The following is a 56,506-nucleotide window of genomic DNA, read 5'->3' as shown; positions in this document are numbered from 1 at the left end:
AGTGTTTCTTCTGGATGGTGGCGTAGGTGCCATCATCGTGTAACGCTTTGATACCTTTATCCAAAAGCGCCTTCAGTTCAGTGTTACCTTTTTTGATACCGACAGCGGTTTTCGACGGCAGCAACGGGTCGTCGATGGCGGCGCTGACTTCATAACCGGCGCCAGCCGGCGACTTGAGAAAGCCCAGTTCGGCTTGCAGCATGTCCTGCACCGACGCGTCGAGGCGGCCGGAGGTCAGGTCGGCATACACCTGATCCTGGTTGGCGTAGGCCTTGGTGGTTACCCCGGCTTTGTCCAGCACGGCCTTGGCGTAGGCTTCCTGGATGGTGCCTTGCTCGTAGCCCACGGACTTGCCCTTGAGGGACTCAGGTGTCGAGTAGCCAGCCCCTTTCTTGAACACCAGCGACGTGGGGCCGGAGAACAGCTCGGTGGAGAAGTCGATTGCCTTTTCGCGCACCGGCGTTACGGTCATGGACGAAATCACGCCATCGAACTTGTTGGCCTTAAGGCCTGGGATCATGCCGTCGAAGTCACTTTCAACCCACTTGCACTTGACCTTCAGCTCCGCGCAGATCGCATTGCCCAGGTCGATATCGAAGCCCACCAGGCTGCCGTCGGCGGCTTTGGATTCGAACGGTGCGTAGGACGGGTCGACACCAAAACGCAATTCCTTGTATTCCTTGGCGGTAGCGACACCAGCGGCCATGCACAGAGCCAGTGCAGAAAGGGTCAGCAATGCTTTTTTCATTATGTATTCCCTGGAAACCAAGATAAGCGCTTGTGGCGCGTTTAGGACTGTTACTGAACGGTGTCAGACGCAGCACAAGTAGCAATTTCTGCACCATAGTTCCGGACGGGCTTTTTAAAAGGTGGGATAAGGCAAGGCTGAGTGTAGGAGATGCCCGAAAATGGGCATCTGAAAGTGAGTGCACCATTGCAGGTCTGTGGGGATCCCAATGTGGGAGGGAGCAAGCCCCTCCCACAGGGATTTATGTCAAGTCAGTAGGTCTTGCAGTGTGGCGAGGTTGTCAGCCTCTTCCACCGTCTTGTCCTGACGCCAGCGCAACATGCGCGGAAACCGCACCGCAATCCCGCTCTTATGCCGCTTGGACAGGGCGATACCCTCAAACCCCAATTCAAACACCATGCTTGGCGTCACGCTGCTGACCGGGCCGAACTTCTCCACGGTGGTTTTGCGCACAATCGCATCGACCTTGCGCATTTCCTCGTCGGTCAGCCCGGAATAGGCCTTGGCGAACGGCACCAACGTGCGCTCGCTGCCCGGCGGGCCGTCCCATACCGCGAAGGTGTAGTCGCTGTACAGGCTGGCGCGCCGGCCATGGCCGCGCTGGGCGTAGATCAACACGGCGTCGACGCTGAAGGGGTCGACCTTCCATTTGAACCACAGGCCCATGTCCTTGGTGCGGCCCACACCGTACAGGCCCTTGCGATCCTTGAGCATCATGCCTTCAACACCAAGGCTGCGAGAGGCTTCGCGTTGGGTCGCCAGCGCTGCCCAGGTTGGCCCCTCGATCAGCGGCGAAGGCAACAGCACCGGTTGGTTGCACACAGCGATCACCTGTTCCAATTGCGTGCGGCGCTCGGCCTGGATGTGGTTGCGCCAGTCGTCGCCCTGATACTCCAGCAGGTCGTAAGCGAGCACGGCGACGGGCGCATCCTCAAGCACCTTTTTACTCAGGGTTTTGCGACCGATCCGCTGTTGCAGCAGCGCAAAGGGTTGCACCGCGTCTTTCCACACCACGATTTCGCCATCGATCACCGTGCCGTCGGGCAGGCCACTGACCAGGCTGTGAAGCTCGGGGAAACGCTCGGTCACCAACTCTTCGCCTCGTGACCAGATCCACAGGCGCCCCTCGCGCTTGACCAACTGCGCACGGATGCCATCGAACTTCCATTCCACCTGCCAGTCGGCGGGGGGGCCGAGCAGGCTGTCGAATTGCTCGACGGGTTGCGCCAGCCCGTGGGCGAGAAAAAACGGATACGGCTGCCCGCCACGTTGTGCATGTTCGTCGGATGATTCGGCAGCGATCAGCTTGAGATAACCCTCGGCTGTAGGACGGTTGGACAGGTCGGTATAGCCCACCAACCGCTGCGCCACGCGCTTGCTATCCAGATTGGCCATGGCGGCAAGGGCGCGGGTAACCAGCAGCTTGGAGACGCCGACGCGAAAGCTGCCGGTGATCAACTTGATGCATACCATCAGGCTCGGTTGATCCAGTTGCGCCCATAGCGCCGGCAGGCGCGCGGCAAGGTCCATGGGCGATAGACCGCGCAGCGGCAGCAGTTTTTCTTCCAGCCACACGGCAAGCCCGTCTTCAGAGCTGTAGGTCGATTCGGGGAGCAGCAGGGAGATGGTTTCGGCCAGGTCGCCTACGGACTGGTAGCTCTCTTCGAACAACCACGGCTCGATGCTCGCCGCGTCAGTCGCCATATCCCTGAGCAAGCGTGTGGGCACCAGTTGCCGTGGTCGCCCTCCGGAGAGGAAGTACACCGCCCATGCCGCATCTTCCGGCGGCGCTTGCAGAAAGTAGGCTTGCAGGGCTGCGAGCTTGGCATTGCTGGAGGTGGTGGCGTCAAGGTTGGCGTACAGCTCGGCGAAGGCTTTCATGCCGTGGCCTCTTCTTCGTCATCACCGTATTCGGTGCTGAAGCCCTGGGCGTCCAGGCCCTTTTCTCGCAGGTGGCGTACCAGCACGCCGACCGAACCGTGGGTAACCATCACCCGTTCGGCGCCGGTTTGTTCGATGGCCCACAACAGCCCGGGCCAATCGGCGTGGTCCGACAGTACAAAGCCGCGATCCACCCCACGCCGGCGCCGTGTACCGCGCAGGCGCATCCAGCCGCTGGCGAAGGCGTCGCTGTAGTCGCCAAAACGGCGCATCCAGGTGCTGCCGCCGGCGGAGGGCGGGGCGATGATCAAGGCTTGGCGCAGCAACGGGTCGGTCTTCTTGAAATCCCCGGCATACAGGGTTTCGGGAATGTAGATGCCGGCCTCGCGGTAGACCCGGTTCAACGGCTCGACGGCGCCATGGCTGAGGATCGGACCGATGCTGGCGTCGAGGCCATGCAGAATGCGCTGGGCCTTGCCGAAGGAATAGCAGAACAGCACGCTGGCCTTGCCCGTGGCGAGATTGGCCTGCCACCAGTCATTGATCCCGGCAAAGATCTGCGCTTGGGGCTGCCATCGGTAGATCGGCAGGCCAAAAGTGGATTCGGTGATAAAGGTGTGGCAACGCACCGGCTCGAAAGGCGCGCAGGTGCCATCGGGTTCGACCTTATAGTCGCCGGACGCGACCCAGACTTCACCCTGATATTCCAGGCGCACCTGAGCCGAACCGAGCACGTGACCGGCTGGATGGAAACTCAAGGTAACACCGTGATGCAGCAACTGCTCGCCATAGGCCAGGGTTTGCAAGTTGATGTCCTGGCCCAGGCGCCAGCGCAGGATACCTTCGCCGGGGGCGGCGGCCAGATAGTGTTGGTTGCCGGTGCGGGCGTGGTCGCCGTGGGCGTGGGTGATGACCGCACGTTCCACTGGGCGCCAGGGGTCGATATAAAAATCACCCGCAGGGCAATAGAGGCCTTCGGGGCGGGCAATGACGAGGTCCATGGGGTGACCGGGGAGATGGGCTTGTTAGTTATGAGGCGGGGCTGGGTGTAGAAGTTCTATCTGAATGCATGGGATCCAAATGTGGGAGGGGGCTTGCTCCCGATAGCAGTAGTTCAGTCAATGAATGTGTTGACTGTCACGCCGCTATCGGGAGCAAGCCCCCCTCCCACATTCTGGATTCGGTTTCTTCTGGGAAACCGGATTACTTGCCGGGCGTCAGGGTCAACCTGGCCTTGCCGTACACCTTTTCAAAGTTCTGCGGCTGCATCGGGAAGCTCAGGTATTGCGCCTTGAGCGCCGGGTCGATGCCGTTGGCATAGTTCGGACTGGCCGGGTTGCCGGACTGGCCGATACCGCCCTGGCCCAGCATGGGTTCGGCCAGGCCGAAGTCGATGATCATGCGCAGCGCCGATACCTGGGTGGTGTTGAAATCCTCACCCCAGTTATACGGCGCCGGGTTCAAGGTGTTGTGGTCGCCACCACTGGCGAAGGGACCGCGAATCACCTGGCCACTGGTGTTTTTCCAGGTGGTGCTGTGCAGCTTGCCCCACTGCCAGGCTTTGTGATCGGCACCCAGTTGGCTGTCACCGGCAGTGATAGCGGCGGCAAGCGTGCGGGCCAGGATCGCCGGTTTGTCTTCTTTTTGCGCGGTCCGCGTGTCATCCCAGAACGGGCTGTCTTCGCGGCCCAGCAGGTGGTCGGCGATGGCTGAGTAGGACAGGCTGGCGTTGCTGACAAAGGCTTTCCAGCTGGCGCTGTCTTGCGGGCCGAGTTTGTCGAGGAAAATCTGCCTGGCGCTTTCCTGCAGGAACAGCTCGTAGATCGCCGCGTCAGCTGAGGTTGGCGCAAGGCGACCATCGAAGGCCATCAGGCGCTCCAGTGCTTCGTGGGCCTGGGCACGCTCCGCTGCCGGTAGGGCGTCGATTGCCTGTTTGAGCGGCTGGGCCATGCCCGGGGCCTGGAACATGCTCTTGAGCTTGGCGGCGAAGGTCGTGGTCTGGTCGTATTGCATGGCGATCAGGCTGCGGCTGTCATGCTTGCCGGCACCGGCCAATTGCGCCAGACGTTCGCTGCGCTCCGGTGCGTCCCAGGAGTTGGACAGTTGCATCCCGTAGCCACGCGGTGCGGTGCGCTGGTTGGCCGTGCCGATCCAGCCCTGGGCCGGGTCCTGGTCGTAGGGGTGCAGCATCGCATCGGCATAACCGTCCCAGTCAAAGCGCGTGTCCCAACCCGGCGATGGCAACAGGCCCTCGCCCTCGCGGCGGTTGGGGAAGCGGCCGGTGACTTGCCAGCCGATATTGCTGGCGTCGGCAAAGATCATGTTCAACGCGATGGCGCGAATCTCGCGAGTGGCGTCCGAGGCCTTGCCGGCGTTTTGCGCACGGGACAGGTCGAAGAACGCGTCCAGGCTCTTGTCTTCCTTGAAGTCGGCAGTCTGCAGGGCCAGGCCAAGACCGCTGGTGAGGGCCTGGCTGCTATTGAGCAGCGCGCCGTGACGGGTTTCGTACACCGTTTCGCGAATCGAGCGCTGGCCCTTGATAAAGAAGGTTTCGTTGCGCACGCCAGCCGGCAGCCATTTGCCGTTGTTCTCGTAGTACAACGCGTTGCCCTGGCGCTTGACCTTCTCCAGGAACAGGTCCTGGGTGTCGCCCTTGACCGCGCTCATGCTCCACGCCACCTTGCCGTTGAAACCGGATAGCAGGGTCGGCAGGCCAGCGATCGAAGCACCCACGGCCTGATATTTAGGCGCGCGAATCTGCACGTAGCTCCATGGCGACGGGGCTTGTGGCGTGGCGGCGATATCGTTGGCCAGCAGGCTTTTGCCGCTGCGGCTGCGTTGCGGGGCGATGGCCCAGTTGCTTGAGGTGGTGACCCCGAGCGTGTTGAGGCCGCTCAACTGCTGGCTTACCGTGTCCAGGGCGGCGAGGCCGCTGATCTGCCCCAGGTTCACGCCCTTGAGCTTGTCGGCCTCGGCCAGCGGCACGGCTTCGTCCGGCGCGCTTGGGATGAGCCAGGCGAGTTTGTCGACGCCGACCTTTTGCGCCAGCACCAAGGACGAAATCTCTTCCTGCAGGTTGCTCGACTCGCTGAAATTGAGCAGGCAGAACAGCAGCGCCGAGTCTTCCGGCTTCCAGTATTCGGGTGTGTAACCGCTTTGGGCCAGGTCCGCCGGCAGCTTGTCGCGATAGCGGAACAGGTAGGCATTGACGCCCCGGGCATACACTTCAAAGAAGCGCTTGAGGCGCGGCGACGAGGCGTTGTACAGCTCGCCCGCGCTTTTCTTGAGGTTGACCGCACGCATGAAACGGTCGACATCCAGCACTTGCGGCCCGGACATTTCCGCCAGGCGGCCCTGTGCCAGCAGGCGCAAGGTGACCATCTGGGTAATGCGGTCGCTGGCGTGCACATAACCAAGGCTGAACAGCGCGTCGTGGAAGGTGTTGCTTTCGATCAGCGGCATGCCTTGGGCATTGCGGCGTATCGAGACATTCTGTGCCAGGCCCTTGATTGGCTGTACGCCAGCCACGGGTGGCAGGGTGTCCTGGGTGTTCTGGAGCTGGCAACCCGCCAGGCCCAAGGCACTGGCCACTGCCGCGGCAACGCCGAACCGGGGAAGAAAGTGTAAGAGGGCTGGCGAGGCCATGGCAAAGCTCCTGCGGGGGGTAGCGTCAGTAAAGGCGCTACGTTAGTGAGCGCGGCGAAACGACGCAAGCGGGAGTTGTGTAATTGCGTGAGTGCTCAAGCTATGTGCAAATCAATGTAGGAGGGAGAAAGCCCCCTCCCACATTTTGATCATCAGTGCGGCTTATGCGCCATGGCACTTCTTGAATTTCTTCTCGCTGCCGCACGGGCAAGGATCGTTGCGGCCAACATCCTTCAAGGCGTTGCGCACCGGTTCCTGGTGAGCGTGGCCGCAGTTCGGCCCGTGGACATGGCCGTGGTCGTGATCATGGTGATCGTGGTTGCAGTCAGGACCATGGACATGGGGTTGCTGAGTCATCGATGTTGCTCCGGAATAAAATCGCCGGGGATTATCTCGCCATTGTGAGCCACCTGCACGTCATTACCGATGAATAATCCGGTTTTCAGCTCGCCCTCCAGACGATAGGGCACGGGGCGCTCGGGATTTTTCAGCATCTGCACCACATCGCGTACGCGTGGCCAGAGGTTGGTGCGTACCGAGACCCGGAAGACTTTATGACCTCGCGGCGGCACGGTCAGCCATTCATTGGATTCGCCTTCGGTCAACACCAGGTCGCCAAGGGTGACCTTGTAGATCAGGCCGCGCACGGTCAGGTCGGCATCGTCGCGGTTGTCCACGCGAAAGTAGAGTTTGAATTTCTGCTCCAGCAGCTTGGCGCGCACGACTTCGACCTTCACCAGCGATACGTGAGGCGGCGGCGAGTCATCTTCGAACCACGAGGCGCAGCCGGTCAGGCCTAGGGTTAACGCCAGCATCAAGCTATAAATCCGAAGCATGGCGTTATCCCTGTGAGTGAATTAAAGGTAGCTGGAACAGCACTTCTTGAACTTCTGCCCACTGCCGCACAGGCACGGGTCATTACGCCCGGCCTTCAGTTCCACCGTCGGGTCTATGAAGTACCAGCGCCCCTCATTCTGTACGAAAGAAGACTGCTCGCGGTGGCTATGTTCGCCGGTGCTGTCATGCCAGCGCGCAGTAAAGGTGACGAATGCGTGTTCCGGCTGGCCGCCGAAGACCTCGGAGCTTTCCACCTCAAGGCCCAGCCAGGTGCTCTGCGCACTCCAGGCGGCGATGGCGTCGCGGTCCAGACCGGCCTGTTGCGCGGGCAGGGTGGTGGCCACCAGGTAATCGACCAGGCCCAGCACATAGGCGCTGTAGCGCGAGCGCATCAACGCACTGGCACAGGGCGCCGGGTGGCCGGCGTGATAATGGCCGCAGCAGGCATCCAGCAGATTGCCGCTGCCGCACGGGCAAATGGATGTACTCATCGGGTTACCACCAATACTTTCCAAAATTCTCCGGGTTGGCCCAGAAGCGTGCGTTGAGCCAGTCGGGCACTTGTTTATAGTCAAGCAGATCATAGGTAAACAGCGTCAGAACTTGCTCATCGCGCTGGAATCGCTCGCCGGCTTGCAGGGCCAGGGAAAAGAAGTCGGTGTCCTTCCAGTCGCAGGCGCGCAGGTCGACCAGCACCGCGATCCGGCTGGCATTGAGGTTTCGAATGCCGCCCAGAAGCGTCAGACCTTGAGGCTTGGGCAAGTGTTCAAGGCAATCGACTACCAGCGCCAAATCAAAACGCTGCGCTGCCAGTTCGGCAGGCAGTGCCCCAGGTGCGGCGACACAGACGTTCACATCCGGGTGCGCGGTTTTAAACGCCTCCAGCGCCGGAAACTGGCTGGCGCCCAATAACAGCAGGCGTTTGGGCTGGTGCAACTCAAGCAGGGCAGCCAGGGCTTGCTGGGGTGTACGGGAAGAAATTCCAGCGGTCATTGCAGATCCTCACATCAGGACGGTAGAGACTAGCGCGGCTGGGCGTGCGAGCCTAGGACATTGCGGTCAGGGCCACGGCGGCTTGTACCGTACCTGCGGAAGTTTTTTGATCCTTCACTGGCAAATCGCCGGTAGAAGTCGTTACTGTGCGCTCAAAGAAAAATTTGAAAACACTCAGGAGCCCCATGATGCGTAAGGTTTTTCTGTTGGCCCTGCTGGTCAGCCCCATTGCCCTGGCCCAGAGCGTCAGTGTCGAAACCAACTCGTTGATGCGCCTGCCCAGCAGTACCAGCGTGTTGCAGCTTGAGCGCCTGGACGTGGCGGACTATGGCACTTTGCTGATTCCGGCCACTATCAGTCAGGTCACTGTGGATGAGTTGCACCTGGGGCGTGACGCACGCATCACCATTGTTCCCGGCGCTAGCGCGCTGCAAATGCAAGTGCGCCAGGCGCAACTGGAGCAGGGTAGCCAGATCACGTCCCGTGGCGCCCCCGGCACCCATGAAAAACCTGCCAAGGCTGGGCGTGACCTGACCTTGCGGATCAATTCCCTCACTGCTGAAGCGTTGTCGGTAGACGCCCGCGGCGGTGCCGGTGCCCAAGGGTACGCGGGCCTGGATGGCGCCAACGGCGTGGACCCAGGCTGCACCTGGGGTTCGGCCGGGCGCGGGTTTAACGGTGACAACGGCGGTGACGGCCTGCCGGGCGCCGCCGGCGCACAGGTACGCCTGGAATTGCCGCAGGACTTCCCGATTGAGCAAATCAAGGTCTGGGTGGACGGCGGTGCCGGTGGGTTGCCTGGCGTGGCGGGTAAACCTGGTAAGGGTGGGCAGTCCAAGGGCTGCCTGGTGTACCGCGCCGATGGTGGCGACAAGGGCCGGCCTGGGCTTGAAGGGCAGCCGGGGCCGGCTGGGCCTGCGGGGGCGGTGACTATTCAGCGGCTCTGAGTCGACTGTTCCGACTTGCCCCCGATGGCGGCCTTAGGGCCGACCAGGATGCTGGATCAGACCGAGTACATATCCGTTGTTTGGGTAACGGCTGCTATTGGTTCCGCCCTTACGGCGGGTCACTTTCGAAAAGCCGGAATGCCGGCCCAGGCGAAAGTAACCAAAGCGCTCTTGCCCCACCACTCGGCACCTCGCTCAGGCTCGGTGTGCCCGTAATCCGCCATGGATTTGGGGGGCCGCCGCCACGCGCCATCCATGGCGCGGGGCGGCTAAACCGGCATCCCTGCCGGTTTACCCCCCAAATCCCTGTCGAATTCCGGCCAGCGTGGTTTGACGGGGCGCTTAAGATCAAAAGCAGATCAAGATCAAGATCAAGAGCGGCTCGCTTCGCATCGTGGTTACCGTTGGGTGCTGCGAACTGCGGTTGTGTAGATATCCACACCCCGATGGCAGTGCAAGCCTCGCCTTCAAAACATCGGCCGGGCCGAAGCAATCGCCACCACCACCAACCCCACAATCAAATTAACCCCCACCAACTTGCGAATCTGCCCCAACGCAGCCGCGCCCGCCGGCCAATCCTCAGCCGCCACCGCGGCCTTCAGTTCAGGAAACTTCAACGCCTGGATGCGGATAAACAGCGCGGTCATCACCAGATACAACCCCATCATCACCTGCACATAGCGCGGCGCGGTTTCAAAACCGTTGAAGCGCAGTTGCAGCAAACCAACGCCGCTGATCGGCAAAATCACGACCGCGACCCACACCCACACAAAAAAACGTTGAAACACATTTGCCCACAACTTGAGCCGGGCAGGGCCCTCAAGGGCCGCCATGGCGGCGGGTCGCAGGATCATCCAGGCGAAAAACATACCGCCGACCCAAATCAGGGCGGCCAGTACATGCAGGGTGTAAGCGAGGCTAAACGCGGTCATTGTGGTACTCCGTTCTGCGCGGGATTAATTAGCGGGGTATGATAGCGGCCGATCCGAACCACTGAAAATTTATCCAGCGTTTTTTGCGCCCGACTATCCATGATCAGCACTGAACTCAAAACCACGATCCAGGGCGCCTATTCGCGTTTTCTCGAAGCCAAGAGCTTGAAACCGCGCTACGGCCAACGCCTGATGATCGCCGAAGTGGCGAAAGTCCTCGGGGATATCGACACCGATGACGAAGGTCGCCGCGAGGGCGAACCTGCGGTTGTGGCCGTCGAGGCCGGCACCGGTACTGGCAAGACTGTGGCCTACAGCCTGGCCGCGATCCCCACCGCCAAGGCCGCCGGCAAGCGCCTGGTAATCGCCACCGCCACCGTCGCCCTGCAAGAGCAGATTGTCTACAAAGACTTGCCCGACCTGATGCGCAACAGCGGCTTGAGCTTTACCTTCGCCCTGGCCAAGGGCCGTGGCCGCTACATGTGCCTGTCCAAGCTCGACGTGTTGCTGCAGGAAGGCCATGCGCAAACCGCCACCGCGTCGCTGTTCGAAGAAGAAGGCTTCAAGATCGAGGTCGACGAGGCCAGCCAGAAGCTGTTTACCAGCATGATCGAGAAACTGGCCGGCAACAAATGGGACGGCGACCGCGACAGCTGGCCCACCGCCCTGGAGGATTCCGACTGGGCGCGCCTGACCACCGACCACAGCCAGTGCACCAATCGCCATTGCCCCAATTTCGGCCAGTGCGCCTTCTACAAGGCCCGCGAAGGCATGGGCAAGGTGGATGTCATCGTCACCAACCACGACATGGTGCTGGCCGACCTGGCACTGGGCGGCGGCGCGGTGCTGCCCGATCCACGCGACACGCTTTATGTGTTCGACGAAGGTCACCACCTGCCGGACAAAGCCATCGGCCACTTCGCCCATTACACGCGCCTGCGTTCCACTGCCGACTGGCTGGAAACCACTGCCAAGAACCTCACCAAGTTGCTGGCCCAGCATCCGCTGCCCGGCGACCTGGGCAAGCTGATCGAACAGGTGCCGGAACTGGCGCGGGAGATCAAGACCCAACAGCAATTCATGTTCAGCGCCTGCGAACAGGTGGCCGACTTCAAACCCGGCGAAGATGTCGAGGGCCGTGAGCGCCCGCGCCACCGTTTTGTCGGCGGCATGATCCCCGAGCACATGCGCGAAATGGGCATCGAGCTGAAGAAAGGCTTTTCACGCCTGACCGACTTGTTCACCCGCCTTACGGATTTGCTCAAGGAAGGCATGGATGGCGAGGTTAATATCGGTATCGCCAGCAACCAGGCCGAGGAGTGGTACCCGCTGTTCGGCAGCCTGTTGTCCCGCTCCCAGGGCAACTGGGAGCTGTGGACCGCGTTCACCGTGGAAGATCCGGAAGACAACCCGCCCATGGCCCGTTGGCTTACCCTGTCGGAAAGCGGTGCGCTGTTTGATATCGAGGTCAACGCCAGCCCGATCCTCGCCGCTGAAATGCTGCGTCGCAACCTGTGGAACGTGGCCTACGGCTGCCTGGTGACGTCGGCCACGCTGACCGCCCTGGGCACCTTTGATCGCTTCCGTATGCGCGCCGGTTTGCCGAAAAAGGCCGTTACCGCTGTGGTACCGAGCCCGTTTCATCATGCCGATGCCGGTGTGCTGCGCGTACCGGACCTCAAGGCTGACCCTCGGGATGCGGCGGCCCACACGGCGGCGATCATTCGCGATCTGCCGTCACTGGTGCAAGGTTCGCGCGGCACCCTGGTGCTGTTCTCGTCGCGCAAACAGATGCAGGACGTGTTCGATGGCCTCGATCGCGACTGGCGCAAACAGGTGTTTATCCAGGGCAACCTGTCCAAGCAGGAAACCCTGAACAAGCACAAGGCGCGGGTCGACGGCGGTGATTCCAGCGTATTGTTCGGCCTGGCAAGTTTTGCCGAGGGCGTGGACTTGCCTGGCGCTTATTGCGAACACGTGGTGATCGCCAAGATCCCGTTCTCGGTGCCCGATGATCCGGTCGAGGCCGCACTGGCCGAATGGATCGAAGCCCGTGGCGGCAACCCGTTCATGGAAATCTCGGTGCCGGATGCCTCATTGAAGCTGGTGCAGGCCTGCGGGCGCTTGCTGCGCACCGAGCAAGACCGCGGCACCATCACCTTGCTTGACCGCCGCCTGGTCACCCAACGCTATGGCAAAGCTATCCTCAATGCGTTGCCGCCGTTCAGGCGCGAAATTTCTTAAACCCCCGTGGGCGAATTCGCCCACTTTGTGGTCTATCTCATCACTATCACCAGGCCATTCACCGGCCGTTTGGGAGAACCTTGTTCGTATGATTCGCACGCTGCCCGCTCTTTTTGCCTTGCTGTTCGCTGCGCCGTTGATGGCCGCGCCTGCCGGGCAACAAACGCTGTTCAACTTCGTCCGGCCTGCCGATGTGGTCAAGGTGGCGACTCAGGACGCCAGCCTGCCCCAATACAACGCCGAACAAACTCCCGAAGGCGAGGTGCTGCGCCGTATCACCTTCAACCCGGCGGCCGAGCCAAGCCTGGTGCTCAGCCCGCAATCCGGTGTGTGGGACTGGTCGCAATCGAGCGCCATGAGCCTGCGTATCCAGAGCGCGATGAACTGGGCACTGACCCTCTACGTCAAGGTGCAGAGCGCCGACGGCAAGACCCTGGTCAGCCGCATCGACTTGCCGGCCGGGCCTGCGCAGACCCTGCTGGTACCATTGCAAGCCAACTCGCCACTGAGCCAGGGCATGAAGGCTGGCCCGCCGATGCCGATGACCGTGGATGGCCAGCGCGTATTGCTGGCCGGCAGTGCCGGCGAAATCGACCGCAGCCAGGTGGTGTCGGTGACCCTGTCGATGATCAAGCCCAATGCCGCCCAAAGCATCCTGCTGGAGCGCTTTGGCGTGCAGGACAGCGAGCCGGTAACGAAGGCCGCCTACAGCGAATTGGTCGATGCTTTTGGCCAGTCCACCCGGGCGCGCTGGCCGGAAAAGGTCAGCAGCGACGAGCAGCTCAAGGCGTCGGCCGCCAAAGAGCAGCAGCAGCTCAAAACCTGGTTGGCTGAGCGAGACAAATCCTCCCTGGACCAATACGGCGGCTGGAACAAAGGCCCGGCGTTCGATTCCAGCGGCTTTTTCCGCACAGAGAAGCGCGACGGCCGCTGGTATCTGGTGACGCCTGAAGGTCATCCGTTCTATTCACTGGGGGTCAACACCGTGGCTGCGGACAACAGCCAGACCTACGTGGCAGGGCGTGAGTGGATGTTCGCGGCGTTGCCCAAGGCCGGCGAACCCTTCGACAAGTACTACGGCAGCAGCGATAACCGCACCGGCAACGGTGCCGGCGAAGGTCGCGGCTTTGGTTCGGGGCGTTGGTATGACTTTTATGGCGCCAACCTGCAGCGCACTTACGGCGGCGAGGGTTTGGACCAGAAGCGCTGGGTGACGCACACCCTGGACCGTCTGCAAGCCTGGGGTTTCAATACCGTGGGCAACTGGAGCGACGAGGACCTGGCCACTGCCGACCGCGTGCCTTATACCCTGCCGCTGTCGATTGTGGGTGACTACGCGAGCATCAGCACCGGCACCGACTGGTGGGGCGGTATGCCCGATCCGTTCGATCCACATTTCGCGATGGCCACCGAACGCGCCGTGGCCATCGCCGCTCGTGATCACCGCGACGATCCGTGGTTGATCGGCTTTTTTGCCGACAACGAACTGGCCTGGGCCGGTCCTGGCGACGATGCAAAATCCCGCTACGCCTTGGCTTACGGCACCCTGCGCATGACCACCGATGTTCCGGCCAAGCGCGCTTTCCTCAAGCAGCTGCGTGACAAATATCGCAACGAAGAAGGTCTGTCCAAAGCCTGGGGCATTCAACTGGCGGGTTGGGAACTGATGGAAGACCCAGGCTTCGAACCACCGATGCCCAGCCCTGAACACCCGGAAATCGAAGCTGACTTCAAGTACTTCCAGAAGACCTTCGCCGACGCTTACTTCAAGACCATTTCCGACTCGCTGAAGTGGCACGCGCCGAATCAACTGTTGCTGGGCGGCCGTTTTGCCGTGAGCACCCCGGAAGCAGTGGCGTCGTGCGCGCAGTATTGCGATGTGTTGAGCTTCAACATGTACACCCTAAAACCCCAGGACGGTTATGACTTCGCCGCCCTGCGTGCGCTGGACAAACCGGTGTTGATCACCGAATTCAACTTCGGCTCGGCCGACCGTGGCCCGTTCTGGGGCGGCGTGACGCAATTGGCCCGCGAAGAAGATCGCGGTACGGCGTACGCCACGTTCCTCAAGCAGGCCATGGCCGAGCCGTCGATTGTTGGCGTGCACTGGTTCCAGTACCTGGACCAGCCGGTCACCGGGCGTCTGCTGGATGGCGAAAATGGCCATTTCGGCCTTGTCGGCATCACCGATGTACCTTTCCAGGGCTTCGTTGACAGTGTGCGCAAGAGCAACCTTGCGGCGGTCGACCAGTTGGGCCGTGAGGCGCAAAAAGCCAAGGCGACCCGCACGGCGCGTGAAAGTGAAGGCGCCAGGCAGGGGCAGGGCGGCAAAGGCGCAGGGCAGGGCGCTGGACATGCCGGTGGGCACTCCGGCAACGGTCATTGATTCGTCGTTGACGGGTTCACAAAACCCACAATGGCTGAAAGAATGGCGGCCACTTTTCATGGTGCTTTGCGAGGGGAATCAGGTGCAGATTCAGGGTCATTACGAGCTGCAGTTCGAAGCGGTACGCGAAGCCTTTGCCGCATTGTTCGATGATCCCCAGGAGCGTGGTGCCGGGCTGTGCATCCAGGTAGGCGGGCAAACCGTCGTCGATCTGTGGGCCGGTACTGCCGACAAGGACGGAGCCGAAGCCTGGCACAGCGATACCATCGTCAACCTGTTCTCCTGCACCAAGACCTTCACGGCTGTCACTGCCTTGCAACTGGTGGCCGAAGGCAAGCTCAAGCTTGATGCACCGGTGGCTGACTACTGGCCGGAATTCGCGGCGGCGGGCAAGGAGGCGATCACACTGCGCCAGTTGCTCTGCCACCAGGCCGGGCTGCCGGCCATCCGCGAAATGCTGCCTACCGAAGCCCTGTATGACTGGCAACTGATGGTCGACACCCTGGCGGCCGAGGCGCCGTGGTGGACACCAGGCGAGGGTCATGGCTACGAGGCGATTACCTACGGCTGGCTGGTCGGCGAACTGTTGCGCCGCGCCGATGGGCGCGGGCCGGGTGAGTCGATCGTGGCACGGGTCGCACGGCCGCTGGGGCTGGACTTCCACGTTGGCCTGGCGGATGCAGAGTTTTATCGGGTGGCCCATATAGCGCGCAGCAAGGGCAATATGGGGGATGAAGCCGCGCAACGGTTACTTCAAGTAATGATGCGCGAACCGGCGGCGATGACCACACGGGCATTTGCCAATCCACCATCTATTCTGACCAGTACTAATAAGCCCGAATGGCGACGCATGCAGCAGCCCGCGGCAAATGGTCACGGTAATGCGCGCAGCCTGGCCGGGTTTTATAGCGGTTTGTTGGACGGTAGTTTGCTGGAAAGCGACATGCTCGAACAATTGACCCGTGAACACAGTATTGGGCCGGATAAAACCTTATTGACCCAAACCCGTTTCGGCCTGGGCTGCATGTTGGATCAACCGCAGCTGCCCAATGCCACGTTCGGCCTCGGGCCACGTGCTTTCGGGCATCCCGGCGCAGGGGGCTCAGTGGGTTTTGCCGACCCTGAACATGATGTAGCGTTCGGTTTTGTGACTAATACCCTGGGCCCTTACGTACTTATGGACCCGCGTGCGCAGAAGTTGGTCGGAATATTGGCCGGTTGTCTATAAACCCCTTGCTGTTTCACAATTTTTTGTTACAAAGGCAAGTATAAAAAGATGCTGAACGACATGTTGTAACTTGAATGTTCTTTAAGCGTCTGTTTAACGGGTCATCAGGCCCCCTGGTTTTTTCTCATTTTGTGGATATCTCATGTTATCGAACAAGTCCTTGGCACTGGCGCTGTGCCTCACTATTACAGGTTGCGCACAAACTCCACAAAATGATGCCGAAGGTGGGCATTGGTGGTCATTTGGATCGGACAAGGCTGCGACCAAGGACGCAGTGACCCAAACCGACGCCAAGCCGGATGCCAAACCAGCTGCCGGCGCCAAGCCTGTTGAACCTGTCGCCGCTGCTGCTGCACCTGCTTCGCCCGCCAAGGCTGATACCGGCTACAGCTGGTGGCCGTTCTCCACCAAGAGTGCCGAAGAAAAAGCCGCCGATGCCAAGGCCGACCTGAAAGCCGACCTGAAGGCCGCAACCCCGACTTCGGACGCGGCACCTGTCGTCGCCAAGACCGACGCCGAACCCCGCTGGTGGTGGCCGTTCGAAAGCAAGCCAAAGCCGTTGGCCAAGGTCGACGTGACCAATGTGCCAATGCCTGACCCGAAAATCACCCAAGCCTGGCTGGACGACTACGAGCCACGCCTGCGCGAGGCCATCAAGGGCAGTTCGCTGCAACTGGAGCGTCGCGACAACGTGCTGGTCGTGATTGCCCCGGTAGACGGTTCCTACAACCCGAAGCGTCCGGCGATGCTGCTGCCGGTGACTTTGGGCCCGTTCACTCGTGTGGCCAAGGCCGTTGAGGCTGATCCCAAGACCGCCGTACTGGTTCTGGGCCACGTCGATGCCACCGGCAGCGCTCCTGCGAGCCAGGCGTTGAGCAAGGAGCGTGCGCAGTCGATTGCTTCGATCTTCAGCCTCAGTGGTTTGAAGCAGGACCGCTTGATGCTGCGTGGCATGGGCGATCTTATGCCGCGTGCCGCCAACGACAGCAACCAGGGGCGTGCGCTGAATCGTCGCATGGAAATCATGTTCACTCAGCGTACAACGATGCTTGCACTGCTGAGCCAGTACAATTCGGGCAAGACGCCACCGGTTGCTGAAATGGTTGCCGTGCAGAATGCTCCAGCCCCGGCACCAGCGGCAAAAGCACCAGCCAAGAAGGCTCCGGCCAAGAAAGCGGCCGCCAAGCCAGCGGCTAAAAAGGCCGCGGCCAAACCTGCTGCGAAGAAGCCGGCTGCAACCAAAGCCAAGGCTGCTGCACCCGCTTCGAACGACCAGGCGAAAAACTGAGCCGTTGAACCATAAGGATAAAGCCGCATGACCCAGGCACTGGCTGATATGCGCCGTGACTACACACGGGACGGTTTGAGCGAGGCCCAGGCCCCCGGCGAGCCGTTTGCGTTGTTCCACCAATGGTTTGGCGACGCGGTGAAAACCGAACAGCCGCCGGTGGAGGCCAATGCCATGACCCTGGCGACGGTCGACCAGGACGGTCGCCCGCACTGTCGCATCCTGTTGCTCAAGGGCCTGGATGCACAGGGCTTTACCTTCTTCACCAACTACCAGAGCGCCAAGGGTGAGCAACTTGCGGCGCGGCCGTTTGCGGCCATGACGTTCTTCTGGCCGACCCTGGAACGCCAGGTGCGTATTGAAGGGCGCGTGGTCAAGGTCACCCCTGAAGAGTCGGATGCCTATTACCAGGTGCGCCCGTTGGGCAGCCGCCTCGGCGCCTGGGCATCCCCGCAGAGCAGGGTCATTCGTGACCGTGAAGAGCTGCACGATCTGCTCAAGGCCACCGAACAGCGTTTCAGCGATACCCAGCCCGATTGCCCCGAGCATTGGGGTGGGTACCGTTTGCTGCCCGAGCGCATCGAGTTCTGGCAGGGCCGCGCCAGCCGCCTGCATGATCGTCTCAACTATCGTGTACAAGACGCTCAATGGATCCGCGAGCGTCTGGCGCCCTGAGCGTCACCTTTCGTCATTGCGCCTGAATCATGCCCATTGCGCCGACGTCTCTATTCAGGAGACTTCGGCGCTTTTGATTGTGCGGCTACAATGATCAAGCAGCTGATGGCACCGTTGCGCCCCCCAGCCAGGCTACCGTTCGTCGTGTTTTCTGGTGCTGGCAGTCTGTACTCAGGCTGAATGAAAGCAATTTTCTGCCCGGCTTGCCGTGACAGGCGCCAAGCCACAGCGTTTAATGAATACCTGTCCTTTGGAGTTGATGCTATGCGTAAGTCCGTTTTACTAGTTGCCTGCTTTACCACCCTGTCATTGCTGTTGGGTGGCTGCGCCTCGAGTCTGACCGGCGACTCGTACTCCCGTGATGAGGCGCGTCGCGTTCAGACCGTGCGCATGGGTACCATCGAATCCCTGCGTCCGGTGAAAATCGAAGGCACCAAGACCCCAATCGGCGGCGCTGCTGGCGCAGTCATCGGTGGTGTTGGCGGCAGCGCCATCGGTGGCGGCCGTGGCAGCATCGTCACCGCTGTAATCGGCGCGGTCGCGGGCGGCCTGCTGGGCTCGGCCACCGAAGAAGGCCTGACCCGCACCCAGGGCGTGGAAATCACCGTGCGCGAAGACGACGGCAGCATGCGCGCCTACGTACAAGCCGTGCAGGAAAATGAAATCTTCCGCATCGGTGACCGCGTACGCATCATGACCGTTGACGGTACCAGCCGCGTTACTCGCTAAGCGGTAAGTAATCGGGCAAAGAAAACCCCAACCGGGTGACCGGTTGGGGTTTTTTTATGCTGCTTTCCCAGGGGCTCAGGCTTTTTTGCGACTCGCCATCGCCGTCACCGCATACCCGATAAAGGCTGCCAGGATCGATCCGGTCAGAATCCCCATGCGGTCTTCACCGGCAAACTCGCTGGCACCCGGCACAAACGCCAAGGAGCCGACAAACAGGCTCATGGTGAAGCCGATACCGCACAGAACAGCCACGCCAAGAACCTGACCCCAGTTGGCGCCGCTGGGCAGGGACGCGATACCCGTCTTGATCGCCAGCCAAGTGAGGCCGAACACACCGATGGTCTTGCCGATCAACAGGCCGGCGGCGATGCCCATGGGCACGGAATGGGTGAAGCTCTCCAGGCTCACGCCGGTGAGGGAAACCCCGGCATTGGCGAACGCGAACAACGGCAGGATGGCGTAGGCCACCCACGGGTGCAGGGCGTGCTCCAGGGTCAGCAGCGGTGAGGTTTCGGCATTCCGGGTGCGCAGTGGAATGCAGAATGCCAGGGTCACACCGGCCAGTGTGGCATGCACACCGCTCTTGAGTACGCACACCCACAGGATCAGGCCGATGATCAGGTAAGGCCCAAGCTTGATCACGCCCAGGCGATTCATCGCAATCAAGGCAATCAAGCAAGCCCCCGCGCCCGCCAGGGACGCGCCGGACAAGTCAGCGGAGTAGAACAGCGCGATGACGATGATGGCGCCGAGGTCATCAATGATTGCCAGGGTCATCAGGAACAACTTCAGCGACACCGGTACGCGCTTGCCCAGCAGTGCCAGCACGCCCAGAGCGAACGCGATATCCGTGGCCATCGGGATCGCCCAGCCGGCGAGGGCGGCCGGGTTGTCCTTGTTCAGCGCCCAGTAGATCAGCGCCGGCACCACCATGCCGCCGATGGCCGCTGCGCCGGGCAGCACAACCTGGGAAGGCTTGGAGAGGTGACCATCGAGCAGTTCGCGTTTGACCTCCAGGCCGATCAACAGGAAAAACAGAGCCATCAGGCCGTCGTTGATCCACAGCAGTGCCGGCTTGGCGATTTTCAACGCGCCGACCTGGGCAACCACAGGTGTATCGAGAAACGCGTTGTACAGGTGCGACAACGGTGAGTTGTTGATGATCAGCGCCAAAGCGGCAGCGGCGATCAACAACAGACCACTGGCGGCTTCCAGCTGGAAGAAACGAGTAAAAGTGCTACGCAGAGGCAAGGGATGCTCTCCATTTGAGGTTCAATAGGTGGGTACCCTAACCCGTACAGTTAGTTGTTAAAACAAAAGTTATATTCTTATTTGTTATAAGAGATGAGTCGTGTTGTAGATGCGTAAAAGACTAGCAGTTGTGTGTCAAATTGAGTCGGTACTGTATCTGTGTGAGGTGTACGAAACATCTTAAGATTCAGGCTGAAAACCTTAGAGAATCCACCATGAGCGACCACCGTACCTGGGCCCGCGAAGCCATTCGCATCATTGAAGCGGACTTCCAGCGGAGCGCCGACACCCACCTGATCCCGTTGCCGTTACCAGGGTTGCCCGGCATCGAGTTGTACTTCAAGGACGAGTCCAGCCACCCCACAGGCAGCCTGAAACACCGGCTGGCTCGCTCGCTGTTTTTGTACGCGCTGTGCAATGGCTGGCTCAAGCCGGGCGCCCCGGTGATCGAAGCGTCCAGCGGCTCCACAGCCATCTCTGAAGCCTACTTCGCTCGCCTGTTGGGGTTGCCGTTCATTGCCGTCATGCCGGCCACCACCTCCCAGGAAAAGATCGCCCAGATCGCCTTCTACGGTGGCAAGAGCCATCTGGTTCAGGACCCGACGCAGATCTACGCCGAATCCGAACGCCTGGCCCAGGAAAGTGGTGGTCACTTCATGGACCAGTTCACCTACGCCGAGCGTGCTACCGACTGGCGCGCAAACAACAACATTGCCGAATCGATCTTCCAGCAGATGCGCTTCGAGCAGCACCCGGAGCCCAGTTGGTTGATTTCCAGCCCCGGCACTGGCGGCACCACCGCGACACTGGGCCGCTACGTACGTTATCGCCAGCATTGCACCCGCGTGCTGTGTGCCGATGCCGAGCGCTCGGTGTTTTTCGACTTCTACCAGAGCGGCGACGCCAGCCTGCGCCTGGAGTGTGGTTCGCGAATCGAAGGGATTGGTCGCCCGCGTGTCGAGGCGTCGTTTCTGCTGGCGGTGATTGATGCGATGGTCAAGGTGCCAGACGCCTTGTCATTGGCGGCGATGCATTACCTGGCTGGGCGTTTGGGACGACGGGTCGGCGGTTCCAGCGGGACCAACCTGATCGGCGCGTTGGTAGCAGCGCACCAGATGAAAGCGGCGGGAGAATCGGGCTCGATCGTAGCGATCTTGTGTGATGGCGGCGAGCGTTATGCCACGACCTATTACGATCAGGCGTGGTTGGCGGGGCAGGGGTATGAGTTGGAGAGCTTGATCGCGGCGGTGGCTGCGAGTGTCGAGCAGGGCGAGTCGCTGCCCGAAACGATCCTGCGCGCCAATATCTGACCCGGCGCAAATCAAAATGTGGGAGGGGGCTTGCTCCCGATTGCGGTGTGTCAGTCAAAAATACTGTGACTGAACCACTGCTATCGGGAGCAAGCCCCCTCCCACTTTGTATTGCGCTGTGCTCAGGCCTCGATGCCGAGCATATCCCGCGCCAACGCCTCGGCAATCCGAATCCCGTCAACACCCGCCGACAGAATCCCGCCGGCATAACCGGCGCCTTCCCCGGCTGGGAACAGGCCTTTTACATTCAGGCTCTGCATCGACTCATCGCGGGTTATGCGCAGCGGTGATGATGTGCGGGTCTCGATCCCCGTCAACACCGCATCGTGCAGCGAATAACCTTTGATCTGCTTCTCGAACGCCGGCAAGGCTTCGCGGATGGCTTCGATGGCGAAGTCCGGCAAGGCCAGGGCCAGGTCGCCCATTGACACGCCGGGCTTGTAGGACGGCTCCACACTGCCGATGGCAGTGGACGGTTTGCCGGCGATAAAGTCCCCCACCAGTTGCGCCGGTGCCTCGTAGTTGCTGCCGCCGAGGATATAGGCGTGGGACTCCAGGCGCTCCTGCAATTCGATACCGGCCAGCGGGCCGCCCGGGTAATCCACCTCGGGGGTGATGCCGACCACGATGCCGGAGTTGGCGTTGCGTTCATTACGCGAATACTGACTCATGCCGTTTGTCACGACGCGGTTCGGTTCTGAGGTCGCAGCCACCACGGTACCGCCAGGGCACATGCAGAAACTGTAGACCGAGCGACCATTCTTGGCGTGGTGCACCAGCTTGTAGTCCGCTGCGCCCAGTTTCGGATGGCCTGCGTATTTGCCCAGGCGTGCGGCGTCGATCAGCGACTGCGGGTGTTCGATACGGAAGCCCACCGAGAACGGCTTGGCCTCCATGTACACGCCGCGCTCATGGAGCATACGGAAGGTGTCACGGGCGCTGTGGCCCAGGGCAAGAATCACGTGCCTGGAAAGGATCTGCTCGCCGCCGTCGATGACCACGCCGTTCAACTGCCCGTCTTCGATCAACACATCAGTGACCCGTTGTTCAAAGCGCACTTCACCGCCCAGGGCGATGATTTGCTCGCGCATGTTCTCTACCACGCCGGTCAGGCGGAAAGTGCCGATATGCGGCTTGCTGACATAGAGGATCTCTTGCGGTGCACCGGCCTTGACGAACTCGTGCAGCACTTTGCGGCCGTGGAATTTCGGGTCCTTGATCTGGCTGTACAGCTTGCCGTCGGAGAAGGTCCCGGCACCGCCTTCACCGAACTGCACGTTGGACTCGGGGTTGAGCACGCTTTTACGCCACAGGCCCCAGGTGTCCTTGGTGCGTTGGCGCACTTCCTTGCCGCGTTCGAGGATGATCGGCTTGAAGCCCATCTGCGCCAGCAGCAGCCCGGCGAAGATCCCGCAGGGGCCAAAACCCACCACGATCGGCCGTTCAACCAAGCCTGCCGGCGCCTGGCCCACGACCTTGTAGCTGACATCCGGCGCGGGGTTGACGTTGCGGTCATCGGCAAACTTGAGCAGCAGGGCGGGTTCGCCCTTGACGTTCAGGTCGACGGTGTAGATGAAGCACAGCTCCGACGACTTTTTACGGGCGTCGTAGCTGCGTTTGAACAGGGTGAAATCGAGCAGGTCATCACTGGCGATGCCCAGGCGCTGCACGATGGCAGGCCGCAGGTCTTCTTCGGGATGGTCGATGGGCAGCTTGAGTTCGGTGATTCGTAACATGACAGGATCCGGTAGGCGGCGGGCAAGGAGGCCGGCTGTTTTGCAAACCGGCGATTATAAGCCCCAAAGGTGGTTTTCCGTCAGGTTAAAACAGCCCAAGGCACAATCAGTCGTCCCGGGAGCCGCCAAACGCCGCGCAGCCACGCTGCACCTGGCCGTTCACCCGCAGCTCGGCGCTCATGTGTTGCAGGCTGCCGCTCACGCTGTCGACGCAGCGCTGGGGCGCCACCCACAGTTCGATGTGCTGGTTATTGGCTTCGGTCATCAGGTTGAAGCGCCCATCGCCCAGTTGTTCTTCGACGTAGGGCACCGCCAGCGGTGGCTGGCCTTCGCGTTCCAGCACCATGCCCTTGGCTGTGACATTCATTGCCCAGGCCGGCTTATGGCCGTTGGCGCGCAGGATCATGCGCTTGAAGTCCGGATCGTCGCAGGCTGAGGTCGAGCGCTCTACGCGATAGAGTTGTTGCAGGTCGAGCGAACCCTGGGTGCCGCTGGCAACCCCGGAAAACTTGCCGCGCAGGTCGGCAAACAACGCGCCTTGCTGGCCGGCCAGGGACGCGGCTTCCTGCAGGATGCTGGTGCCGCCGGTGTCGTTGACCACATAGTTGCGTTTGTCGCCGCACGGTTGGAACAACAATTTGCCCTCCACAGCGGTCAACTCACCCTGCATACGGGTCAGCCCGGCAGTAGACGGTTTGGCCGGCTCGCTCTCGAACATCTGGCAAGCGGTGAACAGGGGCAGCAGGGCAAGCAGTGCAAGAGTACGGGCGGCGCGCATTGATCGGGTCTCCAAAACAAGTGCCGCCACGTTACGCAGCCTCGCGTCGCACCACAAGTCTGTAAACAGCTCGAAACCAATACCTGCGGCATACGTCAGCCTTTAAGCCTTTACTGATGCAAGGACGGGGGGCGGTATGCAAGGGTTGATGACTTTGCCTGGGAGCGTTGCGATGACAAATAAATGGAGCGCATATGGACTGCTGTTTGTCAGCGTTTCGGTGTTTGCTGAGGACGCCGCGAGGTTGGAGTATTGGTCGGCTAATGACTTCACCGAGATCTCGCTTGAACTCAAGAGTATCCACAATCTGAATGCGGATACCGTATCGGCCAGCATTACGTTAAGCGAAGAGGCCAAGGCGCGTACCACAGCCATTACCACGCTGACCTACGGAAAGCAGATGACGCTTTATATCGATGGTCGCCGTTTATACACCAGCCACGTTCAAGGGATTATGGGGGGCAGCTTAAGAGTAGCCGTGCCCAAAGACTTGGCTGCGGAATGGGCAACTCGGTACCTGCACTAAAGGTGGCAGGTACCGAGAACCTTCTTTGGCAGGTCAGCCCACGATAAAGGTCTGCCCTGTCTGCAAGCCCTCGACACTCTTCGCGTAGGCCAACGCCACATCTGCACCAGGCACCGGTTTGTACCCACGAAAGTATGGAGCGTAGCTGCCCATGGCTTCCAACAGCACTGTCGGGCTCACCGAATTGACACGCAAGCCCCGTGGCAACTCGATCGCCGCGGCTTTGACAAAGGCATCCAGTGCGCCGTTGACCAGCGCGGCCGAGGCACCGGTACGGATCGGGTCGCGGTTGAGAATGCCGCTGGTGAACGTAAACGAGGCACCGTCATTGGCGTATTCGCGTCCGATCAGCAGCAGGTTGACCTGGCCCATCAGCTTGTCACGCAGGCCCAGTTCGAAATCGCTGTCGCTCATCTCTCCCAGTGCCACGAAGTTCACACTGCCTGCGGCGCAGATCAGGGCGTCGAACTTGCCGGTCTGCTCGAACAGCCTGCGTATCGAGGCGCTATCGCTGATGTCCACCTGGAAGTCGCCGCTGGTACGGCCGATGCTGATCACTTCGTGGCGTTGCGCCAACTCTGCCTTGACCGCTGAACCTATGGTGCCGCTGGCACCAATCAATAGGATTTTCATCGTGCTGTTCCTCCAGGGGGTTAACTGAAGGTCCAGTCTAGTGTGGCTTTTCAGGCGAATAAACGCGCTAATAGGCAACCTTTGGTTTTCAAATGGAAACAATCCATGAGCGAAATGGATGATCTGGCAGCCTTTGCTGTGCTGATCGAAGCGGGCAGTTTCACCGTGGCGGCCGAACAGCTGGGCTGCAGCAAAGGGCAGTTGTCCAAGCGCATCAGCCAGTTGGAAGCGCAGTTTGCCGTGGTGCTGTTGCACCGCACCACCCGCAAGCTCAGCCTCACCGCGGCCGGCGCGGCGTTGCTGCCCCAGGCACAAGCGCTGGTGGTACAGGTAGAACGCGCGCGGCAGGCGTTGGCGCGGCTCAAGGATGATTTGGCCGGCCCTGTGCGTATGACCGTGCCGGTGTCGCTGGGCGAAACCTTCTTCGATGGCTTGTTGCTGGAGTTTTCCCGGCAATATCCGCAGGTGCAGATCGAGCTGGAGCTTAACAACAGCTACCGAGACTTGGCGCGCGATGGCTTTGACTTGGGCGTGCGCGCGGCTGCCATCGAAAATGAACGCCTGGTCGCCAAGCCTTTACTGGCCTGGCACGAGGTGACCTGCGCCAGCCCGGCGTATCTGGAGCAGCATGGGGAACCGCTGACCCCGGCGGACCTGTCGACGCACAGCTGCTTGCTCAACAGTCACTACAGCGGTCGTGAGGAGTGGTTGTATCACCAGCAGCATGAATTACTGCGAGTGCGGGTGAGCGGCACGTTTGCCTCCAACCATTACAACCTGCTGAAAAAAGCCGCCCTGGTGGGCGCCGGTATCGCCCGCCTGCCGTCCTACGTGTTGCCGACGGAGTTGGCCGATGGGCGATTGCGCTGGATCCTGCGCGACTATCAGACACGCCGAATGCCGATGTACCTGGTTCATCCCTACCAGGGTGGCCTGCCGAGACGCACCCAGGTGCTGGTCGATTACCTGGTGGATTGGTTCCGGCGCAGCGGCGAGGCGCTGGATCGGCTTTAACGCAAGCGACGGGCCATCAGGTGGTCGATGGACAAGCGGCCTGGCCCCTTGGCGAGCAACAGCAACAACAGCGCGAGCCAGGTGCCGTGCGTGGGGTAGGCGTCAGGGTAGACGAACAACTGAATGGTCAAGGTCATGCCGATCAGGGCCAGGGCCGAGAAGCGTGTGGCAAACCCCAGCAGGATCAATACCGGGAAAAAGTGCTCGGCAAAGGTTGCCAGGTACGCGGCCACCTCCGGCGGCACCAGGGGCAACTGATATTCGCTGCGAAACAACCAGAGTGTCGAGGCGGCGAGCTTGGGTTCACCGACTTGGAATGTGCCGCTGATCACGTCAATGGCAAAGCCTTCGACCTTGGTCTGCCCGGATTTCCAGAACACTGCGGCAATGGAGAAGCGCGCAATAAACGCGATCAGGCTGTAGGGGATTTTTTCAAACAGTGCGACGGTTCGCTTTATCAGGCACGGAGCGGGAGTGTTCATGGCGATACCTTGGGTGGCAGATGCAAATGAGTAATGGCGTCGTGGCTGATCAGCAGCGTGAGACATTGGTGCAAGTCGAATTCGGCTGAGGCTTCAAGGGCGTCAGCGATGGCCAACTCCAGCCCGGCGCCTTGGTTGAGGCGGTTGATAAACGTCACCGAGCCGCTGTCGATGGCGAACACCTTGACCGCCAACCCGTGGCGCAGGACCAGCGCGCCTTGGGCGTACCATGGGTTCAAGGTGGCGATAACCCCGTCGGTCTGGTGCGCAGCCCAAACCGACACGATCGCGTAGGGAGATTCCAATGTTTCGAGGGATGGATGCAGTCGCACCCGCAATTGCCCCAGCTGCGCGCAGCCTTGCAGTTGTTGGAGCACGCTGTGCTGATCCAGTGCCTGGCGATCCGCCGCGTGATAAGCCCGAACCCGCAGGCGCTCCAGCCGAGCGATATCTGCCAGGTATGGCACGCTTGAGGCCGGTTCGAAGCGCTGGATAAACGCTGCCAACGTGCTGCCGTATTCGCTGATCAAAGGGCTGGTGGGCGGGTGAGCCTGGACATACAGGCTGGCCATGGCGTGGAAAAACTCATCGCCAACCAGTTGCCGCGTCACCGGATAGGCGGCAACGAGCGCATTTATCAACGCGCTGTGGACATTATTGCGATACACCGCGAAGCGACTCGCCGGGTCGGCCCCGTTGCTGCTGAACACCTCCTCGGGGCAGGTTGCGTCCGGCGTCAGCAGCGCGTGGGCGAATGCCTGTTGAAGGCTCATCGGGCCACCTGCGACAAATAGCTTTCAGCCTGCCGGGCTTCGGCCTGCAATACGCTGAAGGGCGGCACCTGGTTATCCCGCTCGATCAACGTAGCTACCGGACCGGTCCGCGCCAGCACGTGCTCGTACAGTTGCCACACGGCGTTATCGATAGGCGCGCCGTGGTCATCGATCAGCAGGCGGTCGCCCAGGCTGTCTGTGTCTTCGGCAAAGCCGGCCAGATGAATCTCCCCCACTGCGTGCAAGGGCAGGGCGTCGATGTAGGCCGATGGATCGCGCTGGTGATTGATGCAGGATACGTAGACGTTGTTGACGTCGAGCAGCAGGCCGCAACCGGTACGGCGGATGACCTCGCTGATGAAGTCGGTTTCATCCAGGGTAGAGCGCTGGAACTGCAGGTAGGTCGAGGGATTCTCCAGCAGCATCGGCCGCTTGAGTGTGCTCTGCACCTGGTCAACATGTGCGCACACTCGGCTCAGGGTGGTGGCGTCGTAAGCCAGCGGCAGCAAGTCGTTGAGAAACACCGGGCCGTGGCTGGACCAGGCCAGGTGTTCGGAAAAAGACTGGGGTTGATAGCGCTCGATCAACGTCGCCAAGCGTGCCAGGTGTTCGCGATCCAGGGCACCTTCGCCGCCGATGGACAGGCCCACGCCGTGCAACGACAGCGGGTACTGCTCACGGATCAATCCCAGGTAGTGATGAAACGGGCCACCGGCCACCATGTAGTTTTCGGCGTGAACTTCAAAAAAACCGATATCGGGGCCGGTCTCAAGCACTTGGGTGAAGTGCTCGGTCTTCAACCCCAGTCCGGCCCGCAAGGGCAGGCCGGGCACCTGAGTCGGTGAGACCGTGTAAGGGGATGTAGGCGTCATCATCAGTACTCAGGCTGCACGAGGTTTCAGGATTTGGCAGTGAATTCGGTTTCCTGGCCGAAGCCGGTCGGCGAGGTGGTGCTTGGGGTCTTGGTGCAGGTACCTGCGGGGACCAGCTTCCAGGCATTGGCCTGGTCCTTGGTTTTGGAGGTGCCGGCGCAAGAGGTGCCGGCGCCTGCGGCGCAATCGTTCTTGCCGGCTTCAGCCACGCCGAAGCATTTCTGCATGTCATCGGCTGCGTGGGCAGTGGTGCTCAGGGCGGACAGGCTCAGGGCCGAACCCAGGGCGAGGACGAGGGTGGCGGCGGACAGTTTGGTGGTCATGGTGTGTCTCCAGCAGTGGTCGAATGCGCAGGCTTGATTGCCTGCTTGCACCACTAGAGAGAGGGGGATTGAGTTCGTTACAAAACCAGTCGAATTTTTTTCAAGTTACGCAAAACAAAATGTGGGAGGGGGCTTGCTCCCGATGACAGTGTGTCAGGCACAGGACATGTGACTGATATACCGTTATCGGGGGCAAGCCTCCTCCCACATTTAGATCCAGTTTACTCAGTAACCGGGTCTTAACCTCCCAGATATGCCTCTCGCACCTTCGGGTCCGTCAGCAGTTGCTCGCCAGTGCCCTGCATCACCACCCGACCGTTTTCCAGCACATAGGCCCGGTCAGCGATTTTCAATGCCTGGTTGGCGTTTTGCTCCACCAAAAACACCGTCACCCCGTCCTTACGCAGCTGTTCGATGATATCGAAGATCTGCTGGATGATGATCGGTGCCAGGCCCAGGGAGGGCTCGTCCAGCAGCAACAGCTTGGGCTTGCTCATCAGCGCCCGGCCGATGGCGAGCATTTGCTGCTCGCCGCCCGACATGGTGCCGCCGCGCTGGCTGAAGCGTTCCTTGAGGCGGGGGAACAGGTGCAGCACCTTGTCCATCTGCTCCTGGTAGTCGCCCTTGTCGGTAAAGAACCCGCCCATGGCCAGGTTCTCTTCCACGGTCAGGCGCGAGAACACGCGGCGGCCTTCCGGTACCACGGCAATGCTCTTGCGCATGATTTCGGCGCAGTGCCTGCCCACCAGCTCTTCACCCATGTAGCGGATGCTGCCGCTGTAGGCTTGCGGCGAACCGCACAAGGTCATCAGCAAGGTGGATTTGCCGGCACCGTTGGCGCCGATCAGGGTGACGATCTCACCCTGGCGCACTTCGACATTGACGTCGTGCAGGGCCTGGATCTTGCCGTAGAACGTGGAAACGTTTTCGAACTGCAACATTTTACGCTTCCCCCAGATAGGCTTTGATCACTTCAGGATTGTCGCGGATCTGCTCCGGGGTCCCGTCGGCCAGCGGCGTGCCCTGGTTGATTACGACGATGTGGTCGGAAATGCTCATGACCAGTTTCATGTCGTGTTCGATCAACAGCACCGTGGCGTTGTTTTCCTCACGCAGCACGCTGATCAGCGCCTTGAGGTCTTCGGTTTCCTTGGGGTTCAGGCCCGCGGCAGGTTCGTCGAGCATAAGGATCCGCGGGCGGGTCATCATGCAGCGGGCGATTTCCAGGCGACGCTGCTGGCCGTAGGCGAGGGTGCCTGCCGGGCGGTTGGCAAACTCGGTCAGGTTGACCTTGTCCAGCCAGTACGCCGCGTATTCCATGGCCTCGCGCTCGCTCTTGCGGAACGCCGGGGTCTTGAACAGGCCCGCGAAGAAGTTGGTGTTCAAGTGACGATGCTGGGCGATCAACAGATTCTCGACTGCGGTCATGTCCTTGAACAACCGCACGTTCTGGAAGGTACGCACCACGCCCTTGCGAGCGATCTCGTGACCCGCCAGGCCCTGGATCGGTTGGCCGTCCAGCAGGATGCTGCCGCCGCTCGGCTTGTAGAAGCCGGTGAGGCAGTTGAACACCGTGGTCTTGCCGGCACCGTTGGGGCCGATCAGCGCCACGACCTGTTTCTCTTTCACGGTCAGGGCCACGCCATTGACCGCCAGCAAGCCGCCGAAGCGCATGCTCAAGTTTTCAACTTTCAGGATCTCGCGGCTCATTTGCGCAGCTCCATGTGTGGACGTTGCATGGGCAGCAGGCCTTGAGGGCGCCAGATCATCATCAGCACCATCATGGCGCCGAACATCAACATGCGGTATTCGCTGAACTCACGCATCATTTCCGGCAGCAGGATCATCACGATCGCCGCCAGGATCACGCCCAGTTGCGAGCCCATGCCACCCAATACCACGATGGCGAGAATGATCGCCGACTCGATAAAGGTGAACGACTCCGGGGTAACCAGGCCCTGGCGCGCAGCGAAGAAGCTGCCGGCGAAACCGGCGAACGCGGCGCCCAGGGTGAACGCGGAAAGCTTGATGATGGTCGGGTTCAGGCCCAGGGCACGGCAGGCGATTTCATCTTCGCGCAACGCTTCCCACGCACGGCCGATGGGCATGCGCAGCAAACGGTTGATCACGAACAGTGCCGCCAACGCCAATAGCAGCGCCACCAGGTACAGGAACACCACTTTGCTGACCGGGTTGTAGGCGATCCCGAAGTACTCGTGGAAGGTCTGCATACCTTCAGCGGCGGTGCGGTCGAACGACAGCCCGAAGAACGTTGGCTTGGGAATGCTGCTGATACCGTTGGGCCCACCGGTGATATCGGTGAGGTTACGCAGGAACAGGCGGATGATCTCACCGAAGCCCAGGGTCACGATGGCCAGGTAGTCACCGCGCAGGCGCAGCACCGGGAAGCCCAGCAGGAAGCCGAACGTAGCGGCCGCCATGCCGGCCAGCGGCAGGCAGATCCAGAAGCTCCAACCCAGGTAGTGCGAGAGCAGCGCGTAGGTGTAGGCACCCACGGCGTAAAAGCCCACGTAACCAAGGTCGAGCAGGCCGGCCAGGCCCACCACGATGTTCAGGCCCAGGCCCAGCAACACGTAGATCAGGATCAGCGTCGCAATGTCGACCGCACCGCGTGAGCCGAAGAACGGCCAGATCAGCGCGGCGATAATCAGGCCGATAATGATGTAGCGCTGGGTGCGCGGCAGGGTCAGGAATTGGCTGACCTTGGGCGACACCAACGGAGCACGGTTGCCCTTGAACAAGGCACCGACCTGCTGGGTGAACAGCACGCGCAGAAACATCAGCACCGAACACAAGGCGATGACGGTCAGGGTCACGGGCCCGGTGCCATGCACTTCCAGGTTGATGCCGACAATGCTCAGCTTGAGGCCGAGTACCGGGAAGGCCACGGCCCATACCAGCAAGGCGCTGAAAAACGCCGATTTAAGATATCTGCTCATACTTTCTCAACCTCCGGACGGCCCAGGATGCCGGTCGGACGGAACAACAGCACCAGAACCAACAGGCCGAACGCTACGACGTCCTTGTACTGGTCGCCGAAGATATCGGCGCCAAAGGCTTCGGCCACACCCAGCACCAGCCCGCCGAGCATGGCGCCCGGAATGCTGCCGATGCCGCCCAATACCGCTGCGGTAAAGGCCTTGAGGCCCACCAGGAAACCGGCGTTGGGGTTGATCACGCCGTATTGCATGCTCAGCAACACGGCCGCCACGGCCGCCAGCGCAGCACCAATGACGAAGGTCAGGGCGATGATGTTGTTGGTGTTGATGCCCAGCAGGTTGGCCATCTTGATGTCTTCGGCGCAGGCCCGGCAGGCGCGCCCCAGACGGGAGCGGGAAATGAACAGTGTCAGGCCCAGCATGGCCACCAGGGTTACCACGAAAACCAGAATCTGCATGTACGAAATCAGCACTTCTTGTGCACCACCTGGGCCGAAGGAGATGCTCCCCGGGATCAGGTTGGGAATGGACTTGTCCTTGGAGTCCTGGGACAGCAATACGGTGTTCTGCAGGAAAATCGACATGCCGATGGCGGAAATCAGTGGGATCAAACGGTTGCTGCCACGCAAGGGACGGTAGGCAACCCGCTCGATACTGTAGCCATAGGCACTGGTCACGATGATCGATGCCAGGAACGCAGCGGTCATCAACAGCGGCAGGGAGTGGATCCCCATCATGGCCAGCCCGGCAAGGGCGATGAAGGCCACATAGGAACCAATCATGTATACCTCGCCATGGGCGAAGTTGATCATTCCAATGATGCCGTAAACCATTGTGTAGCCAATGGCTATCAAGGCATAGGTGCTGCCAATGGTCAGGCCATTAACCAGCTGTTGGAAAAAATGATAGATCTCAGGCATTACAGCGCTCCTAAAAACCCGATACGCATTTCACTGGTGGAGTCATTTCCGGCTCGGTGCCCTGTTCTGTGACCAGGTTGCACGAAGCGTTTGCCAGCGAACCGCTGGTGACGGTTTTAAGATTTTCAGGTGAGCCAGCGCCCGGATCGCGGGTGACATGGCCCATAAACCTCGTAAAACAAAGCCCACTGCTTGCACAGTGGGCTTGTTGACCAGTAACGCCTGGCTTACTGAGGGGAAACTTCGGTTTTTGGTTTACCGAAGTGCCATTCGTAGACCACGAACTTGAAGTCCTTCAGGTCGCCCTTGGCGTCGAAGCTCAGGTCGCCGGTAGGGGTCTTGAAGGTACCTGCGTGGATGGCTTCAGCCACTTTGGCGGTGTCTTCGCTCTTCGCGGCAGCGATACCGCCGGCGATGACTTCAACCGCGGAGTACGCCGGGAACACGAACGGACCGGTTGGGTCCTGCTTGTTCTTGGTGAACTCTTCAACGATGGCTTTGTTGGCAGGGTCGGTGTCGAAGGATTTCGGCAGGGTCACCAGCAGGCCTTCGGAAGCGCCCTGGGCGATTTGCGAGATGGAGTCGTTGCCGACACCTTCTGGGCCCATGAACTTGGCGTTCAGGCCTTTTTCCTTGGCCTGGCGCAGGATCAGGCCCAGCTCAGGGTGGTAGCCGCCGTAGTAGACGAAGTCGACGTTGGCTTGCTTGAGTTTCTGGATGATCGAGGAGAAGTCCTTGTCGCCGGCGTTCAAGCCTTCGAAGACGGCAACCTTGGTGCCTTTTTCTTCGAGGGTCTTTTTCACGGCGGTAGCGATGCCTTCACCGTACTGCTGTTTGTCGTGCAGTACTGCAACGATTTTCGGTTTCACGTGGTCGGCGATGTAGTTGCCGGCTGCCGGGCCTTGTGCGCTGTCCAGACCAATGGTGCGGAAAATCAGCTTGTAGCCACGGGAAGTGATTTCAGGGCTGGTGGCAGCCGGGGTAATCATGATGACGCCTTCGTCTTCATAAATATCCGACGCTGGCTGAGTGGAGCTGGAGCAGAGGTGGCCGACTACGAACTTGACACCGTCATTGACCACTTTGTTGGCTACGGCGACCGCTTGTTTTGGATCGCAAGCGTCGTCGTATTCCTTGGCTTCAAGCATTTTGCCATCCACGCCGCCCTTGGCGTTGATGTCCTTGATGGCTTGCTTGGCACCCATGAATTGCATGTCGCCGTATTGCGTTACCGGACCGGTCTTGGGACCGGCGATGCCGATCTTGATGGTGTCGGCTGCGAACGAATGGCCGGCAACCCCAGCCAGGACCATAGCGGCAAACAGTTTGGAAATCTGCTTAGTAGCCTTATTCATAGTGCTCCACTCTTACTGTTGTATTTTTTATAGTTCTAGCGGCCTTGTGAGCTGCAGAACCGGATCAGATATCGCGGATATCCCCCCGGTATTGCCCTGGCAACTGTACCGGTACAGTGTAGAGCGCCGGTTGATCAATTGAAAAGCTGGCAACGGGGGGCAAAACCTGAGCGTGTCGCTTAAATGAAAGAAAAAGACAGAATTGCGGCGGGCTTACACCCGTTTTCAAGGTGTTCCCTGGCTTTCCCGACCCTTTCAATCGCTACCTCATTTGCTACTGGGTTTTTCTGCCTGAGTCAGAAGGCTATGATTGCGCCGATTTTTTACTCAGGTGAACTCCCATGACGCAAGAACCTAGCACCCTCTATGCCAAGCTGCTCGGTGAAACCGCTGAAATTTCCTGGAAGGAGCTAGAGCCGTTCTTTGCCAAGGGTGCCCTATTGTGGGTCGATGCCGGACTGGATTTGATCGAAGCAGCCGAGGGAATGGCTGAAGACAACCGTGATAAAGTCGCCGCCTGGCTGGCTTCAGGGAGCCTTGGCGAAGTGTCTGCAACGCGGGCATTGGACTTGGTGGAGCGTGATCCAAGCCTGTGGGCGGTGGTGGTCTCGCCTTGGATTCTGATCCAGGAAAGGGCGGCGTAAGAATGGAGTGCGCGAAAAAGGTGCACCTTTTCTGTCCCCATAAGTGTGTAGCGGAGTAACCGCGTTGCCAGTGATGGCACCTTGCCGTAGAGAAAGGTCACAGCCTAGGGTGACGTAAACGTCACGGGAACAGTTCAGGCCGCCGGGAAACCGCTGAAGAATTGTTTCCATGTGTGCCATGGCACTGGCGATTGCAGTCGTCGCACCACCAGCATTCTGATTTGGGCTTCAGCGAATTGGCCTGACAATAGACGGCGGGCCGATTCGCACTGGCGCAGGGTCTTTGGTGGGCGTGCTGTCTTTATTGCCTTCCACGCTGAAGGGGTAGAGCGGATTGCGCATCGCAATGCCTTGCATCACACCGATGATGTCGTTGAACGGCACCGCCGGGCTGAGCAGGTAACCCTGGATGAAGTCACAGTCGTGCTTGAGCAATAGCTCAAACTGCGCCTGGGTTTCCACGCCTTCGGTCACCACCTGCAAGTGCAGGGTGTGGGCCATGCCGATAATCGCCTGGACGATTTCGCTGTCTGCGGTGGATTTGGGGATGTCCTGGATAAACGAACGATCAATCTTCAAGGTGTTAAGCGGCAGGCGCTTGAGATAGGCCAGGGATGAGTAGCCGGTGCCGAAATCATCGATCGCCAGGGAGACCCCCAGGGCGCGGATTTGCCGCAACAGCGCCAGGGTGCTGCTGATATTGCCCATCAGCGCATTTTCGGTGACTTCCAGTTCCAGGCGGTTGGCCGCCACGCCGGCAAAGCGCAGGGCGTCTTCGATTTCATCGGCCAGTTCGTCCCGCGCCAGGTTCAGGGCCGAGCAGTTCACGGCCATGGTCAGCTCGGTGTAGCCCCGGTCAGACAACAGGCTCAGGTCGTGACAGGCCTGGCGCAATACCCAGTGGTCCAACTCGGCGATCAGCCCATTGTTCTCGGCGATCCCGATAAACCGGTCCGGGGCCAGCAACCCATGCTGGGGATGTTCCCAGCGCACCAGTGCCTCAAGACGCGTGACCTTGCCCAGTTTCATGTCGAAGATCGGTTGATAGAACAACACCAGTTCGGTGCGTGCGCGCAATGCGGCACGAAGCTCCTCTTCCAGTTGCAGTTCCAGGGAGGCGCGGGTTTTCAGGTTGGAACTGAAGAAGTTCAGGCTGTTGCGCCCGGTGTCCTTGGATTGGTACAGCGCCAGGTCGGCGGTCTTCAGCAGTTCTTCGCAGGTGTGGCCATCGTCGGGGAACAGGCTGATACCAATGCTGGTAGTCATCACCATGCGGCGGCCGGCCAGTTCGATGGGTTCTTTCATTTTCTGCATGATGCGCTGGGCCATGTGCCGCGCTTCGTCACGGTGATGGATATTGATCAGGATGCAGAACTCATCGCCGCCAAACCGTGCGACCACATCCTCACGGCTACGTATCGAGCCCTTGATATGCCCGGCCAGCACCGTGAGCAACTGGTCGCCAGCGTCATGGCCGAGGCTGTCATTGATGCGCTTGAAGTGGTCAATGTCGAGGAAAATCACCGCCATCATGCCTTGGCTTCGGGTTTTTTCTGCAACTTTCTCCGCGAAGATCTGATTGAAACCACGGCGGTTGAGCAAGTTGGTCAGCGCGTCAAAATGGGCCACTTGTTGCAGTGAGGCGCGGGCCTGGTCGAGTTCGCTGAGCAGCGCATTGACCCGGCGCAGGTCACGTTCCTTGTGCTGCAGTTTTTTGTCTGCCAGAGCTGCGCTGACACCGCTGCCGATCACCAAGAGGGTAATCACCGCCACCGACAGGCCCAGTTGAATCGGATTGTTGTCCACCGGCAACGACAAGTCCGCGCCGCTGGGTACCAACATTTGCATGGCCGCCATGCCGGTGAAGTGCATGCTCAGGATCCCCGCGCCAAGAACCAGGCTGGCGGCGTACTTGAGCAGTTGGTGAAACACCCCGGCACCGTTGCGCAGGTAACTGGACAGCAGCAACGCCGCCAGGCTGGCAACGATGGCAATCGCCACCGAGGCCATGAACAACCGCGATTCAAAGTACACCTGCGCCTGGGAGCGCATCGCCGCCATGCCCACGTAATGCATCAGCGCGATGCCCAGCCCTATCCATACCGAAGCCAGCAGGTATTGGTGCAAACGCAGATGGGCATGACTGAGGGTTTTCATGGCGAACAGCGAGGCGATCAGGGCGATCAACAGCGAGGCAAACGTCGTGAGCAATTCGTAATGAATGGCGATTGGGGCCTGGAAGGCCAGCATACTGATGAAATGGGTCGACCAGATCCCGCCCGCCAGGCAGCCCGCTCCCAGCCAGCGCCAGTGGCGGCGGGCGGTGGGGTCTTCTACATGGCCGACGCGTTCGGCCATGTCCAGGGTGCCGAACCCCGCTGCGCAGGCAACCAGGTATGCCAGTAGCACCAGAAAGGGGTTATGACTGCAATTGAGCAATAAATGCCCGCTGTCTGGAAGGTCGGTGAAAAAATACTGGCCCAGCCATTCCATAGCGTATCCCGTCATAGAGCCACGTCACTGCCAGAGGCGATGACCTACCATGTCGAGTATAGAAGCCTCATGGGATTTGCCATGGGTAATGGCATTTTGATCTCAATTAATTTGTCATGCTGTGCATAGCGTTTGGTGCTAAGCGCTGATGGGCAGGTCCAGTTCAAACGGCGGAGCTTGCAAAGGGGCCAGACCGAAGGCAGCACGGGCAGCATCGCAATCAACGTTCTGCACACCCTGGCTCCAGGAAGCATCGAACTCGCGACACGGGCTCGAACGTTGTGCATAGATCGAGCAACTGGTGCTTTTGCCCACTTCGCCCTCAAGGCTGCAACAGCGCGCAGGTTTTTGATCGGTGCCGATCATTGCCACCCGGGTCGGGTTGATCTGCACCACCAGATCATCGGGCACCGTGCCCCCGGATGAGGCGCACTCACCCCAAAAGAAAGACACGCGAAAGTGTGAACAGCAGGCACCGCAATTCAGACACGGACTGGCTTCGGACATGGGCGTCATCAATAAGAAAGTAGGTTGGGGGTGTTACAGGAAGGCTCGCCATTCTATCCGTGCCATGGCCGTTGGGAAGGGGGGCGCGCACTTATATTTTTGTGGGACAAATCCCCGTGTTACCGGGTGAAATCATGCCCTATCAGCTTTACGAATCATTACAGACAACCCCGCCTCAGCTGACTATGTTGCAGGTACCGGGCAGGATGCATCGGGCATCGTAGCGCTCATAACAATAAAAGAGACGGACCCATGCAGAACTCGACCCAAGCGGCGAATGCCTGGCGCATTCTGTTCCTGCTGTTCCTGGCCAATCTGTTCAACTTCTTCGATCGCACCATCCCCGCGATCATCATCGAGCCGATCCGCATGGAATGGCACCTGAGCGACTTTCAGCTAGGTATCATCGGCACCGCCTTTACCATCGTCTACGCCCTTGCCGGGCTGCCGCTCGGGCGACTGGCCGACACCGGCTCGCGCAGCAAATTGATGGGCTGGGGCCTGTTCGCCTGGAGCGGGCTGACGGCGGTCAATGGCATGGTCGGGAGTTTCTGGACCTTCCTGCTGGTGCGCATGGGCATCGGCATCGGGGAAGCCAGCTATGCGCCGGCCGCCAATTCACTGATCGGCGACCTGTTCCCCGCCCACCGCCGCGCGCGGGCCATGGGGATTTTCATGCTTGGCCTGCCGTTGGGGCTGCTGCTGGCGTTTTTCACCATTGGCGCGATGGTCAAGGCGTTTGATAGCTGGCGTGCCCCATTCTTTATCGCCGCCGTGCCCGGAATGATCCTGGCGGTGTTCATGTTCTATATCAAAGAGCCTAAACGCGGCGCGGCGGAAACCGTGCAAGTGTCCCAGGAGCGTGTCGACCGCCCGATCCGCCGCGTACTGGCGGTGCCGACCTTCCTGTGGCTGGTGCTGGCCGGGTTGTGCTTTAACTTTGCCACGTATGCGTGCAACTCGTTCCTGGTGCCGATGCTGCAACGCTATTTCCTCCTGCCATTGCAGGACGCGGCCGTCGCCACCGGTGTGATCGTCGGCTTGACCGGTCTGGTGGGCTTGACCCTGGGTGGCTGGATTGCCGACAAGATCCATCAGCGGGTCGCCAACGGCCGTCTGCTGTTTGCCGCGTGCAGCTTGATCATCTCCACGGTGACTACCGCCTGGGCCTTGCATGCCGGGCGTATCGAGATAGGCGTGTTTGTCGCGCTGTTCAGTGTGGGCTGGCTGTTTGCCTACAATTTCTATACCTGCGTGTACACCGCGATCCAGGACGTGGTCGAACCGCGCCTGCGCGCTACGGCCATGGCGCTATTCTTTGCAGGCCTGTATTTGCTCGGCGGTGGCATGGGGCCGGTGGTGGTCGGGGCGCTGTCCGATCACTTTGCCCATTCGGCAATGTATGCGGCCGGGGCAGAGCAAATGACTGAGGCGTATAAAGCCGTGGGGTTGCATGACGCCATGTACCTGATTCCGGTGGCGCTGTTCTTGACCATGCTGTTTCTGTTTCAGGCCTCGCGCAGTTTTGTGCGTGATGCCAAGCGCATGAAGGATGGGTTGAGTGCGGTTGAGGTGCCGGCGGCTGCCGCTACAGCTTGAGACCGAGTACATATCCATTCCTGCGGTAACGGCTGCTATTGGTTCCGCTTTTACAGCGGGTCACTTTTGGAAAAGAGCCCCAAAAGTAACCCAAAAGGCTCTTGCCCCACCACTCGGCACCTCGCCTGGGCTCGGTGTGCCCGTAATCCGCCATGGATTTGGGGGGCCGCCGCCACGCGCCATCCATGGCGCGGGGCGGCTAAACCGGCATCCCTGCCGGTTTACCCCCCAAATCCCTGTCGAATTCCGGCCAGCGTGGTTTAACGGGGCGCCTAAGATCAAGATCAAATGCAGATCAAGAGCGGCTCGCTTTGCATCGTGGTTACCGTAGGGGCTGCGAACTGAAGTTGTGTAGATACCCATGCCCCGATGAGGCCCTGAAGGCAAATAAAAAAGGCCCGCATTGCGCGGGCCTTCTACTGACAGCGAATGATCAGCCCGCCACCAACACGCGAATCGCTTCCAGTCGCAGCGCCGCCTTGTCGAGCATGGCCAGGCCTTGCTCGCGTTGATTGCGCAAGGCAACCAGCTCGCTGTCACGCACGGTGGGGTTGACCGCTTGCAACGCGGTCAGGCGCGCCAGCTCTTCGTCGGTGTCTGCGGCCAGGCGGCGCTTGGCTTCGGCCACACGCTCGGCGTGACGCGGGGCGATTTTCTCTTCACCGGCATTGATGCGCGGCGTGAGCTGATCGCGCTGGGCCTGCACGAACTTGTTGGCACTGGCCCGTGGCACGCTTTCGAGCTGGTCATTCAAGGTCACGAACGACACCCGACCGGACAGGTCATTGCCATTGGCGTCCAGCAGGCAACGCAAAGCCGCTGGTGGCAGGTAACGGCCCAGTTGCAGCGAGCGCGGGGCAACCACTTCGCTGACATAGAGCAGTTCCAGCAGCACAGTGCCCGGCTTGAGCGCCTTGTTCTTGATCAGCGCCACGGCGGTGTTGCCCATGGAACCGGACAGCACCAGGTCCATGCCGCCTTGCACCATCGGGTGTTCCCAGGTGATGAACTGCATGTCTTCACGCGACAGCGCCTGGTTACGGTCGTAGGTGATGGTTACACCTTCGTCGTCGCCCAGGGGGAAGCTGGCGTCGAGCATTTTTTCGCTGGGTTTCAAGATCAGCGCGTTTTCCGAATGGTCTTCGCTGTCGATGCCGAAGGCGTCGAACAGGGTTTCCATATAGATCGGCAGGGCGAACTGGTCGTCTTGCTCAAGGATGTCCTCGACCAGCGCATCGCCTTCACCGGCGCCGCCGGAGTTGAGTTCCAGCAGGCGGTCACGACCGGTGTGCAGCTCTTGTTCCAGGCGCTCGCGCTCGGCACGGGCTTCGTCGATCAAGGCTTGCCACTCGCCGTCGTCGGCGGCTTCGAGCAATGGCAGCAGGCGCGGGCCGAACTGATGCTGCAAGGCGTTGCCGGTCGGGCAGGTGTTGAGGAAGGCGTTGAGCGCTTCGTGGTACCACTGGAACAGGCGCTGTTGCGGGCTGGTTTCCAGGTACGGTACGTGCAGTTCGATCACGTGTTTCTGGCCGATCCGGTCCAGACGGCCGATACGCTGTTCCAGCAGGTCGGGGTGGGACGGCAGGTCGAACAGCACCAGGTGGTGGGAGAATTGGAAGTTGCGGCCTTCACTGCCGATTTCCGAACAGATCAGCACTTGGGCGCCGAACTCTTCATCGGCAAAGTAGGCGGCGGCGCGGTCACGCTCGAGGATGTTCATGCCCTCGTGGAACACCGTGGCCGGGATGCCGGAGCGCACGCGCAAGGCGTCTTCCAGGTCCATGGCGGTTTCGGCGTGGGCGCAGATCACCAGGACCTTGGTGCGCTTGAGCATTTTCAGCTGATCGATCAGCCACTCGACACGCGGGTCGAAACGCCACCAGCGGTTTTCTTCCTCGATATCCGGCTGCGCCTGGAAACTGACTTCCGGGTACAGCTCGGCGTGTTCGCCCAACGGCAGTTCGAGGTACTCATCCGGGTTCGGCAGCGGGTAGGCGTGCAGCTTGCGCTCGGGGAAGCCTTGCACGGCTGCGCGGGTGTTGCGGAACAGCACGCGGCCGGTGCCGTGGCGGTCGAGCAGTTCACGCACCAGGCGCGCACTGGCTTCGCTGTCGCCATCGTTGACGGCGCTGAGCAGGGCTTCGCCTTCGTTACCAAGGAAACCCTGGATGGTCTTGTGCGCGGTCGGAGACAGGCGGCCCTTGTCGAGCAGCTCCTGCACGGCTTCGGCCACCGGGCGATAGTTTTCGCTCTCGGCGCGGAAGGCTTGCAGGTCGTGGAAACGGTTCGGGTCCAGCAGGCGCAGGCGCGCAAAGTGGCTGTCCTGGCCCAGTTGTTCCGGGGTGGCGGTGAGCAGCAGCACGCCTGGGATCACTTCAGCCAGTTGTTCGACCAGCGAGTATTCGGCGCTGGCCTTGTCTTCATGCCACACCAGGTGGTGCGCTTCGTCGACCACCAGCAAATCCCAGCCAGCGGCGAACAACGCGTCCTGGGCTTTCTCGTCGTCCACCAGCCATTCCAGCGCAACGAGTGCAAGCTGGGTGTCTTCGAACGGGTTGGTGGCATCGCTTTCGATAAAGCGTTCTTCGTCGAACAGCGCGACCTGCAGGTTGAAGCGGCGGCGCATTTCCACCAGCCACTGGTGCTGCAGGTTTTCCGGGACCAGGATCAGCACACGGCTGGCGCGGCCCGAGAGCAGTTGGCGATGGATCACAAGGCCCGCTTCGATGGTCTTGCCCAGGCCCACTTCGTCAGCCAGCAAGACCCGCGGCGCGATACGGTCAGCGACTTCACGGGCGATGTGCAGTTGGTGCGCAATGGGTTGCGCACGCACGCCACCCAGGCCCCACAACGAGGACTGCAACTGGCGGCTGGTGTGTTCCAGGGTGTGGTAACGCAGCGAGAACCAGGCCAGCGGGTCGATCTGACCGGCGAACAGACGGTCGCTGGCCAGGCGGAACTGGATGAAGTTGGACAGCTGGGTTTCCGGCAGGGTGACCTGCTCGTTCTGCCCATTGAGGCCGTGGTAGACCAGCAAGCCATCGACGTCGTCGACTTGCTGTACGGTCATTTTCCAGCCTTCGAAATGGGTGATGGTGTCACCCGGCGAAAACCTCACGCGAGTGAGGGGCGCATTCCGTAGCGCATACTGGCGGGTGTCGCCAGTGGCCGGATAGAGCACGGTCAACAAGCGCCCGTCCTGTGCCAGAACGGTGCCTAACCCCAGCTCTGCTTCGCTGTCACTAATCCAGCGTTGCCCCGGTTGATACTGCTGCGCCATGCTGCCTGACTCCCGCCGTGAAAAAGCCGACTATCTTAACGGAACAAGCCCTTGCGCCCAAGGACTCTGACAAAAACTACTCCGTTTGGCCGGCGGGCAGAGTGCTGAATCGACGGGTGGCGGGCACTTGCGAGTGTCGACTGAGTCACAGCTTGGCGAGCCTGTGCTCAAGTCGCCCTGCAACCCGCCGACAGCCTGTTGATCAGGAGAATAACTATCATGCTGCCACCCATGCTGCCCGTCAGTGTTGTGCCGGTCACGTCGCAACTCGATCCGGCACGCCAGAAGCCGGATATTCCGCCGGTGGTGCCCGTTCAACCGGGCTCCAGCGAGAGCACGATCGACCTGAAAAAAGGCGATGCCGAGCAATCGACCTTTCTGTTGCGCGAAGAGCAGCGTCGTCAGCAGGAGCAGCACAAGCGTCGGCGAGAAGCCGACGATGACGTCGAGCAGCATTTGCCTATCCCCGGTGACTTGCTCAATGCCGACAACACGGTGCCCGTAGCGCCGCTGATCGAAGATGCGCCGCGCCAGGGCTTGTGGGTGGACATCGAGGTTTAAGCGCTCAATTCATGCAGGGCCTTGATCAACAGTTCGATATCGTCATCGGTGTTGAGTGGGCTGACGGAGAGGCGCGCAATACTGCGCAACCCACGTGCTTGCATATCCAGCGGCGTATAGGCCACGCCGTTGGCACCGATGTTGATGCGCTTTAACCCCAAGCGCCGCTTGAGTTCAAAGCTATCCCAGCCGGCCAGGTTGAAAGCGATCAAGCCCGAATGTTTACTGCCCAGGTCATGCAGGCTAATCCCAGGTATCTGATGCAGCGCTTCGCGGATTCGGGCGCTGGTCTGCGAGATCCTTTCCCACACCCGCTCGATCCCCAGTCGATTGATCTCTTGCAATGCATTGCCCAAGCCCGCCAGCAGGGCGACGGACACTTCGCTGGTTTCGAAGCGCCGGGCGTCGTTGCGCAGGTCGAAGCCGTCGGCGGTCCAGGGCGCCGAAAACACGTCGCGTTGGGCCGGGTTCAGTTGCCCAAGAAAATCCGGCCTGACATACAGCAGTGCAGTACCGCGCGGGCCGCGCAGGTGTTTGCGGCCGGCGGATTTGAGCACGTCACACTGCAACGCTTGCACATCCACCGGTAATTGGCCGACGGCTTGGCCTGCGTCGATAAAGTAGGGGATGGCGTGACGACGAGCCACTTCGCCGATGGCCTGGGCCGGGTTGATCAGGCCGCCGTTGGCCGGCAGCCAGGCAAGGTCGATCAGCTTCACGTGGGCGTCGAGCATCGCTTCCAGTGCTACCGGGCAAACCGCGCCGGTGGCATCACAGGGGATGACTTCCACGCGCGCGCCCGCTTGCACGGCCAACTCCATGCTCGCCAGGTTGCCGCCCCATTCATGGCGCCCCACCAGGATGCGGTCGCCCGGCCGCCAAGGCCCCAGGGCCTGGAACGCCATGCTCCAGGCCGTTGAGCCACTGCTGGCGAAGGCAATCGAGGAGGGCGGTGCATTGAGCAGTTGCCCGGCGGCGCGGCGGGCGTTTTCCACCAGCACGGTGCCCTGTTCGCCGGCTTCCATCGGGCCGTTGCGGGCTTCGTGTTGCAACTGTTCGATGATGGCGTCCAGCGTCGCCTGGCTGGGCAAGGACGCCCCGGCATGGTTGAAGTGCACAAGGCCCGACTGGCAACCAGGCGTGGCCTCCCGCAGTTGTTGGACGTCCAGCGGGCTCATGGCTGCAGCTCGAAAATGGCATCCACCTCCACGGCGACGCCAGCCGGCAAGCTGCTGACGCCTACGGCAGTGCGTACGTGCCGGCCTTTGTCGCCGAGGGCGTTGACCAGCAGGTTCGAGGCGCCATTGGCGACCACGCTCTGGCGCTGGAAATCAGCGCTGCTGGCGATGAAGACGCCCAGACGCAGGATGCGCACCACGCGCGACAGGTCATCGCCCAGCGCATCGCTCAATTGCCCCAGCAGGCCCAGCGCCGCCAGTTCCGCCGCCTGGGCGCCTTCTTCATCGCTGAGGGAATCGCCCAGCCGGCCTATGTAGGCAGGTTTGCCATCGAGTATGGGAATTTGCCCGGAAATGAACAGCTGGTGTTGGCTGACGACATGGTTGATGTAATTGGCAGCTGGTTGATTGGGTGTGGGCAGTGTCAGGCCGAGTGTGTGTACGCGTTGGCGAATGGAATCGGTCATGCTGAAAACCTCTGGGTTCAGGAGGTTTGAGCATGTTGGCTGTTGCGATGGGCGACAAACGGATAGATCTCAATCGACGTATCGAAAAAACTCACTCATCCGCACACAGGTGCTTCAACCACTGGCTGAAGCATTCGGCTGCTTCGCCGAGTGGGCTCTGGGGAGCGATCAGCCAATAGCCGATTTCGCTGTGATAGGGCGGCCAGTCAAAGGCTTCCACCAGGCTGCCGTCCTGGAGCCTGCGTTCGATCAGGCGATGGCGGCCCATGGCGATACCTTGGCCGGCCACGGTAGCCTCGACCACGATGTTGTAGTCATGCAGCATCACCCTGGGGTGGTGATCGAGGTTGACCTGGTAATGGGCGGCCCAATCCGTCCACTCGAAAGGACGGTGCGAGGTCGCCATCAGTAGGGGGCCTTTGGTTACCTGGCTGGCCTTGAACGCGGGGCTGCACACGGGTGACAAGGTTTCGGCCATCAGGCGCGTGGCCTGCACGTCGGGCCAATCGCCCTTGCCGTAACGGATGGCCAGGTCAACTTCGGCCGTGGCGACATTGGCCAGTTGAATCGCGGGCAGCAACTCCACCTGGATATGCGGGTAGCGCTGCAGAAACTCGGCCAGACGCGGTGCCAGCCATAGCGTGGCGAAAGACGCCAGTACGCCGATGCGCAACACGCTGGTGCTGGGTACACCCCGTTGGCTGCGTGTCGCAGTAGCGATGGCGTCCAGGGCTGGGCGGATTTGGTCGTAGTAATGTTGCCCGGCCAAGGTCAGATCAATCGCACGGGTACGCCGGATAAACAGCGGCTTGCCCAAATGCTGTTCGAGCTTATGCACCTGGTGGCTCAGCGCACTTTGGGTCACCGACAACTCGTTCGCTGCCTTGATAAAGCTCAAGTGCCGTGCCACGGCTTCGAAGGCGCGCAGGGCCAGCAGCGGTGGAAGGTCGTTGTGCAAGGCCACTTGGGTGCAGCTCCTGGGTCGGTTGGAAAGTGCCGATTTTGGTCGATGACCTGCCTTTTGTCGCTCGCTGATTTGCCGTCGGGCAGGGCAGGCCGCATTATTGGGGCATTCCCGCCACGACGTAAGCCAAGCCATGAGTGATGACGACAAGCTGATCGACCTGAATGCCGAACGCGCCAAGCGCGTGCACGACCTCAATGACAAACGCTTGAATGAAGTGCGCCAAGCCTTTGAACAAGCCATGCCCTTGGGCAAACCCAAGAAGAAGTCGAAGAACAAACCGAAAAAGCGTTGAAACAGCCTGCATCTGTTGATGCAGGTCAGTTATTACCCTTCTTTACGCCCCGTTACGGGCGACATTGATCCCGGTCAATTTCCCGCTGCGTCTTCTCCATTAACTTAGCCCTATCGCAACAGGGCACGTGCAGGAGGCCGGTCATGTTTTTCGATAATGTGGTTTTTGCCGGAGTGCTGACTGTCAGCCTCATGGTGCTGTTTTTTGTAGGGTTTGGATTTTTTATCTGGAAAGACGCTAACAAGCGTAAAAAACCGTAGGTCTTTTCAGATTACATGGGCACGCAAGGCATTTTGGGCGACTTCGGTCGCCCTTTTTTTTGGCCGATTATTTTGATTGGCAGTGCAAAACCCAGCTATAAAAAAAGGTGCGACCCTCGCGGATCGCACCTTTTCTATTGCCGGCTGGCTATCAGTTACCCAATGCCTTGGACGCCAACCAGAACAAACCGGCCGACAGGCCGACGGTTGCCGGCAAGGTCAATACCCAGGCCATCAGGATGGTCTTGACGGTACCGCCTTGCAGGCCGCTCTTGTTGGCAACCATGGTACCCGCCACACCGGAAGACAGCACGTGAGTGGTGGACACCGGCAGGGCGAAGATGTTGGCAAAGCCGATCATGGTAGCGGTGGTGATCTGCGCCGACATGCCCTGGGCATAGGTCATGCCCTGCTTGCCGATCTTCTCGCCAATGGTCAGTACCACGCGCTTCCAACCCACCATGGTGCCCAGGCCCAGGGCCAGTGCAACCGCGAGGATCACCCAGAACGGGGCGTACTCGGTGGTGGCGGTCAGGTCTTTGCGCAGCTTGTCGAGGTCGGATTTCTCACGGGAATCCAGGCCTGGCAGCTTGCCGACTTTCTTCGCGGTGTCGTCCAGGCAAAGCAGGTAGCGGCGTACCTCAATGCGGTGGTCGGCAGTCAGTGAATGGTAGTCCGAAACGCCTTTCAAGGTGCCCAGCAGCGCATTGATCGTCGGCTCGGTCTGCTGCGGGTTGCAGCGGAATTTGCCCGGCAGATCATCCTTCACGCTTTTGCCCAGGGCCAGGAACTCGCCGAGGGTCTCGTGGTTGCGCTGGTAGAACTGGTTCAGGTGCAGGGTTGCGTCACGGGTACGCTCGATCTGGTAGGTGGTGCTGCCCAGGTCCAATACGAACTGCGCCGGCACGATACCGATCAGCACCAGCATGATCAGGCCGATGCCTTTCTGGCCATCGTTGGAGCCGTGCACGAAGCTCACGGCCATGGCCGAGATCACCAATACCAGGCGGTTCCAGAACGGCGGGTGCTTCTTGTCGTCGAGCTTGCGGCGCTGGTCCGGGGTCTTGTGCATCTTCGACAGCGGGCGCCACCACTTCAGGCCGATCAGCACCAGGGCTGCGACCAGGAAGCCGGCCATCGGCGAGAACACCAGGGACGCACCGATATCCACGGCCTTCTGCCAGTTCACACCGTCAGCCAGGGGGATGTCGTTGATCAGGGCGTTGGCCAGGCCGACACCGAGGATCGAGCCGATCAGGGTGTGGGAGCTGGAGGCGGGAATACCGAAGTACCAGGTGCCCAGGTTCCAGGTGATCGCCGCCGCCAATAACGAGAAGACCATCGCCAGGCCATGGCCGGTGTTCACATTGATCAGCAACTCCACCGGCAGCAAATGCACGATGGCGTAGGCGACACCGACACCACCGAGCAACACGCCGAGGAAATTGAAGACCCCGGAGAAGAACACCGCCAGGTGTGGCGGCATGGCTTTGGTATAGATGACTGTGGCCACCGCGTTAGCGGTGTCATGAAAGCCATTGATGAACTCGAAGGCGAGGACAAAGGCCAGGGCGAGCAGCAGGCTCACTAGAACCCAAGCATCCAGTCCGCTGAATAAATCGATCATGAAGGTTTTCTGACCCGGTCGTAAGGGGGCGCGATTATGCCAGAAAACATCGGTAATCGATGCATTGACTGCTCATCGGTAACAATCTTCGTCGCACAAGCCCGGGCAAAACGGACGCATCCCAGGGTTTTCGGGGCTTTGGCAAGTCTTTGATTTATAAAGCGCAGGCCGCAAAAGGCCGGCATTTGTCATGAAAACGTCATGCCTGAAACATTTGTATGAAATTTCGTGCGCGGCTGTAGGTGACTGACCAACGGGCGCTGACGCGAGGGGCTCCCTGCCGGTGGTGGACCGGCAGAGACAGCAGGGCCCAGCCTACTCGCACCGAAGCGCTTATGGCTCTTCGGTTTTGAGTTCCTGTTCGATCTTTTGGATTTCCTGGGCAAATGCCTGATCCAGCAGGCTGGCGCGTTTGCGCCATGGCTTGCGTTCCGGCTCAGGTTGCGCGGCGTAGGTGGTGACTTCCCCGCCGTAGACGTCCTTGTAACGTTGCTCCTGGCGCTCAAGTTCGGCGCGCAGTTCATCTTTCGTCACAGTATTACCTAATTGTGTGAAGTTTATTGATTGCGCAGTGTCGCGCTTCAACAGTCGTCCTCGGGCGATTCCAAATAAAACAGTAGAAAACCGTTCAAGTTGAAAAGCAGGCCTGAGGGCAGTTCTTTTAAGCGGCTACTTGTGGCCGGCGCGGCTTACGTCCTCCAGCGCCTGGCGAGCTCCCATCCCGATAGTGATACCGGGCCGACCTCTGCACAGGTTGCATTATAGCGGCGCATTTGAATAACACTATCATCATAAAGTTAAAAAGCGTCAACGGTGCAGGGGAGGGTGTTATGGATGGGCATCACTGTTTGTGAACAGCGTCATCATATTGTCGCCACCTGTTCTAAATAAAAGCGTAAATCTGCGCACTTCCCAGGTCATCAGGCAAATCTGAAACTTGGCCGCGGCGGCGGCTGCCCTAGCCTGACAAATTGCGATAATCGCATGATCGTCCGATAATCGCCCAATGTTGCTGGCGCTGGCTTGTGCATCGCGATCGGCACGGCTTGTAATAGCGGCCAACCCTCCCGTGGTAAGAACAAGAGACAGGACCCTGGAAATGAACGATCAATTGCGCAACTCCTTCGCATCAGTGGCGCCGCCGATCGTGGCTTCACCGGCCAAGCGCATCCAGGCGTTCACCGGTGATCCGGACTTCATGACGTCCCTGGCCCGTGGCCTGGCCGTGGTGCAAGCGTTCCAGGAGCGCAAGCGTCACCTGACCATCGCCCAGATCAGCCACCGCACGGAAATCCCCCGCGCCGCTGTGCGCCGTTGCCTGCATACCTTGATCAAACTCGGCTACGCCACCACGGATGGGCGTACCTACTCGCTATTGCCTAAAGTGCTGACGCTCGGTCATGCCTATTTGTCGTCCACACCGTTGGCCGTCTCGGCCCAACCTTATCTGGACCGCATGAGCGAGCAGCTCCATGAAGCCTGCAACATGGCCACCCTTGAAGGCGACGATATTCTCTACATCGCACGTTCGGCCACGACTCAGCGCCTGATTTCCGTGGACCTTTCAGTCGGCGGTCGGCTGCCGGCCTATTGCACGTCCATGGGGCGCATCCTCCTGGCGGCCCTGGATGATGCCTCGCTGCAGGATTACCTCGACCACGCAGACCTGCAAACCAAGACCAGCCGCACGCTCACGACGCCCGAAGCCTTGTTCGAATGTTTGCAGCAGGTACGTCAGCAAGGCTGGTGCATCGTCGATCAGGAATTGGAGCAGGGCCTGCGTTCCATCGCGGTGCCGGTGTATGACGCATCCGGCCAGGTGTTGGCCGCACTGAACGTCAGCACCCATGCCGGGCGCGTCAGCCGCAGCGAGCTGGAACAGCGTTTTCTGCCGAGTATGCTCACCGCCAGCCGTGAGTTGAGCGCGCAACTGTTTGCCTAAGCTGTTCGGTGACCGCACAGATCCCGGTCGGCTCGATTGACGGTGTTTCCCCTGGCTTATTAATGTGCGGCAGCGCTTCAAAGCGCCGCCTAACAATAATGATGACCTGAGGTCATCGGCCCGCCATCGGTGTGGAATAAAAATAATGAATCAGCCTTCTGTCGGTACCCCCCTGGACGTGCAGTCCTTTATCAACACCCAGCCATTGTCACGCTACCAGTGGCGCGTGGTGATCCTGTGTTTCCTGATTGTCTTTCTTGACGGCCTCGATACGGCGGCGATGGGTTTTATTGCGCCGGCCCTGTCCCAGGACTGGGGCATCGACCGCGCCAGCCTTGGCCCGGTGATGAGCGCCGCGTTGATCGGCATGGTGTTCGGCGCACTCGGGTCCGGCCCGCTGGCCGACCGCTTTGGCCGCAAAGTCGTGTTGGTCGGCGCGGTACTGGTATTTGGCGCGTTCAGCCTGGCCTCGGCCTACAGCACCAATGTCGACCAGTTGCTGGTGCTGCGCTTTCTGACCGGGCTGGGTCTGGGCGCGGGTATGCCCAATGCCACGACCTTGCTCTCCGAATACACCCCCGAGCGTCATAAGTCGTTGTTGGTCACCAGCATGTTTTGCGGTTTCAACCTGGGCATGGCCGGTGGTGGGTTTATCTCGGCCAAGTTGATCCCGGCGTTTGGCTGGCACAGCTTGTTGCTGATCGGCGGCATCCTGCCATTGATCCTCGCGGGGGTGCTGTTGGTGTGGCTGCCGGAGTCGGCGCGTTACCTGGTAGTGCGTAATCGCGGTACCGACAAGGTACGCAAGGCCCTGGCACCCATTGAGCCCAATATCGTGGCCCAGGCCGGCAGCTTCAGCGTGCCGGAGCAAGCAACCGTCAAGGCTCGCAACGTGTTCGCGGTGATTTTCTCGGGCACCTACAGCGCCGGCACCTTGCTGCTGTGGCTCACTTACTTCATGGGCCTGGTGATTGTTTACCTGCTGACCAGTTGGCTGCCTACCTTGATGCGCGACAGTGGCGCCAGCATGGAGCAGGCGGCATTTATCGGCGCGTTGTTCCAGTTAGGCGGGGTGTTGAGCGCAGTGGGCGTGGGCTGGGCAATGGATCGGTTCAACCCGCACAAAGTGATCGGGACTTTCTACCTGCTGGCCGGGGTGTTTGCCTACGCGGTAGGGCAAAGCCTTGGCAATATCACTTTATTGGCAACGTTAGTGCTGATCGCCGGGATGTGCGTCAACGGTGCGCAGTCAGCGATGCCGTCCCTGGCCGCACGTTTTTACCCTACCCAGGGGCGTGCCACCGGTGTGTCGTGGATGCTTGGCATTGGCCGCTTCGGCGCGATCCTGGGTGCGTGGATGGGGGCCACCTTGCTGGGCCTGGGCTGGAATTTCGAGCAGGTGCTCACGGCACTGGTGATTCCGGCGGCACTCGCCACTGCAGCCGTGTTGATCAAAGGCATGGTCAGCCACGCCGACGCCACTTAAGCCTTGATGGGACTCAAATGTGGGAGGGGGCTTGCTCCCGATTGCGGGGTGTCAGTCAAAAAATTTGTTGGCTGATCCACCGCTATCGGGAGCAAGCCCCCTCCCACATTTGAATTGCGTTCGCTTAGACGATTAGCTAGACAACAATCCGTTCGATAATCGAACGCTGAGTCGATTATCGGATTGTTCGGCCCATTTCCCCGGCTTAATCTTCAAGCACTTCGGCGCCACCTCAGCGCCTTTTTCGATCAACACCGGGAGCCCAACCCCATGGCTGAAATCCTCACCCTGCGTGATGCGGTCAAGCGCTTTGTGAACGACGGCGATACCGTCGCTCTCGAAGGTTTTACCCACCTGATCCCAACGGCCGCAGGTCATGAAATCATTCGTCAGGGTAAGAAAGACCTGACGCTGGTGCGTATGACGCCCGACCTGATCTACGACCAATTGATCGGTGCTGGCTGCGCGCGCAAGTTGATTTTTTCCTGGGGCGGCAACCCGGGTGTGGGCTCCCTGCATCGGTTGCGCGACGCGGTGGAGAAGCAATGGCCGCAACCGCTGGAGATCGAAGAACACAGCCACGCCGACTTGGCCAATGCCTACGTCGCCGGTGCCTCGGGCCTGCCGTTCGCGGTGCTGCGTGCCTACGCTGGTTCCGACTTGCCCAAGGTCAACCCGCTGATCAAGACCGTCACGTGCCCATTCACCGGCGAAGTGCTGGCGGCGGTGCCGTCGGTACGTCCGGATGTCACCGTGATTCACGCGCAGAAAGCCGATCGCAAGGGCAACGTGTTGCTCTGGGGCATTCTCGGGGTACAGAAGGAAGCGGCCCTTGCGGCTCAGCGTTGCATTGTCACCGTGGAAGAAATCGTCGATGACCTCAATGCGCCGATGAACAGTTGCGTGTTGCCGACCTGGGCACTGACCGCGGTGTGCCATGTGCCGGGTGGTGCACATCCCTCCTACGCTCACGGCTACAACGAGCGGGATAACCGCTTCTACCAGGCGTGGGACCCGATTGCTCGCGACCGTGGGACCTTTACCGCCTGGATTGATGAATTCATCCACGGCACTGCTGATTTCAGCGAGTTCCAGGCCAAGCTGGCCACCGCGCAGGAGGCCAAGTAATGACCTACTCCACCAATGAAATGATGACCGTCGCCGCTGCACGCCGCTTGAAGAACGGTTCAGTGTGCTTCGTCGGTATCGGCCTGCCGTCCAAGGCCGCCAACCTGGCGCGGCTGACGTCCTCACCCGATGTAGTGCTGATCTACGAGTCCGGCCCGATTGGCGCCAAGCCCAGCGTGTTGCCGCTGTCAATCGGCGATGGCGAGTTGGCCGAGACCGCCGACACTGTGGTGCCCACCGGTGAGATCTTTCGCTATTGGCTGCAGGGCGGGCGCATTGACGTGGGCTTTCTCGGTGCGGCCCAGGTCGACCGTTTCGGCAATATCAACACCACCGTGGTCGGTGATTATCACCAGCCCAAAGTGCGTTTGCCGGGTGCCGGTGGGGCGCCGGAGATCGCCGGTTCCGCCAAGAGCGTGCTGATCATCCTTAAACAGTCGTCCCGTTCGTTTGTCGACAAACTGGACTTCATCACCTCCGTCGGTCACGGCGAAGGTGGCGACTCGCGCAAGCGTCTTGGCCTGCCCGGTGCCGGCCCCGTCGGCATCATTACCGACCTGTGCATCATGGAACCGGAGGAGGGCAGCCATGAGTTCGTGGTCACCGCGCTGCACCCCGGCGTGACCCGCGAGCAAGTGGTCGCTGCCACCGGCTGGGCGATTCGCTTTGCCGACCAGGTCAGCACCACGGCAGAACCGACCGAGACAGAACTGACCGCGCTGCGCGAGCTTGAAGCCCGCACCGCCGCCGCCCATGGCCAAGCACCGGGAGAAGCCTGATGCGCGAGGTATTTATCTGTGATGCCGTTCGCACACCTATCGGTCGTTTCGGCGGTGGGCTGTCCACGGTGCGTGCCGATGACCTGGCGGCGCTGCCGATCAAGGCCCTGATCGAGCGCAACCCGTCGGTGGACTGGGACGCGGTGGACGAAGTCTTTTTGGGCTGTGCCAACCAGGCCGGCGAAGACAATCGTAACGTGGCGCGCATGGCACTGTTGCTGGCGGGGCTGCCGGACAGCATTCCGGGCGTGACCCTCAACCGTCTGTGCGCCTCGGGCATGGATGCCATCGGCACGGCCTTTCGCGCTATTGCCAGTGGCGAAATGGAGCTGGCGATTGCTGGCGGCGTCGAGTCGATGTCCCGTGCGCCGTTCGTGATGGGCAAGGCCGATGCGGCGTTTTCGCGCAGCATGAAGCTGGAAGACACCACCATCGGCTGGCGTTTCATCAATCCGTTGATGAAGGCCCAGTACGGCGTGGATGCCATGCCGCAGACCGCCGATAACGTCGCCGACGACTACCAGGTTTCCCGCGCCGACCAGGATGCTTTCGCCTTGCGCAGCCAGCAGCGGACCGCCGCTGCGCAAGCCGCCGGTTTCTTCGCCGAGGAAATAGTGCCGGTACGGGTTGCCCATAAAAAAGGCGAAACCCTGGTGGAACACGACGAACACCCGCGTGACACCAGCCTGCAAGCCCTGGCCAAACTCAAGCCGGTCAACGGCCCGGACAAGACCGTCACCGCCGGCAATGCCTCGGGGGTCAATGACGGTGCCGCCGCGCTGATTCTGGCATCCGCCGACGCCGTCAAGAAACACGGCCTCACCGCGCGCGCCCGGGTGCTGGGCATGGCCAGTGCCGGTGTCGCACCGCGCGTAATGGGTATCGGCCCGGTGCCGGCGGTGCGCAAGCTGGTGGAACGCCTGGGGTTGGCGGTCACCGACTTCGACGTGATCGAGCTTAACGAAGCCTTCGCCAGCCAGGGTCTGGCGGTGCTGCGCGAGCTGGGTATTGCCGACGATGCACCTCAGGTCAACCCGAACGGCGGTGCCATTGCGCTGGGTCATCCCCTGGGCATGAGCGGTGCGCGGCTGGTGTTGACGGCCCTGCACCAGTTGGAAAAAACCGGCGGCAGCAAAGGCCTGGCGACCATGTGCGTGGGCGTCGGCCAAGGCCTGGCCCTGGCGATTGAACGCGTCTAATAAAAGAGGATTGCTCCATGAGTGACAAGCCTGGTTACCGGCGCCCGCAAGCGGGCACTCAACCTGATTACCTGCACCCGGCGTATCAGTCGACGAACCTGCGTTCGCCGTCCCAGCCGTTGGTGTTCCTGCCCCATTCCTTGTCGGAAATCACCGGCCCGACGATCGGCGCCGAGCGCATCAATGACAAGGACAACGACCTGACCGCCCAGCATGAAGGCGAGCCCCAAGGCGAGCGCATCATCATTCATGGCCGTGTGCTGGACGAGAATGGCCTGCCGGTGCCGGGCATTCTCGTGGAGATCTGGCAGGCCAACGCCGCCGGGCGCTACAACCACAAGCGTGACCTGCACGACGCGCCGCTGGACCCGAACTTCACCGGCACCGGGCGCACCGTTACCGACGCCGATGGTTGGTACCAGTTCCAAACCATCAAGCCCGGCGCCTACCCGTGGGGCAACCATCACAATGCATGGCGCCCGGCGCATATCCATTTTTCGCTGTTCGGCCCCAGTGTGCTGACGCGCTTGGTGACGCAGATGTATTTCCCTGGCGACCCATTGCTCGAATACGACCCGATCTACAACTGCGTGCCGGATACGCGGGCCAAGGAACGCCTGATCGCGCGCTTCGACCTGGAAAAGACCGTCCCTTCCTACGCCCTCGGTTACCGCTGGGACATCGTCCTGCGCGGCCGCGACGCCACGCCGATGGAGAAATGAGATGACACTCAACGCGACCACGTCCCACACCGTCGGGCCGTATTACCACATTGGCCTGACCTGGCTGAACCGCGAAGACATGACTGTAGCCGCCACACTCGGCGAGCGCGTGGCGATCAGCGGCCAGGTAGTGGACGGCAACGGTGATGTCGTCAACGACGCCATGCTGGAAGTCTGGCAGGCCAATGCTGCCGGTAAATATGACCACCCTGAGGATGAACAGGACAAGGCGGTCGATCCGCACTTTGAAGGTTTTGGCCGGGTGCCGGTGGATGCCGAAGGGCGGTTCCGCTTTACCACCATCAAGCCGGGTGCCGTTCCTGGCTTGAAGGGCACCACCCAGGCGCCGCACCTGGTGGTGCTGGTGTTTGCCCGCGGGCTGGTGAAGCACTTGCTGACGCGGATTTATTTTGACGGTGAGGCACTCAATGGCGATGACCCGCTGCTGGCGTGTGTGCCAGTCGAGCGTCGCGGTACGTTGATTGCCAAGCCGGATACGCAGGGCGTGCATCAGTGGAATGTGATTTTGCAGGGGACAGATAAGGAAACGGTGTTTTTCGATTACTGAGTTGGCTGTAGGGCCCCATCGGGAGCAAGCCCCCTCCCACATTTGGACTTGTGAATACATACCAATGTGGGAGGGGGCTTGCTCCCGATGAGGCCCTCCCAGTCACTACATACCCAAAAGTCTGCTTGCGGAACATGGTTGTTGCAAAGTATGTCTAGGCTATAACCGTTCCCACTGAGTAAAAAACCATGACAACAACAACGAGTCACTACACCGGAGAAGAACGCCGCAAACGGATTTTTGCGATTGTCGGGGCTTCCTCCGGCAACCTGGTCGAATGGTTCGACTTCTACGTCTACGCCTTCTGCGCAATCTATTTTGCCCCAGCGTTTTTCCCCTCGGACGACCCCACGGTGCAACTGCTCAACACCGCCGGTGTGTTCGCCGCCGGGTTCCTGATGCGGCCGATCGGCGGCTGGCTGTTTGGCCGGGTGGCCGACAAGCACGGGCGCAAGAACTCGATGATGATCTCGGTGCTGATGATGTGCGCCGGTTCCCTGGTCATCGCCTTCCTGCCCACCTACAACGACATCGGTGCCTGGGCCCCGGCGCTGCTGCTGGTGGCGCGGCTGTTCCAGGGCTTGTCGGTGGGTGGCGAATACGGCACCACGGCGACCTACATGAGTGAAGTTGCGCTCAAGGGCCAGCGCGGTTTCTTCGCTTCGTTCCAGTACGTGACCCTGATCGGCGGCCAGTTGCTGGCGGTGCTGGTGGTGGTGATCCTGCAACAGATCCTCACCGAAGAAGAACTGCGTGCCTGGGGCTGGCGCATTCCGTTTGTAATCGGCGCCATCGCCGCGGTGATCTCCCTGCTGCTGCGTCGCACCCTGAAAGAAACAACCAGCAAGGAAATGCGTCAGGACAAGGACGCCGGCAGCATCGTCGCGCTGTTCCGTGACCACGGCAAAGCCTTCATCACTGTGCTGGGCTACACCGCTGGCGGCTCGCTGATTTTCTACACGTTCACCACTTACATGCAGAAGTACCTGGTTAACACTGTCGGTATGCACGCCAAGACGTCCAGCTACATCATGACCGGCGCGCTGTTTCTGTACATGTGCATGCAGCCGCTGTTCGGCATGTTGGCCGACAAGATCGGGCGACGTAATTCCATGCTCTGGTTCGCCGGCCTTGGCACCTTGTTCACTGTGCCGATCCTGTTGACCTTGAAAACCGTGACCAGCCCGTTCCTGGCGTTTGTACTGATCACCCTGGCCTTGGCGATTGTCAGCTTCTACACCTCCATCAGCGGCCTGGTCAAAGCCGAGATGTTCCCGCCCCAGGTGCGTGCCTTGGGTGTGGGCCTGGCATATGCCGTGGCTAACGCGGTGTTTGGCGGTT

53 protein-coding genes (2 of these 53 running past the window's edge) are annotated in these 56,506 nt (G+C 60.6%); 23 read left to right on the top strand and 30 right to left on the bottom strand.

The window, feature by feature from the left end:
• From E4P01_RS16880 to E4P01_RS16845, 8 genes are all read right to left on the bottom strand, one after another.
• Window positions 1–748: the 5' portion of a transporter substrate-binding domain-containing protein gene (locus tag E4P01_RS16880; RefSeq protein WP_005785784.1), read on the bottom strand. It extends 32 nt beyond the left edge of the window; 748 of the gene's 780 nt are visible here — the first part of the coding sequence; it begins with the start codon at window positions 746–748; its stop codon lies off the left edge, out of view.
• 246 nt (window positions 749–994) lie between these two features.
• A complete protein-coding gene (locus E4P01_RS16875; protein WP_216090839.1) occupies window positions 995–2,629 on the bottom strand; it encodes an ATP-dependent DNA ligase in 1,635 nt (544 codons plus the stop codon).
• On the bottom strand, window positions 2,626–3,630 hold the full coding sequence (locus tag E4P01_RS16870) for a ligase-associated DNA damage response exonuclease (protein ID WP_216090840.1): 1,005 nt from the start codon (window positions 3,628–3,630) through the stop codon (window positions 2,626–2,628). The genes E4P01_RS16875 and E4P01_RS16870 overlap by 4 nt, the downstream gene beginning before the upstream one ends.
• A 202-nt stretch (window positions 3,631–3,832) precedes the next feature.
• Window positions 3,833–6,274 (bottom strand): penicillin acylase family protein, encoded by a 2,442-nt coding sequence (locus E4P01_RS16865; RefSeq protein WP_216090841.1) that lies wholly within the window; start codon window positions 6,272–6,274, stop codon window positions 3,833–3,835.
• Window positions 6,275–6,436: 162 nt separating this feature from the next.
• Window positions 6,437–6,631: an SEC-C metal-binding domain-containing protein gene (locus E4P01_RS16860; protein WP_079442996.1), complete on the bottom strand. Its 195-nt coding sequence runs from the start codon at window positions 6,629–6,631 to the stop codon at window positions 6,437–6,439.
• Window positions 6,628–7,110, bottom strand: a complete 483-nt coding sequence (locus tag E4P01_RS16855; RefSeq protein ID WP_005785795.1) for an LEA type 2 family protein — start codon at window positions 7,108–7,110, stop codon at window positions 6,628–6,630. The genes E4P01_RS16860 and E4P01_RS16855 overlap by 4 nt, the downstream gene beginning before the upstream one ends.
• A 21-nt stretch (window positions 7,111–7,131) precedes the next feature.
• Window positions 7,132–7,602, bottom strand: a complete 471-nt coding sequence (locus E4P01_RS16850; RefSeq protein ID WP_216090842.1) for a YchJ family protein — start codon at window positions 7,600–7,602, stop codon at window positions 7,132–7,134.
• Window positions 7,603–7,606: 4 nt separating this feature from the next.
• Window positions 7,607–8,104 (bottom strand): DUF6231 family protein, encoded by a 498-nt coding sequence (locus E4P01_RS16845; protein ID WP_078820484.1) that lies wholly within the window; start codon window positions 8,102–8,104, stop codon window positions 7,607–7,609.
• A gap of 188 nt (window positions 8,105–8,292) precedes the next feature.
• Between E4P01_RS16845 and E4P01_RS16840 the strand changes: the two genes are divergently transcribed.
• The gene (locus E4P01_RS16840; RefSeq protein WP_078820485.1) at window positions 8,293–9,051 is read left to right on the top strand and encodes a collagen-like protein; all 759 of its coding nucleotides are present in this window, start codon (window positions 8,293–8,295) and stop codon (window positions 9,049–9,051) included.
• Between the two features lie 467 nt (window positions 9,052–9,518).
• Here E4P01_RS16840 and E4P01_RS16835 read toward each other — a convergent pair whose 3' ends face one another.
• Window positions 9,519–9,983: a CopD family protein gene (locus E4P01_RS16835; RefSeq protein ID WP_032877347.1), complete on the bottom strand. Its 465-nt coding sequence runs from the start codon at window positions 9,981–9,983 to the stop codon at window positions 9,519–9,521.
• Window positions 9,984–10,082: 99 nt separating this feature from the next.
• Between E4P01_RS16835 and dinG the strand changes: the two genes are divergently transcribed.
• From dinG to E4P01_RS16805, 6 genes are all read left to right on the top strand, one after another.
• On the top strand, window positions 10,083–12,227 hold the full coding sequence (gene dinG / locus E4P01_RS16830; protein ID WP_216090843.1) for an ATP-dependent DNA helicase DinG: 2,145 nt from the start codon (window positions 10,083–10,085) through the stop codon (window positions 12,225–12,227).
• An 88-nt stretch (window positions 12,228–12,315) separates the two neighbouring features.
• Window positions 12,316–14,613, top strand: coding sequence for a beta-galactosidase (locus tag E4P01_RS16825; protein WP_216090844.1), 2,298 nt, complete (start codon window positions 12,316–12,318; stop codon window positions 14,611–14,613).
• Window positions 14,614–14,695: 82 nt separating this feature from the next.
• On the top strand, window positions 14,696–15,841 hold the full coding sequence (locus tag E4P01_RS16820; RefSeq protein ID WP_032881067.1) for an EstA family serine hydrolase: 1,146 nt from the start codon (window positions 14,696–14,698) through the stop codon (window positions 15,839–15,841).
• 142 nt (window positions 15,842–15,983) lie between these two features.
• The gene (locus E4P01_RS16815; protein WP_005785808.1) at window positions 15,984–17,129 is read left to right on the top strand and encodes an OmpA family protein; all 1,146 of its coding nucleotides are present in this window, start codon (window positions 15,984–15,986) and stop codon (window positions 17,127–17,129) included.
• 27 nt (window positions 17,130–17,156) lie between these two features.
• Window positions 17,157–17,804: a pyridoxamine 5'-phosphate oxidase gene (pdxH, locus tag E4P01_RS16810; protein ID WP_032877344.1), complete on the top strand. Its 648-nt coding sequence runs from the start codon at window positions 17,157–17,159 to the stop codon at window positions 17,802–17,804.
• A 264-nt stretch (window positions 17,805–18,068) separates the two neighbouring features.
• A complete protein-coding gene (locus E4P01_RS16805; protein WP_003189251.1) occupies window positions 18,069–18,533 on the top strand; it encodes a glycine zipper 2TM domain-containing protein in 465 nt (154 codons plus the stop codon).
• Between the two features lie 75 nt (window positions 18,534–18,608).
• Here E4P01_RS16805 and nhaA read toward each other — a convergent pair whose 3' ends face one another.
• Window positions 18,609–19,784: a Na+/H+ antiporter NhaA gene (nhaA, locus tag E4P01_RS16800; RefSeq protein WP_005785813.1), complete on the bottom strand. Its 1,176-nt coding sequence runs from the start codon at window positions 19,782–19,784 to the stop codon at window positions 18,609–18,611.
• 215 nt (window positions 19,785–19,999) lie between these two features.
• Here nhaA and E4P01_RS16795 point away from each other — a divergent pair, with 215 nt between their 5' ends.
• Window positions 20,000–21,094, top strand: a complete 1,095-nt coding sequence (locus tag E4P01_RS16795; protein ID WP_216090845.1) for a PLP-dependent cysteine synthase family protein — start codon at window positions 20,000–20,002, stop codon at window positions 21,092–21,094.
• Between the two features lie 122 nt (window positions 21,095–21,216).
• Here E4P01_RS16795 and E4P01_RS16790 read toward each other — a convergent pair whose 3' ends face one another.
• A complete protein-coding gene (locus E4P01_RS16790) occupies window positions 21,217–22,830 on the bottom strand; it encodes an NAD(P)/FAD-dependent oxidoreductase (RefSeq protein ID WP_216090846.1) in 1,614 nt (537 codons plus the stop codon).
• Window positions 22,831–22,936: 106 nt separating this feature from the next.
• On the bottom strand, window positions 22,937–23,608 hold the full coding sequence (locus E4P01_RS16785; RefSeq protein WP_005785817.1) for a hypothetical protein: 672 nt from the start codon (window positions 23,606–23,608) through the stop codon (window positions 22,937–22,939).
• Between the two features lie 136 nt (window positions 23,609–23,744).
• Between E4P01_RS16785 and E4P01_RS16780 the strand changes: the two genes are divergently transcribed.
• Complete coding sequence (locus tag E4P01_RS16780; RefSeq protein WP_216090847.1) at window positions 23,745–24,134, top strand: hypothetical protein; 390 nt, start codon at window positions 23,745–23,747, stop codon at window positions 24,132–24,134.
• Between the two features lie 33 nt (window positions 24,135–24,167).
• Here the strand turns inward: E4P01_RS16780 and E4P01_RS16775 are convergent, their stop codons facing one another.
• Window positions 24,168–24,767, bottom strand: coding sequence for a short chain dehydrogenase (locus E4P01_RS16775; RefSeq protein WP_122735386.1), 600 nt, complete (start codon window positions 24,765–24,767; stop codon window positions 24,168–24,170).
• A 105-nt stretch (window positions 24,768–24,872) separates the two neighbouring features.
• Here E4P01_RS16775 and E4P01_RS16770 point away from each other — a divergent pair, with 105 nt between their 5' ends.
• Window positions 24,873–25,781: a LysR family transcriptional regulator gene (locus tag E4P01_RS16770; protein WP_148852408.1), complete on the top strand. Its 909-nt coding sequence runs from the start codon at window positions 24,873–24,875 to the stop codon at window positions 25,779–25,781.
• Here the strand turns inward: E4P01_RS16770 and E4P01_RS16765 are convergent.
• The 9 genes from E4P01_RS16765 to E4P01_RS16725 all read right to left on the bottom strand — a co-directional run bounded on the left by E4P01_RS16765 (window position 25,778) and on the right by E4P01_RS16725 (window position 33,466).
• Window positions 25,778–26,263: a DoxX family protein gene (locus E4P01_RS16765; RefSeq protein ID WP_103733465.1), complete on the bottom strand. Its 486-nt coding sequence runs from the start codon at window positions 26,261–26,263 to the stop codon at window positions 25,778–25,780. The two genes, E4P01_RS16770 and E4P01_RS16765, sit on opposite strands and share 4 nt — an antisense overlap.
• Window positions 26,260–27,036 carry a DNA-binding domain-containing protein gene (locus E4P01_RS16760; protein ID WP_103733466.1) on the bottom strand — a complete coding sequence of 259 codons (777 nt, stop codon included), beginning with the start codon at window positions 27,034–27,036 and terminating at the stop codon, window positions 26,260–26,262. Before E4P01_RS16760 ends, E4P01_RS16765 begins: the two co-directional genes overlap by 4 nt.
• A complete protein-coding gene (locus tag E4P01_RS16755) occupies window positions 27,033–27,911 on the bottom strand; it encodes a DUF692 domain-containing protein (protein WP_148852407.1) in 879 nt (292 codons plus the stop codon). The genes E4P01_RS16760 and E4P01_RS16755 overlap by 4 nt, the downstream gene beginning before the upstream one ends.
• Before the next feature lie 23 nt (window positions 27,912–27,934).
• Entirely contained in the window at window positions 27,935–28,231 is a 297-nt protein-coding gene (locus E4P01_RS16750) for a DUF2282 domain-containing protein (RefSeq protein ID WP_032877335.1), read from the bottom strand.
• Window positions 28,232–28,470: 239 nt separating this feature from the next.
• Window positions 28,471–29,172 (bottom strand): ABC transporter ATP-binding protein, encoded by a 702-nt coding sequence (locus tag E4P01_RS16745; RefSeq protein ID WP_005785830.1) that lies wholly within the window; start codon window positions 29,170–29,172, stop codon window positions 28,471–28,473.
• Between the two features lies 1 nt (window position 29,173).
• Entirely contained in the window at window positions 29,174–29,941 is a 768-nt protein-coding gene (gene livG / locus E4P01_RS16740; protein WP_005785832.1) for a high-affinity branched-chain amino acid ABC transporter ATP-binding protein LivG, read from the bottom strand.
• Window positions 29,938–31,191, bottom strand: a complete 1,254-nt coding sequence (locus tag E4P01_RS16735) for a high-affinity branched-chain amino acid ABC transporter permease LivM (protein ID WP_032877334.1) — start codon at window positions 31,189–31,191, stop codon at window positions 29,938–29,940. The genes livG and E4P01_RS16735 overlap by 4 nt, the downstream gene beginning before the upstream one ends.
• A complete protein-coding gene (gene livH / locus E4P01_RS16730) occupies window positions 31,188–32,111 on the bottom strand; it encodes a high-affinity branched-chain amino acid ABC transporter permease LivH (protein ID WP_003193535.1) in 924 nt (307 codons plus the stop codon). Before livH ends, E4P01_RS16735 begins: the two co-directional genes overlap by 4 nt.
• A gap of 227 nt (window positions 32,112–32,338) precedes the next feature.
• Window positions 32,339–33,466, bottom strand: a complete 1,128-nt coding sequence (locus E4P01_RS16725; RefSeq protein WP_032877333.1) for a branched-chain amino acid ABC transporter substrate-binding protein — start codon at window positions 33,464–33,466, stop codon at window positions 32,339–32,341.
• Between the two features lie 341 nt (window positions 33,467–33,807).
• On the opposite strand from E4P01_RS16725, the gene E4P01_RS16720 reads away from it, so the two are divergent.
• Window positions 33,808–34,110, top strand: coding sequence for a DUF2288 domain-containing protein (locus tag E4P01_RS16720; RefSeq protein ID WP_017735930.1), 303 nt, complete (start codon window positions 33,808–33,810; stop codon window positions 34,108–34,110).
• A gap of 228 nt (window positions 34,111–34,338) precedes the next feature.
• Here E4P01_RS16720 and E4P01_RS16715 read toward each other — a convergent pair whose 3' ends face one another.
• Entirely contained in the window at window positions 34,339–36,603 is a 2,265-nt protein-coding gene (locus tag E4P01_RS16715; RefSeq protein WP_216092228.1) for a bifunctional diguanylate cyclase/phosphodiesterase, read from the bottom strand.
• Between the two features lie 138 nt (window positions 36,604–36,741).
• Window positions 36,742–37,110: a YkgJ family cysteine cluster protein gene (locus E4P01_RS16710; protein WP_032803342.1), complete on the bottom strand. Its 369-nt coding sequence runs from the start codon at window positions 37,108–37,110 to the stop codon at window positions 36,742–36,744.
• Window positions 37,111–37,362: 252 nt separating this feature from the next.
• Between E4P01_RS16710 and E4P01_RS16705 the strand changes: the two genes are divergently transcribed.
• The gene (locus E4P01_RS16705) at window positions 37,363–38,709 is read left to right on the top strand and encodes an MFS transporter (protein WP_032877331.1); all 1,347 of its coding nucleotides are present in this window, start codon (window positions 37,363–37,365) and stop codon (window positions 38,707–38,709) included.
• Between the two features lie 433 nt (window positions 38,710–39,142).
• On the opposite strand, the gene rapA is transcribed toward E4P01_RS16705, so the two are convergent.
• A complete protein-coding gene (gene rapA, locus E4P01_RS16700) occupies window positions 39,143–41,989 on the bottom strand; it encodes an RNA polymerase-associated protein RapA (protein WP_216090848.1) in 2,847 nt (948 codons plus the stop codon).
• A 219-nt stretch (window positions 41,990–42,208) separates the two neighbouring features.
• Between rapA and E4P01_RS16695 the strand changes: the two genes are divergently transcribed.
• Entirely contained in the window at window positions 42,209–42,550 is a 342-nt protein-coding gene (locus E4P01_RS16695; RefSeq protein ID WP_005785853.1) for a hypothetical protein, read from the top strand.
• On the opposite strand, the gene E4P01_RS16690 is transcribed toward E4P01_RS16695, so the two are convergent.
• From E4P01_RS16690 to E4P01_RS16680, 3 genes are all read right to left on the bottom strand, one after another.
• Entirely contained in the window at window positions 42,547–43,728 is a 1,182-nt protein-coding gene (locus tag E4P01_RS16690; protein ID WP_216090849.1) for an aminotransferase class V-fold PLP-dependent enzyme, read from the bottom strand. The genes E4P01_RS16695 and E4P01_RS16690 overlap by 4 nt on opposite strands.
• Window positions 43,725–44,195 (bottom strand): RidA family protein, encoded by a 471-nt coding sequence (locus E4P01_RS16685; protein ID WP_216090850.1) that lies wholly within the window; start codon window positions 44,193–44,195, stop codon window positions 43,725–43,727. Before E4P01_RS16685 ends, E4P01_RS16690 begins: the two co-directional genes overlap by 4 nt.
• 91 nt (window positions 44,196–44,286) lie before the next feature.
• Complete coding sequence (locus E4P01_RS16680) at window positions 44,287–45,159, bottom strand: LysR substrate-binding domain-containing protein (RefSeq protein WP_216090851.1); 873 nt, start codon at window positions 45,157–45,159, stop codon at window positions 44,287–44,289.
• 133 nt (window positions 45,160–45,292) lie between these two features.
• On the opposite strand from E4P01_RS16680, the gene E4P01_RS16675 reads away from it, so the two are divergent.
• Window positions 45,293–45,454 (top strand): hypothetical protein, encoded by a 162-nt coding sequence (locus tag E4P01_RS16675; RefSeq protein WP_005785860.1) that lies wholly within the window; start codon window positions 45,293–45,295, stop codon window positions 45,452–45,454.
• A gap of 143 nt (window positions 45,455–45,597) precedes the next feature.
• A complete protein-coding gene (ccoM, locus tag E4P01_RS28250; RefSeq protein WP_019817835.1) occupies window positions 45,598–45,714 on the top strand; it encodes a cytochrome c oxidase subunit CcoM in 117 nt (38 codons plus the stop codon).
• A gap of 151 nt (window positions 45,715–45,865) precedes the next feature.
• Here the strand turns inward: ccoM and E4P01_RS16670 are convergent, their stop codons facing one another.
• Together E4P01_RS16670 and E4P01_RS16665 are read right to left on the bottom strand one after the other, a co-directional pair.
• Window positions 45,866–47,341 (bottom strand): inorganic phosphate transporter, encoded by a 1,476-nt coding sequence (locus E4P01_RS16670; protein WP_003189291.1) that lies wholly within the window; start codon window positions 47,339–47,341, stop codon window positions 45,866–45,868.
• Between the two features lie 333 nt (window positions 47,342–47,674).
• Window positions 47,675–47,875, bottom strand: coding sequence for a hypothetical protein (locus tag E4P01_RS16665; protein ID WP_003189295.1), 201 nt, complete (start codon window positions 47,873–47,875; stop codon window positions 47,675–47,677).
• A gap of 565 nt (window positions 47,876–48,440) precedes the next feature.
• Here E4P01_RS16665 and pcaR point away from each other — a divergent pair.
• The 8 genes from pcaR to E4P01_RS16625 form a co-directional block, all read left to right on the top strand.
• Complete coding sequence (gene pcaR / locus E4P01_RS16660) at window positions 48,441–49,283, top strand: pca regulon transcriptional regulator PcaR (RefSeq protein ID WP_005785864.1); 843 nt, start codon at window positions 48,441–48,443, stop codon at window positions 49,281–49,283.
• A 145-nt stretch (window positions 49,284–49,428) separates the two neighbouring features.
• Entirely contained in the window at window positions 49,429–50,769 is a 1,341-nt protein-coding gene (locus E4P01_RS16655) for an MFS transporter (protein WP_216090852.1), read from the top strand.
• Window positions 50,770–51,039: 270 nt separating this feature from the next.
• Window positions 51,040–51,897: a CoA transferase subunit A gene (locus E4P01_RS16650; protein ID WP_005785868.1), complete on the top strand. Its 858-nt coding sequence runs from the start codon at window positions 51,040–51,042 to the stop codon at window positions 51,895–51,897.
• Window positions 51,897–52,676 (top strand): CoA-transferase subunit beta, encoded by a 780-nt coding sequence (locus tag E4P01_RS16645; RefSeq protein WP_005785870.1) that lies wholly within the window; start codon window positions 51,897–51,899, stop codon window positions 52,674–52,676. Before E4P01_RS16650 ends, E4P01_RS16645 begins: the two co-directional genes overlap by 1 nt.
• The gene (pcaF, locus tag E4P01_RS16640; protein WP_216092229.1) at window positions 52,673–53,875 is read left to right on the top strand and encodes a 3-oxoadipyl-CoA thiolase; all 1,203 of its coding nucleotides are present in this window, start codon (window positions 52,673–52,675) and stop codon (window positions 53,873–53,875) included. The genes E4P01_RS16645 and pcaF overlap by 4 nt, the downstream gene beginning before the upstream one ends.
• A gap of 17 nt (window positions 53,876–53,892) precedes the next feature.
• Window positions 53,893–54,597 carry a protocatechuate 3,4-dioxygenase subunit beta gene (pcaH, locus tag E4P01_RS16635; RefSeq protein ID WP_005785874.1) on the top strand — a complete coding sequence of 235 codons (705 nt, stop codon included), beginning with the start codon at window positions 53,893–53,895 and terminating at the stop codon, window positions 54,595–54,597.
• A gap of 1 nt (window position 54,598) precedes the next feature.
• The gene (gene pcaG / locus E4P01_RS16630) at window positions 54,599–55,165 is read left to right on the top strand and encodes a protocatechuate 3,4-dioxygenase subunit alpha (protein WP_216090853.1); all 567 of its coding nucleotides are present in this window, start codon (window positions 54,599–54,601) and stop codon (window positions 55,163–55,165) included.
• A 188-nt stretch (window positions 55,166–55,353) separates the two neighbouring features.
• Window positions 55,354–56,506 carry the 5' portion of an MFS family transporter gene (locus E4P01_RS16625; RefSeq protein WP_032877321.1) on the top strand. It continues 143 nt past the right edge of the window, so only the first 1,153 of its 1,296 coding nucleotides appear in the window; it begins with the start codon at window positions 55,354–55,356; the stop codon falls past the right edge of the window.

Origin of the sequence: Pseudomonas sp. NCIMB 10586, assembly GCF_023127895.1 — a bacterium.
Classification (GTDB): domain Bacteria; phylum Pseudomonadota; class Gammaproteobacteria; order Pseudomonadales; family Pseudomonadaceae; genus Aquipseudomonas; species Aquipseudomonas synxantha_A.
The sequence above is the reverse complement of the archived record's forward strand: the minus strand, read 5'-3'. Positions and strand labels throughout refer to the sequence as shown.

Coding starts and splice junctions, on each gene's coding strand:
- pcaR (WP_005785864.1), top strand. CDS start 48,441: ATGAACGATCAATTGCGCAACTCCTTCGCATCAGTGGCGCCGCCGATC.
- E4P01_RS16850 (WP_216090842.1), bottom strand. CDS start 7,602: ATGAGTACATCCATTTGCCCGTGCGGCAGCGGCAATCTGCTGGATGCC.
- E4P01_RS16695 (WP_005785853.1), top strand. CDS start 42,209: ATGCTGCCACCCATGCTGCCCGTCAGTGTTGTGCCGGTCACGTCGCAA.
- E4P01_RS16710 (WP_032803342.1), bottom strand. CDS start 37,110: ATGTCCGAAGCCAGTCCGTGTCTGAATTGCGGTGCCTGCTGTTCACAC.
- E4P01_RS16815 (WP_005785808.1), top strand. CDS start 15,984: ATGTTATCGAACAAGTCCTTGGCACTGGCGCTGTGCCTCACTATTACA.
- dinG (WP_216090843.1), top strand. CDS start 10,083: ATGATCAGCACTGAACTCAAAACCACGATCCAGGGCGCCTATTCGCGT.
- E4P01_RS16735 (WP_032877334.1), bottom strand. CDS start 31,191: ATGAGCAGATATCTTAAATCGGCGTTTTTCAGCGCCTTGCTGGTATGG.
- E4P01_RS16805 (WP_003189251.1), top strand. CDS start 18,069: ATGCGTAAGTCCGTTTTACTAGTTGCCTGCTTTACCACCCTGTCATTG.
- livG (WP_005785832.1), bottom strand. CDS start 29,941: ATGAGCCGCGAGATCCTGAAAGTTGAAAACTTGAGCATGCGCTTCGGC.
- E4P01_RS16845 (WP_078820484.1), bottom strand. CDS start 8,104: ATGACCGCTGGAATTTCTTCCCGTACACCCCAGCAAGCCCTGGCTGCC.
- E4P01_RS16835 (WP_032877347.1), bottom strand. CDS start 9,983: ATGACCGCGTTTAGCCTCGCTTACACCCTGCATGTACTGGCCGCCCTG.
- livH (WP_003193535.1), bottom strand. CDS start 32,111: ATGCCTGAGATCTATCATTTTTTCCAACAGCTGGTTAATGGCCTGACC.
- E4P01_RS16775 (WP_122735386.1), bottom strand. CDS start 24,767: ATGAAAATCCTATTGATTGGTGCCAGCGGCACCATAGGTTCAGCGGTC.
- E4P01_RS16785 (WP_005785817.1), bottom strand. CDS start 23,608: ATGCGCGCCGCCCGTACTCTTGCACTGCTTGCCCTGCTGCCCCTGTTC.
- E4P01_RS16720 (WP_017735930.1), top strand. CDS start 33,808: ATGACGCAAGAACCTAGCACCCTCTATGCCAAGCTGCTCGGTGAAACC.
- E4P01_RS16840 (WP_078820485.1), top strand. CDS start 8,293: ATGCGTAAGGTTTTTCTGTTGGCCCTGCTGGTCAGCCCCATTGCCCTG.
- E4P01_RS16860 (WP_079442996.1), bottom strand. CDS start 6,631: ATGACTCAGCAACCCCATGTCCATGGTCCTGACTGCAACCACGATCAC.
- E4P01_RS16750 (WP_032877335.1), bottom strand. CDS start 28,231: ATGACCACCAAACTGTCCGCCGCCACCCTCGTCCTCGCCCTGGGTTCG.
- E4P01_RS16725 (WP_032877333.1), bottom strand. CDS start 33,466: ATGAATAAGGCTACTAAGCAGATTTCCAAACTGTTTGCCGCTATGGTC.
- ccoM (WP_019817835.1), top strand. CDS start 45,598: ATGTTTTTCGATAATGTGGTTTTTGCCGGAGTGCTGACTGTCAGCCTC.
- pcaG (WP_216090853.1), top strand. CDS start 54,599: ATGACACTCAACGCGACCACGTCCCACACCGTCGGGCCGTATTACCAC.
- E4P01_RS16795 (WP_216090845.1), top strand. CDS start 20,000: ATGAGCGACCACCGTACCTGGGCCCGCGAAGCCATTCGCATCATTGAA.
- E4P01_RS16770 (WP_148852408.1), top strand. CDS start 24,873: ATGAGCGAAATGGATGATCTGGCAGCCTTTGCTGTGCTGATCGAAGCG.
- E4P01_RS16705 (WP_032877331.1), top strand. CDS start 37,363: ATGCAGAACTCGACCCAAGCGGCGAATGCCTGGCGCATTCTGTTCCTG.
- E4P01_RS16650 (WP_005785868.1), top strand. CDS start 51,040: ATGGCTGAAATCCTCACCCTGCGTGATGCGGTCAAGCGCTTTGTGAAC.
- E4P01_RS16790 (WP_216090846.1), bottom strand. CDS start 22,830: ATGTTACGAATCACCGAACTCAAGCTGCCCATCGACCATCCCGAAGAA.
- rapA (WP_216090848.1), bottom strand. CDS start 41,989: ATGGCGCAGCAGTATCAACCGGGGCAACGCTGGATTAGTGACAGCGAA.
- E4P01_RS16780 (WP_216090847.1), top strand. CDS start 23,745: ATGCAAGGGTTGATGACTTTGCCTGGGAGCGTTGCGATGACAAATAAA.
- E4P01_RS16865 (WP_216090841.1), bottom strand. CDS start 6,274: ATGGCCTCGCCAGCCCTCTTACACTTTCTTCCCCGGTTCGGCGTTGCC.
- E4P01_RS16655 (WP_216090852.1), top strand. CDS start 49,429: ATGAATCAGCCTTCTGTCGGTACCCCCCTGGACGTGCAGTCCTTTATC.
- E4P01_RS16715 (WP_216092228.1), bottom strand. CDS start 36,603: ATGGAATGGCTGGGCCAGTATTTTTTCACCGACCTTCCAGACAGCGGG.
- E4P01_RS16875 (WP_216090839.1), bottom strand. CDS start 2,629: ATGAAAGCCTTCGCCGAGCTGTACGCCAACCTTGACGCCACCACCTCC.
- E4P01_RS16755 (WP_148852407.1), bottom strand. CDS start 27,911: ATGATGACGCCTACATCCCCTTACACGGTCTCACCGACTCAGGTGCCC.
- E4P01_RS16825 (WP_216090844.1), top strand. CDS start 12,316: ATGATTCGCACGCTGCCCGCTCTTTTTGCCTTGCTGTTCGCTGCGCCG.
- pdxH (WP_032877344.1), top strand. CDS start 17,157: ATGACCCAGGCACTGGCTGATATGCGCCGTGACTACACACGGGACGGT.
- pcaH (WP_005785874.1), top strand. CDS start 53,893: ATGAGTGACAAGCCTGGTTACCGGCGCCCGCAAGCGGGCACTCAACCT.
- E4P01_RS16760 (WP_103733466.1), bottom strand. CDS start 27,036: ATGAGCCTTCAACAGGCATTCGCCCACGCGCTGCTGACGCCGGACGCA.
- E4P01_RS16685 (WP_216090850.1), bottom strand. CDS start 44,195: ATGACCGATTCCATTCGCCAACGCGTACACACACTCGGCCTGACACTG.
- E4P01_RS16675 (WP_005785860.1), top strand. CDS start 45,293: ATGAGTGATGACGACAAGCTGATCGACCTGAATGCCGAACGCGCCAAG.
- E4P01_RS16645 (WP_005785870.1), top strand. CDS start 51,897: ATGACCTACTCCACCAATGAAATGATGACCGTCGCCGCTGCACGCCGC.
- E4P01_RS16670 (WP_003189291.1), bottom strand. CDS start 47,341: ATGATCGATTTATTCAGCGGACTGGATGCTTGGGTTCTAGTGAGCCTG.
- E4P01_RS16855 (WP_005785795.1), bottom strand. CDS start 7,110: ATGCTTCGGATTTATAGCTTGATGCTGGCGTTAACCCTAGGCCTGACC.
- E4P01_RS16765 (WP_103733465.1), bottom strand. CDS start 26,263: ATGAACACTCCCGCTCCGTGCCTGATAAAGCGAACCGTCGCACTGTTT.
- E4P01_RS16690 (WP_216090849.1), bottom strand. CDS start 43,728: ATGAGCCCGCTGGACGTCCAACAACTGCGGGAGGCCACGCCTGGTTGC.
- E4P01_RS16745 (WP_005785830.1), bottom strand. CDS start 29,172: ATGTTGCAGTTCGAAAACGTTTCCACGTTCTACGGCAAGATCCAGGCC.
- E4P01_RS16870 (WP_216090840.1), bottom strand. CDS start 3,630: ATGGACCTCGTCATTGCCCGCCCCGAAGGCCTCTATTGCCCTGCGGGT.